Source organism: Achromobacter sp. RW408 (genome assembly GCF_003184165.1).
Classification (GTDB): Bacteria; Pseudomonadota; Gammaproteobacteria; order Burkholderiales; family Burkholderiaceae_B; genus Achromobacter; species Achromobacter xylosoxidans.
In genome coordinates, this window is record NZ_QHHO01000004.1 from 1 (window position 1) to 54004 (window position 54004).

Below are 54004 nucleotides of genomic sequence, written 5' to 3' on the forward strand. Positions count from 1 at the left end.
TGCGTTTCGCCATCCGTGAAGGCGGTCGTACCGTCGGCGCCGGCGTCGTCGCCAAGATCCTGAAGTAATCCGGATCACTTAAGCAGCACACAACCAGCGAGGGCCCATCAAAGCCCTCGCCTCTCGTTCTTTAGGAAACGCCATGAAAAACCAAAAGATCCGTATCCGCTTGAAGGCTTTCGATTACAAGCTGATCGATCAATCGGCCGCTGAAATCGTCGACACCGCCAAGCGTACGGGCGCCGTTGTCCGCGGCCCGGTGCCGCTGCCCACGCGTATCCGCCGTTACGACGTGCTGCGTTCGCCGCACGTCAACAAGACGTCGCGTGACCAGTTCGAAATCCGTACCCATCAGCGTCTGATGGACATCGTTGATCCCACCGACAAGACCGTTGACGCCCTGATGCGTCTGGACCTGCCGGCCGGCGTCGACGTCGAAATCGCGCTGCAGTAAGGCGCTGCCGGGTCCGCTACCTTCGCCGGTGGACTCGTGAAGAATGGCCGCAATCCCTCGGGACTGCGGCCATTTTGTTTTTGCGCCACAGCTTGGCGCGCTAGCAGCGGGCAGGGGCCCTTTTACGCTAAGTGCTTGTGCTGCCTGAAAAAAACGTGCTAATATGCCAAGCTTGCCATTTTGTGGCAGGTCTAACTATGGTGAAGGCGCGTGCAAACCCGGATTCCGGGGGTGTGCAACCCCGAGCCAGGTTGAACATAGTCGTAGGGCAAAGGCCGTTACCTTTTGCCTGATTAGCCCCGACCAATCGCAGTCGGGAATGGAGAAAACGATGTCGAATTCGACACCCACGCCCGCCGCTCACCGGCTGGGGCTGGTGGGTCGCAAGGTCGGCATGACCCGCATTTTTACCGAGGAAGGTGAATCCATCCCGGTGACCGTGCTGGACGTGTCGAACAACCGCGTGACCCAAGTTAAGTCGCTGGAAACCGACGGCTACGCCGCGATCCAGGTGGCTTATGGCACTCGTCGTGCCTCGCGCGTGCCGCAAGCACAGACGGGCCACTACGCCAAGGCCGGCGCTGAAGCCGGTAGCATCCTCAAGGAATTCCGCCTCGATCCCGCCCGCGCCGCCGAATTTTCGGCCGGTGCCGTGATCGCCGTGGAATCGGTGTTCGAAGCCGGCCAACAGGTCGACGTCACGGGCACCACGATTGGTAAGGGCTTTGCCGGTACCATCAAGCGCCACAACTTCGGCTCGCAACGCGCCTCGCACGGTAACTCCCGTTCGCACCGCGTTCCCGGCTCGATCGGTCAAGCTCAGGATCCGGGCCGTATTTTCCCGGGTAAGCGCATGGCGGGTCACCTGGGTGATGTCACCCGCACCGTTCAAAACCTCGACGTCGTTCGCGTTGACGTGGAGCGCGGCCTGCTGCTGGTCAAGGGCGCTGTCCCCGGCCACGCTGGCGCCGATATCGTCGTGCGTCCGGCCATCAAGGCCCCGGCCAAGAAGGGAGCGTAAGTAAATGGATCTCAAGCTCCTGAACGACCAAGGTCAGGCCGCGACTTTCAGCGCGCCCGACACGATCTTCGGCCGTGACTTCAACGAAGCGCTGATTCACCAGATCGTGGTGGCTTTCCAAGCCAACGCCCGTGCCGGCAACCGCGCTCAGAAGGATCGCTCGGAAGTCAAGCACTCGACCAAGAAGCCCTGGCGCCAGAAGGGTACCGGCCGCGCTCGCGCCGGTATGACCTCGTCGCCGCTGTGGCGTGGCGGTGGTCGGATTTTCCCGAACTCGCCGGAAGAGAACTTCAGCCAGAAGGTCAACAAGAAGATGTACCGCGCCGGGATCCGCTCGATCCTGTCGCAGCTGGCTCGCGAAGACCGCATCGCCGTCGTCGAATCGTTCGATCTGGAATCGCCCAAGACCAAGGCCGCCGCTGCAAAGCTGAAGAGCCTGGGCCTGGACTCGGTCCTGATCATCACCGACAACGTTGATGAAAATGTTTACCTCGCCACCCGCAACCTGCCGCACGTTGCCGTTGTCGAGCCCCGTTATGCCGATCCGTTGTCGCTGGTCCACTACAAGAAAGTGCTGATCACCAAGCCGGCCATCGCTCAACTCGAGGAGATGCTGGGATGAACGCTGAACGCTTGATGCAAGTCATTCTGGCTCCGATCGTGACCGAAAAGGCCACGTTCGTCGCTGAGAAGAATCAGCAAGTCGCTTTCCGTGTCGTGGCTGACGCTACCAAGCCGGAAATCAAGGCTGCCGTCGAACTGCTCTTCAAGGTGCAGGTCGAGTCCGTGCAGGTCCTCAACCGTAAGGGCAAAGTCAAGCGCTTTGGCCGATTCGTTGGCCGTCGTCGCGACGAGCGCAAGGCCTACGTTTCGCTCAAGGACGGCCAGGAAATCGACTTTGCGGAGGTGAAGTAAATGGCCCTCGTGAAAGTTAAGCCGACTTCGGCTGGCCGCCGTGGCATGGTGAAGGTCGTCAGCCCGAACCTGCATAAGGGTGAGCCCTACGCGCCGCTGCTGGAAAAGAAGACCCGTGGTTCGGGCCGTAACAACAACGGTCACATCACGATCCGCCACCGTGGCGGCGGTCACAAGCAACACTACCGTGTCGTCGACTTCCGTCGCGACAAGGATGGCATCCCCGCGAAGGTCGAGCGTCTGGAATACGACCCGAACCGTACGGCGCACATCGCTCTGCTGTGCTACGCCGACGGCGAGCGTCGCTACATCATCGCTCCGCGCGGCCTGGAAGTGGGCGCCACGCTGATCTCGGGCATCGAAGCCCCGATCCGCGCCGGCAACACGCTGCCGATCCGCAACATCCCGGTGGGTACGACGATTCACTGCGTCGAAATGCTGCCCGGCAAGGGTGCCCAGATGGTCCGTTCGGCCGGCGCTTCCGCCGTCCTGCTGGCCCGCGAAGGCACCTACGCTCAAGTGCGTCTGCGCTCGGGTGAAGTCCGCCGTGTGCACATCGAATGCCGTGCCACCATCGGTGAAGTCGGTAACGAAGAACACAGCCTGCGCCAAATCGGCAAGGCCGGTGCAATGCGTTGGCGCGGTGTCCGCCCGACGGTTCGTGGCGTGGCCATGAACCCGGTCGACCACCCGCACGGTGGCGGCGAAGGCCGTACCGGTGAAGCACGCGAACCGGTCAGCCCGTGGGGCACCCCGGCGAAGGGTTACAAGACCCGTCGCAACAAGCGGACGAACAATATGATCGTCCAACGGCGCAAGCGCAAGTAAGAGGCGAACACTATGTCACGTTCGATCAAGAAAGGCCCGTTTGTCGATGCTCACCTGATCAAAAAGGTGGACACGGCCGTCGCGGGCAAAGACAAGAAGCCGATCAAGACCTGGTCGCGTCGCTCGACGATCCTGCCCGAGTTCATCGGTCTGACGATCGCTGTGCACAACGGCAAGCAGCATGTTCCCGTTTACATCAACGAGAACATGGTCGGTCACAAGCTGGGCGAGTTCGCGCTGACCCGTACGTTCAAGGGTCACGCCGCGGACAAGAAGGCGAAGAGGTAAGCGATGGAAACTACTGCCATTATCCGTGGGGTTCACATCTCCGCTCAAAAGACGCGTCTGGTTGCGGATCTGATCCGCGGCCAGAAGGTCGGCCGTGCGCTCGAGATCCTCACCTTCTCGCCGAAGAAGGCCGCCGCCATCCTGAAGAAGGCTGTCGAGTCCGCCATCGCCAACGCCGAGCACAACGACGGCGCCGATATCGACGAACTGAAAGTCACCACGATCTTCGTGGACAAGGCTCAGTCGATGAAGCGCTTCTCCGCTCGCGCCAAGGGCCGCGGCAACCGTATCGAGAAGCAGACCTGCCACATCACGGTCAAGGTCGGAGCTTAAGGAGTCACGATGGGTCAGAAAATTCACCCCACTGGGTTCCGTCTCGCGGTCACCCGTAATTGGTCCTCGCGTTGGTTCGCCGACGACAAGGCCTTCGGCAGCATGCTGGCCGAAGACATCCGCGTCCGCGAGTACCTGAAGAAGAAGCTCAAGAGCGCCTCCGTTGGTCGCGTGATCATCGAGCGTCCCGCCAAGAATGCCCGCATCACCGTCTACTCGGCTCGTCCGGGCGTGGTGATCGGCAAGCGCGGCGAAGACATCGAAAGCCTGAAGGCTGATCTGCAGCGCCTGATGGGCGTGCCCGTGCACGTCAACATCGAAGAAATCCGCAAGCCGGAAACCGATGCTCAACTGATCGCCGACTCGATCTCGCAACAGCTCGAGAAGCGCATCATGTTCCGCCGCGCCATGAAGCGCGCGATGCAGAACGCCATGCGTCTGGGTGCCCAAGGCATCAAGATCATGAGCTCGGGCCGTCTGAACGGTATCGAAATTGCTCGTACCGAGTGGTATCGCGAAGGCCGTGTGCCGCTGCACACCCTCAAGGCCAACATCGACTACGGCACCTCCGAAGCCCACACCACGTACGGCGTGATCGGCATCAAGGTCTGGGTCTACAAGGGCGACATGCTGGCCAACGGCGAACTGCCGCCGGAAACCGCCGCCCCGCGTGAAGAAGAACGTCGTCCGCGCCGCGCTCCGCGTGGTGATCGTCCGGACGGTGCTCGCACCGGTCGTCCGGGTGGTCGTGGCCGTGGTCCCCGCAAGGCGGACGCTGCTCCGGCGCCTGAAGGAGAATAACCATGCTGCAACCCTCTCGCAGAAAGTATCGCAAAGAGCAGAAGGGCCGCAACACCGGTCTGGCGACCCGTGGCACCCACGTGTCGTTCGGCGAATTCGGTCTGAAGGCCACCGGCCGTGGCCGTCTGACCGCTCGCCAGATCGAAGCCGCTCGTCGTGCCATCAACCGTCACATCAAGCGCGGCGGCCGCATCTGGATTCGCATTTTCCCGGACAAGCCCATCTCGCAAAAGCCTGCCGAAGTCCGTATGGGTAACGGTAAGGGCAACCCGGAGTACTGGGTCGCCGAGATTCAGCCCGGCAAGGTGCTCTACGAAATGGAAGGGGTTAGCGAAGAGCTCGCGCGTGAAGCTTTCCGCCTGGCCGCTGCCAAGCTGCCGATTTCGACCACGTTCGTCGCGCGTCATATCGGTGCTTAAGGAGTACTAAGACATGAAAGCCAGCGAACTCCGTTCGAAAGACGCCGCCGAGCTCGGCAAAGAGCTCGAAAGCCTGCTGAAGGCGCAATTCGGTCTGCGTATGCAGAAGGCCACGCAGCAGCTTGCCAACACCAGCCAGCTGCGTAACGTGCGCCGCGACATCGCGCGCGTGCGTACCTTGCTGACCGAGAAGGCAGGGAAATAAAGATGAGCGAAACCCAAAACACCCAAGTGGCCAAGCGCCAGCGTACGCTGGTCGGCAAGGTCGTCAGCAACAAGATGGACAAGACTGTCGTCGTTCTGGTTGAGCGCCGCGTCAAGCACCCCATCTTCGGCAAGATCATCATGCGTTCCGCGAAGTACAAGGCGCACGATGAGTCGAACCAGTACAACGAAGGCGATACGGTTGAAATCGCTGAAGGCCGTCCCATCTCGCGCTCGAAGTCGTGGCGCGTGGTGCGTCTGGTTGAAGCCGCACGTATCATCTAAGTGAAGGTTTCGGAACGGTTCGCCGTTCTGAGGTAAAACGGCAAGGGTTCAGGCCCTTGCCGTTTTTTTTCGTCTTGCGGCTTTTCTTTGTTTCGGGAATCCGGGAACGTCATGCGCGCTTTCAGGAAAGCGATTTTGTTCGGATGGTTGATTGCCGCGGCATTGCCCGCCGTGGTCGCACGGGCGCAATCGGCGGAGTCCGGGCAGGGCCGCCCGGCAGTGCCAGCGACGGTTCCCGCCGTGGGGACCCAAGCCAGATCCCCGGGCGTGGTGGTGCCCAGCACCGATCCCGCCGCCATCGGCCGCAATGTGCTGAACGCGGGACCCGATCCGCGCGTACGCCTCGATGGCTTGTCGCGTGATCATGCCGCCATCTTCGGCACACAGGACGAAGATGAACAGGCACTGCTGGATAACGAACGCGCGCTGCAGGCGCAGCAAGAGCAACTGCACATCCTCGAGCGCCTGCTGACGCAGAAACCGGCCGCCCAGGATCCGTTTCCCCCGGCCACGATTCCCTTGAAACCCGGTACGCCCATGAATATGGCGCCCCTCGCGCCAACGCCGTCTGGCTCGCAATTGAGCGGCGGCGAGGCCCAGCGCGGCGTGGACCAGATGCAGCGGCGGGTCAATGAGATGCGACGCGGCGGCGAGGCCTTGAGACAAGCGCCGCGCTGAGCGCGGCATGACGTCGTAGGCAATCGACGTGTCCGGGCCGGAACGGGTTCAACGGCGCCTGGCCACTTCCCGCAACCGTCCGGCGACCCCGGTGGGAAAGTAATACACCGACAGCACGAACAGGATGCCCAGCCACAGCAGCCAGCGGTCCGGCTCGAACAGCAAGGCCAACGGCGCAATGCTGCCGACGGCATCGTGGATCACGTGCAGGCCGTCCTGCAGGTAGCTCTGTGCGAACACGAACAGGCTGGCGCCGATGACCGCGCCATACATCGTGCCCATGCCACCGATCACCACCATCAGCAGGATGTTCAGCATGATCTCGAACGACAGCGAGGTATCCGGGCCGTTGTAGCGCAGCCAGAGCGCATACAGCGCGCCGGCGAGCGTGGCGAATGCCGCCGCCAGCAGGTTCGACAGGCTGCGGTACAGCACCGTGCGATAGCCGATGGCTTCGGCGCGGAAGGGATTCTCGCGGATCGCCTGCAGCACGCGGCCGAACGGCGAATTGACGATGCGCAGCAACATCAGGAACAGCACGACGCAGGCCGCGGCGATGAGGTAGTAGGTGATGATGCGACCGTCGACGGTGACGCCGAACAGCGGCTCGGACAGGGGCCGGAAGGCCGGGCGCAATGCCTGCGGCACCTTGAAGTTCAGTCCGTCCTCGCCGCCGGTCAGGTCGGACAGCTGTGACACCAGCGTCTGGAACGCCGCCGCCACCGCCAGTGTGATCATGGCGTAGAAGATGGCGCGAACCCGCAGGCTGGCCAGGCCGATGATGAGCGCGAACACCAGCGATACCGCCAGGCCCGCGGCGGTGCCCGTCAGCACCGCCAGCCAGCCGGCCTCCATGCGCACGCTGGCGATGGCCACGCCGTAGGCGCCGATGCCAAAGAACATGGTGTGGGCGAAGCTGACGATGCCGGTGTAACCCAGCAGCAGGTCGTAGCTGGCGACCAGGATCACGAACACCAGGATCTTGGCCGCCACGGCCAGCGACTTGGGGCCGGGAAACAGGAAGGGCGCGGCGGCGAGCGTGAGGACGATGGCGACCAGCATGACCGCCAGCAGGGTGCTGCGCGGAGGATCGCCGGATAGCAGGCGGATGGACATGGGGCGATTCCTAGCGATTCGTGACCGGGTACACGCCCTGTGGGCGCCACAGCAGGATGGCGACCATCAGCGCGATGTTCGAGAACAGCGCCGCCTTGGGCATCAGGAAACCGGTGTAGTTGGCCATCAACCCGACCAGCAGCGCGCCGATCAGGCAGCCCACGGTCGAGCCCAATCCGCCGATCATGATGACGATGAAGATCAGCACGTTCACCTGCGCGCCCAGTTGCGGCACGATGGACTGCTGGTACAGCCCCCACAGCACGCCGCCCAGGCCGGCCAGCATCGAGCCGGCCACGAACACGCCGACGAACAGATGGCGGATGCGGTAGCCCAGGCTTTCGACCATCTCGCGGTCCTCGACCCCGGCGCGGATCAACAGGCCGAGCTTGGTGCGGTTGAGCAGCCACAGCATGCCGCCCAGCACCGCCACGCCGACTACCAGCGCGACGAGGCGGAATTTCTCGATGGCGGCGTCGCCGACCAGCAGCGCGCCGCGCAACGCGTCCGGCAACGGCAGCGACAGCGTTTGTGGCCCCCACAGCATCTTGATGATCTCTTCGCCGATGATCATGCCGCCCATGGTGATGAGGATCTGTTTGAGGTGCTGGCCATAGACCGGCCGCACGATCACGCGCTCGAACGCCACGCCCACCGCGCCGGCCACCAGCATGCCGACGATCATGGCGGGCAGCACCGCGGCCAGGTTCAGCCACAGGCTGCCGGACTGGGTCCAGTCGGACATCGCGCCGAGCACCGTGGCCGCCATGTAGGCGCCGATGGCAATGAACAGGCCGTGGCCGAAATTCAGCACGTCCATCAGGCCGAACACCAGCGTCATGCCGGAGGCCACGATGAAGATGATCATGCCCATCGCCAGCCCGGCGAAGGTCAGCGTCACCCAGGTCGAGAACGAACCGACCAGCGGCAGCGCGATGGCGGCCAGCGCCAGCACCAGCAGCACCGGGCGCAGGTCGGCGCGGGTCTGGGGCAGGGGTGTATCGATGTCGGCGGCGCTCACTGATGGGCTCCCAGCGACAGGCCCAGCAGGCGGGTCTGCAACGCGTCGTCCTGCGCCAGCTCGGCCATGCCGCCGGCGTGCACCACGCGGCCGTTGTCCATGACCGCGACGTGGTCGCCCACCTGGCGCGCGAAATTGAAGTTCTGCTCCACCAGCAGGATGGTGGTGGAGGCCTGCTTGAGTTCGATGAAGGCGTCGATCATGTTCTGGATGATGGCGGGCGCCAGGCCCTTGCTGGGCTCGTCGACCAGCAGCAGGCGGCGCGGCTCGATGATGGCGCGCGCGACCGCCAGCATCTGCTTCTGGCCGCCCGACAGCTTGCCGGCGGGGTACAGCCAGAATTTGCGCAGCGCGGGGAAGAAGCCGAAGATCCATTCCAGCCGCGCGGTGTCCAGTTGGGCGGCGCTGCGCGCCTGGCGCGCGGCCAGCAGGATGTTCTCTTTCACAGACAGGTCGGCGAAGATGCCCATGTTCTCCGGCACATAGGCGATGCCCTGGCGCGCCATGTCGGGCGGCGAGGTGCGCACGCCCGGGCCGCCGACCACGGCGCCGTCAAAGCCGATGTGGCCCTGCGTCGCCTTCCACAGGCCCATGATGGTGCGCAGCGTGGTGGTCTTGCCGGCGCCGTTGCGGCCCAACAGCATGGTGACGCCCGCGGCCGGCACCGACAGGTGCACGCCATGCAGGATGTGGTACGCGCCGATGTGCGTGTGCACGTCCTTCAGTTCCAGCAAGGTTGCCGCACTCATGGCGTCTTCTCCGGCAGGGCGGCGCCCAGGTAGGCCTGCTGCACGATCGGCGAGGCGATCACCTCGGCGGGCTCGCCGTCGGCCATCAATTCGCCGTTGTGCAGCACCACGATGCGGTCCGCCAGCTCGCGAACCACGTCCATCTTGTGTTCCACCAGCAGGATCGTCTTGGCTGCGTCAGCCTTGATTTCGCGGATCAGGTCCAGCACTACGGGCACGTCGTCCACGCTCATGCCGGCGGTGGGCTCGTCGAACATGAACACCTGCGGCTCCAGCGCGATCAGCATGGCGATCTCGAGCTTGCGCTGGTCGCCGTGCGGCAGGTCGGCCGCCGCCTGGTCGCGGCGGGCCGTCAGGCGGGTGCGTTCGAGCAGTGCGTCGGCGCGCGCCAGCAGCGCGTGGTCATCGTCCCAGGTGCGCCAGAAGCGGATCTGGCGCCAGCCCAGGCCCTGCTGGCGCGACTGCAGCGCCAGCCGCACGTTCTCGCGCACCGTCAGGCGCGGGAACAGCTGCGTCAGTTGGAAGGCGCGTCCCAGGCCGGCGTGCATGCGCGCCGGCGCCGACAGCCCGGTCAGGTCGCGGCCATTCAGGTGCACCGAGCCGGCGCTGGCGCGCAGCTGTCCCGAGATCAGGTTGAAATAGGTGGTCTTGCCCGCGCCGTTGGGCCCGACGATGGCCGTCAGGCTGCCCGGCGCGAAGCGGCAGCTCACCGCGTTGACGGCCACGTGGCCGCCGAAGCGGATCGTGAGCGATTGGGTTTCCAGCATGAAGGCGCGGCTCAGCGTTTGTTCTGGATCGGCACCGCCATCTGGTCGGGCGTGATTTCCTTGACCAGGTCCTGCACCGCCCACGGCACCGAGGCGTCGTTCTTGATGCGGAAGTGGTACATCGACTGCATGGCCTGGTGGTCTTCCGGGCGGAAGGTCATCTTGCCCTTGGGCGTGTCGAAGCTCATGCCTTCCATTGTCTTGATGAGCGTGTCGGTGTCGCTCTTGCCGGCGCTCTTGTTCAGCGCGGTGACGATGGCGATGGCGGCGGACATGCCGCCCGCGGTGAAGAAGTCCGGCGGCTGGCCGTAGCGCTTCTGGTGCTCGGCCACCAGCCAGTCGTTGATCGGGTTCCTGGGGATGCCGTAGTAGTAATAGGTCGCGCCTTCCATGCCGGCCAGCGACTTGAGCGGCGTCATCGCGGCCAGCGTGTTGCCGCCGGTGGCGATCTCGATGCCGAAGCGCTTCGGATCCAGGTCGGCGATCTTGAACGGATTGCCGGCGCCGGCCCACAGGATGAAGATGATCTTGCGGCCCGGCTTGTCCTTGAGCGCGTCGAACAGGCGCTGCGCGCCGGCGGTGAAGTCGGTGGCGTTGGCCGGCAGGTATTCCTCGTGCACGATCCTGGCCTGCTTGAGCGCGCCCTTGAAGGCCTTGACGCCGTCGCGGCCGAACGCGTAGTCCTGCGCCAGCATGGCAATGGACGTGTCCGGCTGGTCGAAGGCGACGGCGTTGGCGATGGCGTCCTGCGATGAATTACGGCCGGTGCGGAAGATGTACTTGTTCCACTTGTCGCCGGTGATCGAATCGGCCACCGCCGGTTCCACCAGCAGGATCTTCTCGTATTCCTCGGCGATCGGCAGCATCGCCAGCGCCACGCCCGACGAGGTCGGGCCCACCGCGATGTCGGCGTTGTCGTCGGCATAGGCCGAGGCGAGTTGGGCGCGGGCGACGTCGGGCTTGCCCTGGTTGTCCTTCTCGATCACGCGGATCTTGCGGCCGGCCACCGTCATGGTGCCTTGCGTGGCGTATTCCAGGCCCAGCATCAGGCCGTTGTGGGTCTGCTTGGCGTAGGCCTCGAGCGGCCCGGTCTTGTCGTAGACGTGCGCCACGACGAAGTCCTTGGCCATGGCGGTGGAACTCAGGCACAGGCCAGCCAGCGTGGCGAGCAGGATGCGTTTCATGGGAGTCTCCTTGGTTCTAGTAGGCGCGGGCGGCTGCGGCGGCGGCCGGCGTGGCGAGAAACTGGCGGACGGCCTCGATCTGCGGCGCGACGTTCAGCGCCGGCGCGTGGCCGCAGTCCGGAAAGTCGATGCGCCGCGCGCGCGGGCCGCGGCGGGTCATGGCGTCGGCGACCTCGGGCAGCAGCAGGTCGGAATCGGCGCCGCGCAGCAGCAGCAGCGGCATGCGCAGCGTGTCGTATTCCGCCCAGCGTTCATAGTCCGCCGGGTGGTGGTGGAACTGGCCGACGATGGCCGGATCGTAGTGCGCCGTGACCCGGCCGTCGGGCAGGCGCCGCATCGAAGTCTCTGCCATGCGGCGCCATTGCTCGTCGCTCTGCCAGCCATATGGTTTGTAGGCGGCGCGCAGCCAGGTTTCCAGTGCGGTGACGGTGTCGAAGGCCGGCGGGTTGCCGGCATAGGCCAGGATGCGGTCAATCGCCGGCTGCGGCAGCGACGGCCCGATGTCATTGACCACCAGGTGCGAGATCCGATCCTTGAGCGTGGTGGCGGCGGCGTACATGCCGGTGGCGCCGCCCATCGAGGTGCCGACCCAGCGCACGCAGTCCAGGGCCAGGCCGTCGAGCAGGGCGCGCGCCAGCCGGGCGTAGAAATCCAGCCGGTATTCGGCCACCGGATCGGGACTCCATTGCGACAGGCCACGGCCGATCGTGTCCGGGCAGATGATGCGGTAGTCGCCGGCGAGCGCCTGCGCCAGCTCGTCGAAGTCGCGGCCGGTGCGGGCCAGGCCGTGCCACATGATGAGCGCGGGGGCGTCCGGACGGCCCCATTCGGTGTAATGCAGCTCGCGGCCCTCGCAGCGCAGATAGCGCGAAGCCGGCGTATGGCGAGCGGCCTGTGCGGGCGCGTTGGCCATGGGTCTCCTCCCGGGTGGTCCAGGTTGTATGCTTGTGGCGCTGACTATAGACTTGCGCCAGGCGCGGCCACAATGCGCCGGACCGCCCGCGGCAGGGTGAGTCAAGAATATGTAGACGCAGGGTCACGAGCACCCCGACCCCCGCGAACCAGGAGACCGCGCCATGCCCGATACGGAATTCGCCACTTCGGCCATCGCCGGCGCCGATCGGTACGAGCAATGGCGCGCGGCGCTGTCGGACGCCTTCGGGCCGTTCGAGGTGCATCACGGCCAGGCCGGCCAGTTCGCCGGCCACGTGCGCTACGTGCGGCGCGCCAGCCTGCAATTCAACGACCTGCATTACCAGGGACAGAAGCTCGAACGCACCGCCGGCAACGTCTCGCGGCTGGACCAGGAGTTCTACACCTTCGGCCTGCCGTTGGCAGGGCCGCTGGCCGTGGTGCAGCAGGGGCGCGAATTCCAGGTCGAGCCCGGTTGCGTCTATCTGATGAACCAGAGCCTGCCGTACCAGGCCACCGCGCTCGGCGCCGGCGGCTATCGCAGCCTGAGCGTGTCGTTTCCGCGCAGCGCGTTGTCGCAGCGGGATTCGCGCATCGGTCCCTTCTACAAGTTGCGCGTCGACGACGGCTCGCCACGCGGCGCGATGCTGGCCAGCTACATGGATCATCTGTTCAAGGGATTGGACGGCTGGTCGCCGGCCGAGACAGCGGAGCTGGGCGAACGGCTGATCGACCTGATCGTGTTGTTCCTGGTGCAGCCGGGGCAGGGGCACGCCTCGGAAGCGGACAGCAGTGTGACGCTGGCGCATCGCCAGCGGGTGCTCGCATACATCCGTCAGCACCTGGCGGATCCGGCGCTGTCCCCGGCACGGGTGGCGCAAGGCTGCGGCGTGTCCGTGGCCTATCTGCATCGCATCATGCGCGGGGGCGGCATGTCGGTCGAATCGTTCATCTTTGACGAGCGGCTGGAGCGCTGCCGGGTTCTACTGCTGGATCCGCGCCATCGGCATCGCGGTATCGCCGAGCTGGCCTATCAGGTCGGGTTTTCGCATCCGGCCCATTTCAGCCGCTTGTTCAAGCGACGCTTCGGCGTATCCGCGCGCGAGTTGCGCGCGCGGACGTAGCGGGGGCGTCAGTCGGCTGCCGCGAGCGCGGTATCCAGATCGTCGATGATTGCGGCAGGGCTCTCGAAACCCACTCCCAGCCGGATCAGACCTGGCGGCAGCCCGGAGGCCGCCAACTGTTCCGGTGTCATCATGCCGGCCCACATCGCCGCCGGATGCACCACCAGCGTCGAGAACGACCCGAAGCTTGCCGAACGATGGGCCAGCGCAAGCGCGCCCACGACTCGCTCGGCCTGAGCCATGCCTCCAGCCACCTCGAAACTGAGAACGCCGCCGTGACCGCTCATCTGCGTTTGTGCCAGCGCCCGCTGCGGGTGGCTTTCCAGGCCGGGGTAGTGAACCGCGCAGACCGACGCGTGTGCTTCCAGGTGCCGCGCCACCTTCAGCGCCGTTTCATTCTGGCGCGCGACCCGCATGGGCAGCGTACGCAGGCCCCGCAGCACCAGCCAGGCCGCGAACGGGTCCAGCGTGGCGCCGAGCAGGTAAGCCTTTTCCCAGACGGCCTTGATGCGCCTCTCGTCTCCAACGAGCACGCCTGCCGACACGTCGCCGTGGCCGCACAGGTATTTGGTGGCGCTGTGCATGACGAGGTCGATGCCGAATTCAAGGGGGCGCTGGTTGATGGGCGACGCGATCGTATTGTCCACCAGCGTCGTGATGCCGCGTGCCCGCGCGATTTCCGCCAGCCGCGCCAGGTCGGTCAGTCGCAGCATTGGATTGGACGGGCTTTCCAGCATGAAAAGGCGGGTATTGGGCCGCACGGCCGCCGCGAACCCGGCCACGTCCGCCTGGTCCACGAAAGTCACGTCGATTCCCAGCTGCGGGGCGATGTTCTGCAATAGTCCTGTGGTGCCACCGTATAGCACGCGCTGCGCGACCACATGGTCGCCCCGCGCCGCGAACGCGAAGAGCGCCGCTGTGATGGCGCCCATGCCCGAGGCGGTCGCCAGCGCGCACTCGCCGCCTTCCAGGTCGGCCACCGCGGACTCGAACGCGCGGGTCGTCGGGTTGCCGTAGCGTGTATAGAATCCCGAATGCAGGGGCCGCGTCGCCATGTCGAGGAAGACGCTGGCCTCGTCCGTGGCGAAGCTGGCCGTCTGGTACAGCGGCGGGGCCACGGGATACGAACTTTCCGGCGGCGAAACGGCCGCCTGCGCCAAGCGGGTGTAGGAGTCGGAGTAGGGAGACATCGTCAATGACCTCGTCGGGTGATTTCAGGTCCTACGATCTTAGTGACGGCAACGCAGCTGTCTTGTCTGATCCTGCTGCGGTCGAGGGTGGCAGCCTCTATGCCGGCCTGCGCGACGGTGTGCGCGTGTGGCGCCTGGACGGCTGCGGCGCCGTGGCGACCGCGGCGCGTTTCGTGCGGCACGCGTTCCGGCCGCATACCCACGATACGTTCATGTTCGGTCTCATCGAACGTGGCGCCAAGACGTTCCAGCGCGAACGGGCCACGTATCTCGCCGCGCCGTATTCGGTATCGGTGGTCAATCCCGGCGACCTGCACACTGGGCAGCGGGCGGCCGGGGAAGAACTGCGATACCGCGCGCTGTACGTGCCGGCGCAGACCCTGTCGGATGCGGTCGGCATGGCGACGGCCGTCGGGTTCCAGTCGGGCGTGATCGAGGATGCCGGCGTTTTTCGCGCGATGGTGCATGCACATGACGCGCTGGTAGGCGGCGGAACGCGCCTGGCCCGGGACAGCCTGGTCCTGGGCGCGCTGGGCTTGCTGGCGTCGCGCCATGGCGGCGTGGCCACCGGCGACCGGACGGGCGCCGCCCGGCCCGAGATCGGGCGGGCAAGGGCATTGATCGAGGATCGCTATGCCGACGCGCTGTCGATCGCTTCGATCGCGCAGGAGGTCGCGCTGAGTCCATACCATCTGATGCGGCAATTCCGCAGGCAGGTGGGGATGCCCATGCATGCGTATCAGCTGCAGGTCCGGATAGAGCGCGCGCGGCATCTCCTGGCCAGGGGGGAGGCGCCTGCCCACGTGGCGTTGAGCGTCGGCTTCGCGGACCAGGCCCACTTTTCGAAACGGTTCAAGAGTCTGGTTGGCGCATCGCCCGCCTCATACCAACGCGACGTGCGTCGCGATCTGTCGGGCCGTTGAGAAGGCGCGAGGCAAGAAAAAGGGCTCCCCTTGGGGAGCCCGTTCATCATCGCCGTATGGCGGTCAAATGTGCGTGATGAATTTCGTCACCAGGTAGCCGTCGAAGGTTTCGAGGCCGCCTTCGCTGCCGATGCCGCTGTCCTTGATGCCGCCGAACGGCGTCTCGGCCAGCGCGCTGCCGAAATGGTTGATGTTGACCATGCCGGCTTCCAGGCCGTTGGAGACCTTGGTGGCGGTTTGCAGCGAATTGGTGAAGACGTAGGAAGACAGGCCGAACGGCAGGCTGTTGGCGCGCGCCAGCACTTCATCGGTGTCGGTGAAGCGGACCACCGGCGCCACCGGGCCGAAGGGCTCTTCGGTCATCAGCATGGAGTTGTCGGGCAGGTCGGTCACCACCGTGGGGGCAAAGAAGAAGCCCTTGCGGTCCAGCGGGCCGCCGCCGACCACCACCTTGCCGCCATGCTTCTTGGCGTCGTCGATGAAGGCGCTCATGGCGGGTACGCGGCGCTCGTGCGCCAGCGGGCCCATGTCGGTGCCGGCTTCCAGGCCGTCGCCGACCTTGATGTTCTTGAGCACGTCGGAGAAACGCGCCAGGAATTGCTCGTAGGCGCCGTTCTGCACGTAGAAGCGGGTCGGCGAGACGCACACCTGGCCGGCGTTGCGGACCTTGAACTTGGCCAGCATGGTCGCGGCGCGATCGATGTCGGCGTCGTCGAACACCAGCACCGGCGAATGGCCGCCCAGTTCCATGGTGACGCGCTTCATGTGCGCGCCGGCCAGCGCGGCCAGCTGCTTGCCCACCGGCACGGAACCGGTGAACGACACCTTGCGCACGATCGGCGAACGGATCAGGTAGTCGGAAATCTTGGCCGGTTCGCCCCAGACGATGTTCAGGCAGCCCTTGGGCAGGCCGGCGTCGTGAAACATGCGGGCGATCGCCATGACGGCGCTGGGCGAGTCTTCCGGACCCTTCAGCACTACCGTGCAGCCGGCGCCGAGGGCGGCGGCGATCTTGCGGATGGCCTGGTTGTAAGGGAAGTTCCAGGGCGTGAAGGCGGCGCAGACGCCGATCGGCTCGCGCACCACGATCTGGCGCACGTCCGGGTTGCGCGGCGGGATCACGCGGCCGTAGATGCGGCGGCATTCCTCGGCGTGCCAGTCGGCGTGCTCGGCGCAGGAGGTGACTTCGCCGATGGCCTCGGCCAGCGGCTTGCCCTGGTCCAGCGTCATGTTGCGGCCGATTTCCTTGGCGCGCTCGCGCGACAGGGTGGCGACCTTGCGCAGGATGGCCGAACGATCCATGGGAGAAGACTTCTTCCAGGATTCGAACGCGCGCTGGGCGGCGGCTAGCGCACGGTCCAGATCCGCTTCGGTGGCGTGAGGCAGCTGGCCGAGCACTTCCAGCGTGGCCGGGTTGATGACGTCCTGGGTGCGCCTGCCCTCGCCGGCGACGAATTCGCCGTCGATATACAGCGCCAACTGTTCATACATGCCTGTCTTTCCTTGCGAAATAGGAGTGGGTAGCGATCGCAATCGCCCATGCCAGTCTAAACCAGCTTGTCCGCCACGGGGAGGGCCAATCTCCGTCGCCGGCTAGGAGCCAATGGCGGCACTTGCGCCCGGGGGGCGCCATGGACAAAATGATGCATCTTTGGAAGTCTATATAGATACCTATTGTGCAACCTGCCGATACGCGTCCATCCAGCCAGCCCAGTGTCTATTCCCGCGTCTTCTTCCGTTTCATCGACTGGCTGCGCCACCGCATCGCGCGAGCCTCCCTGGTGGGGGACCACCCGATCTTCCAGAACCGCCAGTTCCCCTGGATCGCCCGCCTCGAGGCGCAGGCGCCCGCGATCCGCGCCGAGCTGATGGCCCTGCTGGCCGAGCGCGAGCAGTTGCCGTCCTTCCATGAACTGTCCCCGGATGTCGGAATGATCACTTCCGACGACCAGTGGAAGACTTTCGTCTTCATGGGCTACGGCCTGCGCTCGGACCGCAACCTAGCGCGCTGCCCGGCCACCGCCCGGGCGCTGCGCGAGATTCCGGGCCTGCGCACCGCCTTCTATTCGATCCTGGAGCCGGGCAAGCGCATTCCCCTGCACACCGGCCCCTACAATGGGGTGCTGCGCCTGCACCTGGGCCTCGTGGTGCCCGAGCCGGCCGAGCGCTGCTGGATCGAGGTGGGCGGCGAGCGCTACCACTGGAAGGAGGGCGAGGCCGTGGTGTTCGACGACCTCTATCCGCACCAGGTGCATAACGACACGGACGGCACCCGCGCGGTGCTGTTCATCGACTTCGAGCGTCCCTGTCGGGCGCCGATCCGTTGGCTGAACCGGCTGGTGCTGATGGCGGCGCCCTTCACCGACGAGATCCGGCGCGGCAAGGCCAACCACGACGCCTGGGAACGCAACTACTATCGGAATAAAACGGGGTCGGATTAAGCGGACCTACCGAACCGCGGCCAAGTGGCAGTTGTCCACAGGCACTGTCGTGTATTTGCTCTCTCTTTCACAAAGGGCTTGCGCTCAAAATCTAACCAGGATAGAATGGTCAGCTTTCCCAGATTGTCGATTGGCCTGGAACTAGCCGGGCCAACGTGTTGGGGGAATACCCGCAGGATTTCAACCCAGGGTCGTTGCGTTGCCACCAGCTGATGGTTTCAGGGCGAAAGCTCAAGACCAGCCAGCAACAAAGCAGGGCGGCTGACCTGACGGGACCAAAACTGGCAGGAATTGCAGTGTTCCCTTTTTTGGGGAAAACCGTATTTCCAGTTAAGTTGGAACAGGAAAAATCATGATCCAAATGCAGACCACGCTGGACGTGGCCGATAACACTGGTGCGCGTCATGTTATGTGCATTAAGGTGCTCGGTGGCTCCAAGCGCCGTTATGCCGGTATCGGCGACATCATCAAGGTGAGCGTCAAAGATGCGGCTCCGCGCGGACGCGTCAAGAAAGGCGAAATTTACAATGCCGTGGTGGTTCGTACCGCCAAGGGCGTGCGCCGTAAGGACGGTTCGCTGATTCGTTTCGGTGGCAATGCCGCCGTGTTGCTCAATGCCAAGCTGGAGCCCATCGGCACCCGCATCTTCGGACCCGTTACGCGTGAACTGCGTACCGAGAAGTTCATGAAGATCGTGTCGCTGGCCCCGGAAGTGCTGTAAGGAGCCCTACGATGAACAACATTCGTAAAGGCGACGAAGTCATCGTCCTGACCGGCCGCGACAAGAAGCGTCGCGGTACCGTGCTGGCGCGCGTCGATGCCGACCACGTCCTGGTCGAAGGCGTCAACGTCGTCAAGAAGCACGTGAAAGCCAACCCGATGGCCAACAACCCGGGTGGCATCGTCGAAAAGACCATGCCGATCCACATCTCGAATGTGGCGCTCTTCAACCCCGCCACCGGTCGTGGCGACCGCGTCGGCGTGCAAGAAGTCGAAGGCCGCAAGGTTCGCGTGTTCCGTTCCAATGGTGCCGTTGTCGGCGCCAAGGCGTAAGGGGCGATAGACATGTCTCGTTTGCAAGATTTCTACAAGAGCAAGGTCGCTGGCGACCTGCAGGCCAAGTTCGGCTACAAGAGCGCCATGGAAGTGCCGCGCATCACCAAGATCACCCTGAACATGGGTGTCTCGGAAGCCGTCGCCGACAAGAAGGTCATCGAGCACGCTGTCTCGGACCTGACCAAGATCGCTGGCCAAAAGCCTGTCGTGACCAAGACCAAGAAGGCTATCGCCGGTTTCAAGATCCGCGAAAACTACCCGATCGGTTGCATGGTCACGCTGCGTGGTCAACGCATGTACGAATTCCTGGATCGCCTGGTGGCGGTTGCGCTGCCTCGCGTGCGCGACTTCCGCGGCATCTCGGGTCGTGCTTTCGACGGCCGTGGCAACTACAACATCGGGGTGAAAGAGCAGATCATTTTCCCCGAAATCGAGTACGACAAGATCGACGCGCTGCGTGGGCTGAACATCAGCATCACCACCACCGCGAAGACCGACGAAGAAGCCAAGGCGCTGTTGACGGCCTTCAGCTTCCCGTTCCGTAACTAAGGGGCTGATGACGTGGCTAAACTTTCCCTCATCAATCGCGACATCAAGCGCGCCAAGCTGGCTGACAAGTTCGCCGCCAAGCGCGCTGAGTTGAAGTCGATCATCGACGACCAGTCGAAGACCGACGAAGAACGTTACCAAGCTCGGCTCAAGCTGCAACAGCTGCCGCGCAATGCCAACCCGACGCGTCAACGTAACCGTTGCGTGGTCACCGGTCGTCCGCGCGGTGTGTTCCGCAAGTTCGGCCTGACGCGCCACAAACTGCGTGAAATGGCGATGAAGGGTGAAATCCCCGGCATCACCAAGGCCAGCTGGTAGGAGAAAGAATATGAGCATGAGCGATCCCATCGCCGATATGCTGACCCGCATTCGCAATGCGCAGCAAGTGGACAAAGTTACGGTGAGCATGCCCTCCTCGAAGCTGAAGGCGGCCATTGCCGCCGTGCTGAAGGACGAAGGCTACATCGACAGCTTTGAAATCAAGGGCACCCAGGCCAAGCCTGAGCTCGAGATCACCCTGAAGTACTACGCTGGTCGTCCGGTCATCGAGCGCATCGAACGCGTTTCGCGCCCCGGTCTGCGTATCTACAAGGGCCGTACCAGCATTCCTCAGGTCATGAACGGCCTGGGCGTGGCTATCGTGTCGACCTCGCGCGGCGTCATGACCGACCGTAAGGCTCGCGCCAACGGCGTCGGCGGCGAAGTGCTGTGCTACGTGGCCTAAGGAGAAATTCGAATGTCACGTATCGCTAAGTATCCGGTCGACCTGCCCAAGGGTGTCGAAGCCGACATCAAGCAGGATCAGATCACCGTCAAGGGCCCGCTGGGTTCCCTGACCCAGGCCCTGACTGGCGACGTCACGGTTCAGTTGGACAACGGCAAGCTGACGTTTGTCGCCGCCAACGAAACCCGTCACGCCAACGCCATGTCGGGTACCGTGCGCGCGCTGGTGGCCAACATGGTCAACGGCGTGAGCAAGGGTTTCGAGCGCAAGCTGAACCTGGTTGGCGTGGGTTACCGCGCCTCGGTTCAAGGCGACGCCGTTAAGCTGCAGCTCGGTTTCTCGCACGACGTTTTGCACAAGTTGCCGGCCGGCATCAAGGCCGAATGCCCCACCCAGACGGAAATCGTCATCAAGGGCTCCAACAAGCAAGTCGTCGGCCAGGTGGCCGCTGAAATCCGCGCGTACCGCGAACCCGAGCCCTACAAGGGCAAGGGCGTGCGTTACTCGGACGAACGCGTCGTCATCAAAGAAACCAAGAAGAAATAACGGCGCACGCAAGGACGAATCATGGACAAAAAAGTTTCCCGTTTGCGTCGTGCGGTTCCGACCCGCCGGAAGATCAACGAGCTGCGCGTTCATCGCCTCTCGGTTTTCCGCTCGAACCAGCACATCTACGCCAATATCATTTCGCCGGAAGGCGATCGCGTTCTGGTCAGCGCCTCGACGGTGGAAGCCGAAGTGCGCGCCCAGCTGGCTGGCCAGACCGGCCAAGGTGGCAACAAGGCCGCCGCTTCGCTGGTTGGCAAGCGCGTGGCCGAAAAGGCCAAGGCTGCCGGTATCGAACTGGTCGCTTTCGATCGCTCGGGCTTTCGTTACCATGGCCGCGTGAAAGCGCTGGCCGACGCCGCGCGTGAAGCCGGCCTGAAGTTCTAAGCGAGGATCTGTCAAATGGCTAAAGTACAAGGCAAGAACGCCGCGGAAAAAGAGAACGATGACGGCCTCCGCGAAAAGATGATCGCGGTCAACCGCGTGAGCAAAGTGGTCAAGGGTGGTCGCACCATGAGCTTTGCCGCGCTGACCGTGGTTGGCGATGGCGATGGCCGCGTCGGCATGGGCAAGGGCAAGGCGCGTGAAGTGCCGGTGTCGGTTCAGAAGGCTATGGAACAGGCCCGTCGCGGCATGTTCAAGGTGGCCCTGAAGAACGGCACGCTGCATCACACCGTGGTCGGCAAGCATGGCGCCGCCACCGTGCTGATTTCGCCCGCTGCTGAAGGTACCGGCGTCATCGCCGGCGGCCCGATGCGCGCTATTTTCGAAGTGATGGGTGTGCGTAACGTGGTTGCCAAGAGCCTGGGCTCGAGCAACCCCTACAACATGGTTCGCGCCACGTTGAATGGCCTGCGCGCCTCCCTGACCCCGGCGGATGTTGCTGCCAAGCGCGGCAAGACCGTCGAAGAGATCCTGGGGTAAATCATGGCTCAGAAGCAGATCAAAGTGACCCTCGTGCGCTCCGTGATCGGTACCAAGCAATCGCACCGTGACACGGTTCGCGGTCTGGGCTTGGGCCGTATCAACAGCAGCCGCGTGCTGGTCGATACGCCCGAGGTGCGTGGGATGATCCGTAAGGTGGATTATCTCGTTTCCGTCTCGGAAGCCTAAGGAATCACCATGTCGGATATGCAACTTAATTCGCTGAAGCCCGCCGAGGGCAGCAAGCACGCCAAGCGCCGCGTCGGCCGTGGCATCGGTTCGGGTCTGGGTAAGACCGCCGGCCGTGGTCACAAGGGTCAGAAGTCGCGCTCGGGCGGTTTCCATAAGGTTGGCTTCGAAGGCGGTCAAATGCCGCTGCAGCGTCGCCTGCCCAAGCGTGGCTTCACCCCGCTGGGTCAGCACCTGTACGCCGAAGTCCGTCTGTCGGACCTGCAAGCCGTGCCCGTCGACGAAATCGACGTGCAAGTGCTGAAGGCGGCTGGCGTGATTGGCCAGGCGGTTCGTTACGCCAAGGTCATCAAGTCGGGTGAACTCTCGCGCAAGGTCGTGCTCAAGGGCATTACCGCGACGGCTGGCGCTCGCGCCGCCATCGAAGCCGCGGGCGGCTCGCTTGCTTGATCACGAGGTGACGAGTGGCTAACGCGCAGGCATTGGGTAAAACCGGAACGCGGTACGGCGACCTCAAGCGCCGCCTCGTGTTCCTGGTGCTCGCCCTGGTGGTTTACCGTTTGGGTACACACATCCCCGTTCCGGGTATCAACCCGGACGCGCTGGCGGACCTGTTCCGCCAGAACCAGGGCGGGATCCTGGGCCTGTTCAACATGTTCTCGGGCGGGGCGCTCTCGCGCTTCTCGATTTTTGCCCTGGGGATCATGCCGTACATTTCGGCATCCATCATCATGCAGTTGATGTCGGTGGTGGTGCCGTCGCTGGAAGCGCTCAAGAAAGAGGGCGAGGCCGGTCGTCGGAAGATTACCCAATACACCCGCTACGGCACGGTCGTGCTGGCGCTGGTGCAGGCTGTGGGCATTTCGGTGGCGCTTGAGTCCCAGCAGGGACTGGTGATCGATCCGGGCATGCTGTTTCGCTTCACGACCGTCGTGACGCTGGTCACCGGCACCATGTTCGTCATGTGGCTGGGTGAGCAGATCACGGAACGCGGTCTCGGCAACGGGATTTCCATCCTGATCTTCGCAGGTATCGTGGCGGGTCTGCCCGCGGCGCTGGCTGCACTGTTGGACCTGGTCCGCACCAACGCGATGTCCGTGCTGTCGGCACTGTTCATCGTGGCTCTGGTGGTGCTGGTTACCGCTTTTGTGGTGTTCGTGGAACGCGGACAGCGCAAGATCACGGTGAACTACGCCAAGCGTCAGGTCGGCAACAAGGTCTACGGTGGTCAGAGCTCGCACCTGCCGCTGAAGCTGAACATGGCCGGGGTGATTCCGCCGATCTTCGCGTCGTCGATCATCCTGTTCCCGGCAACGATCACGAGCTGGTTCTCCAGCAGTGAGAACATGCGTTGGCTCAGCGACCTGGCCGCGGCCCTGTCGCCTCGTCAACCGCTCTACATCACGCTGTACTCGGTCGCGATCATTTTCTTCTGCTTTTTCTACACGGCTCTGGTGTTCAACAGCCGCGAAACGGCGGACAACCTGAAGAAGAGTGGTGCGTTTGTTCCGGGCATCCGTCCGGGCGAGCAAACGGCGCGCTACATCGACAAGATCCTGATGCGTTTGACGCTCGCAGGTGCCATCTACATCACGTTGGTGTGCCTGTTGCCGGAATTCTTGGTGATGCGCTGGAACGTTCCCTTCTACTTCGGTGGTACGTCTCTGTTGATTATTGTGGTGGTGACGATGGATTTCATGGCGCAGGTCCAGGCCTACATGATGTCTCACCAGTACGACTCGCTGCTCAAGAAGGCCAACTTCAAGGGCGCGGGTTTGCCGATGCGGTAAGAGAAAATGCCCAAGGACGAAGTCATTCCGATGGAAGGCGAGGTTCTTGAGAACCTCCCGAACGCGACATTTCGCGTCAAGCTTGAAAGCGGCCACGTGGTGTTGGGCCATATTTCCGGCAAGATGCGTATGCATTACATCCGGATCCTGCCGGGTGACAAGGTCAAAGTGGAGCTCACGCCCTATGACCTGACGCGAGCCAGGATAGTTTTCCGCTCCAAATGAGCGGAACCGGATTACGGAAAATTAGGAGTCAACCATGAAAGTAATGGCATCGGTTAAGCGGATCTGCCGCAACTGCAAAGTTATCAAACGTCACGGCGTGGTGCGCGTTATCTGCACCGACCCGCGTCACAAGCAGCGTCAAGGCTAACTCGGGTTAGCGACTACGCAACGGATTTATTCAAGGAACAGTCATGGCCCGTATTGCTGGCATTAACATTCCGCCGCATCAGCACGCCGAGATCGGCCTGACCGCCATTTTTGGCATCGGTCGTACGCGCGCTCGCAAGATCTGCGAAGCGGCTAACGTCCCGTTTGACAAAAAGGTCAAGGATCTGAGCGACGCTGAGCTGGAACGCGTCCGTGAACACGTTGGTGTGTTCACGGTCGAAGGTGACCTGCGTCGTGAAGTGCAGCTCTCGATCAAGCGTTTGATCGACCTGGGAACCTACCGCGGCATGCGCCACAAGCGCGGCCTGCCCGTGCGCGGCCAGCGCACTCGCACCAACGCTCGCACCCGCAAGGGCCCGCGTCGTGCTGCTGCGTCCCTGAAGAAATAATCGAGGAACTGGATTATGGCGAAAGCTTCCACCAGCGGCGCTTCGCGCGTGCGCAAAAAGGTCAAGAAGAACGTCTCGGACGGCATCGCGCACGTTCACGCTTCGTTCAACAACACCATCATCACCATCACCGACCGTCAGGGCAACGCTTTGTCGTGGGCCACGTCGGGCGGTGCCGGCTTCAAGGGTTCGCGCAAGTCGACTCCGTTCGCCGCGCAGGTTGCCGCTGAAACGGCTGGCCGCGTTGCGCTGGAATACGGCATCAAGACGCTGGAAGTGCGTATCAAGGGCCCCGGCCCCGGCCGTGAATCGTCGGTCCGCGCGCTGAACGCGCTGGGCATCAAGATCTCGTCCATCGCCGACATCACGCCCGTTCCGCACAACGGCTGCCGTCCGCCGAAGCGTCGTCGTATCTAAAGGGAATCCACATGGCACGTTATATTGGACCCAAATGCAAGCTCTCGCGCCGCGAGGGTACTGACCTGTTCCTGAAGAGCGCCCGCCGCTCGCTGGATTCCAAGTGCAAGCTGGATTCCAAGCCTGGCCAACACGGCCGCACTTCGGGTGCCCGCACTTCCGACTACGGCCTGCAGCTGCGCGAAAAGCAAAAGCTCAAGCGCATGTACGGCGTGCTGGAAAAGCAATTCCGCAAGTACTTCGCTGAAGCCGAGCGTCGCCGTGGCAACACCGGCGAAACGCTGATCCAGCTGCTGGAATCGCGCCTGGACAACGTCGTCTACCGCATGGGCTTCGGCTCGACCCGCGCCGAAGCTCGCCAGCTGGTGAGCCACCGCGCCATCGAACTGAACGGCCACACCGCCGACATCGCTTCGATGCTGGTCAAGGCTGGCGACGTCATCTCGATCCGCGAAAAGGCCAAGAAGCAAGGCCGCATCAAGGAATCGCTCGACCTGGCCACCAGCATCGGCATCCCCCAGTGGGTGGAAGTCGACACGACCAAGCTGACCGGCACGTTCAAGTCGGCCCCCGATCGCGCTGACGTCGCTCGCGACATCAACGAATCGATGGTCGTCGAACTGTACTCGCGTTAATCACGCCTGCCGGCGCCTCCTTCGCAAGGTGCTGGCGAGCTGGTTTCGCGACCGGTTTGCAAGTCTCGCAGCAGCCCGCTTTCCGCCATTTGGCGGGGCGGGCTTTGCGGTAAGTATCGGGCGGCTTTTTCGTCGCCCGCGTTTCACGTTTCAACCTGTCCATCAGCCTTATCGGTGTAACGAGCCGAGGGTATTGAAAAGGAACACAGTACATGTCCACTCAAGGTTTCCTGAAGCCGCGCTCCATTGAAGTCGAACCGGTCGGCACCCACCATGCCAAGATCGTGATGGAGCCGTTCGAGCGCGGCTACGGCCATACGCTGGGCAACGCCCTGCGCCGCATCCTGCTGTCTTCGATGACCGGCTACGCGCCGACCGAAGTCCAGATGACGGGCGTGGTGCACGAATACTCGACCATCCCGGGCGTTCGCGAAGATGTCGTCGACATCCTGCTGAACCTGAAGGGCGTGGTCTTCAAGCTGCACAACCGTGACGAAGTCACCCTGGTCCTGCGCAAGACCGGCGCCGGCACCGTGCTGGCCAGCGACATCGAGCTGCCGCACGACGTCGAGATCATCAACCCCGGCCACGCCATCTGCAACCTGACGGACGCGGGCAAGCTGGAAATGCAGATCAAGGTCGAAAAGGGCCGTGGCTACGTGCCGGGCAACGTGCGCGCGCTGTCGGAAGACCGCACCCACACCATCGGCCGCATCGTCCTGGACGCCTCGTTCAGCCCGGTCCGCCGCGTCAGCTACGCGGTTGAAAGCGCCCGCGTGGAACAGCGCACCGACCTGGACAAGCTGGTGCTGGACATCGAAACCAACGGCGTCATCTCGCCCGAGGAAGCGGTGCGCCAGTCGGCCCGCATCCTGATGGACCAGATCTCGGTCTTCGCCGCCCTGGAAGGCGCCGGCGATTCGTACGAAGCCCCGGTCCGCGGCACGCCGCAGATCGACCCGGTCCTGCTGCGTCCGGTCGACGACCTGGAACTGACCGTGCGTTCGGCCAACTGCCTGAAGGCCGAAAACATCTACTACATCGGCGACCTGATCCAGCGTACCGAGAACGAACTGCTCAAGACCCCGAACCTGGGTCGCAAGTCGCTCAACGAGATCAAGGAAGTGCTGGCCGCACGCGGCCTGACGCTGGGCATGAAGCTCGAAAACTGGCCCCCGCTGGGCCTGGAGCGTCCGTAAGTCTTGAAGGGTGGCGCCCCTGTCGCGGGGGCGCTTCCCGCGGCGCCCGGCCTTGCCGCCGGGCGGTTTGCGAAACCGTCGTAAAATGCACCGTTTTCCACCGGACCGCGGCCTGGTTGCAGGTCGATAGAAGAGCCGGATAACCCGATGGCGGAAACGCCTTCACTAGATTCAAAGGATACTTATCATGCGTCACGGTAATGGCTTGCGTAAGCTCAACCGCACCAGCAGTCACCGTCTTGCCATGTTCCGCAACATGGCCGTTTCGTTGATCACCCACGAAGCCATCAAGACCACGCTGCCCAAGGCGAAAGAACTGCGCCGCGTCATCGAACCCCTGATCACGCTGGGTAAAGAACCCACCCTCGCGAACAAGCGTCTGGCTTTTGCCCGTCTGCGCGATCGCGACGCCGTGGTGAAGCTCTTCGCCGAAATCGGCCCGCGCTACGCGGCCCGCAACGGCGGCTACACCCGCGTGCTGAAGATGGGTTTCCGTCAAGGCGACAACGCTCCCATGGCTTTCATGGAGCTGGTCGACCGTCCGGAAGTCGATGAGTCCGCTGAGGACAGCGCCGAATAAGTTTCGGTGTCTAGATAAGCGACAAGGGCGGGTCTTCGGACCCGCCCTTGTTTTTTTTGCGCGGCGCGCGCGGGGCGCCCTGGCGGCGCAGGCGCGCCGATCGCTACGAAGCGTGCAGTTCGCCCCGCAACTGCGCGGCGGTGGCCGCCAGCGCCTCCTGGGGCGCCTGGGGCGGCATGCGGAAGGTCAGGTCCTGCTGCTCGATGTACTGCGTCGAGGTCACGTCCTGCGGATGGTGCATGGGGATCACGTGCGCATGGGTATGCGCGACGTGGATGCCGGTGAAGGCGAAGCCGACGCGGTCCACGCCATACAGCCGCTTCATGTGGCGGCCCAGCTTCTGCCCCAGGTTGACGATGTGGCCGGCCAGGTCGGCGGGCATGTCTTCGTAGTACGGATAGTGCTGCTTGGGAATGATGAGCGTGTGTCCGGGGCGCACCGGCTGGATGTCCAGGAACGCCATCAGGCGGTCGTCTTCGTGGATGATGTGGGCCGGTATCTCGTGGCGGGCGATGCGGCAGAACAGGCAGTTATCGGACATGCTTGCCTCGGTGGGAATGGAATGCGGTGGCCGCGGGTCCGATTGCGGGCGGACGCGGGCGGCAATATCGATAAAATACCCCGAGTTACATCCGACACGGGTATTCCCAGGAGGCTCCATGTTGCGCGATGACGACGTCGTGCTGGTCATCAGCAACGCGCCGGATCTGTTGCTGGCCAAGCGTATCGCCCACGTGCTGGTCGAAGATGGCCTGGCGGCCTGCGTGAACCTTGGCGCGCCGGGTCTGTCCATCTACCAGTGGCAAGGCGAGGTGGAAGGGGCCGAGGAAATCCCCATCCACATCAAGACCACCTACGCGCGCCACCAGGCCGTGGTCCAGGCCCTGGCGCAGATGCATCCCTACGACGTGCCCGAAATCATCGTGCTGCCGGTCATCGGCGGCGCCGCGCCCTATCTCGACTGGGTGCGCCAGCAGACGGCCGCCGTGCAGAACAAGAGAGACTGATGTTGCAACCCGCGGTCCGGCTCCACGCGCCGATGCGTGCCTTTTTTCCCAAGTTGCTGGCGGCGCTGGCCATGGCGCTGCTGTGGCTGGCCTGGAACGCGCCGGCGCGCGCCGAGGCCGAGTTCCTCGAGCCGGAAAAGGCCTTCGTCTTCAGCGCGGCGATGGCCACGCCGGATACCGTCGAGCTGCGCTTCCGGGTGGCGCCGGGCTATTACATGTACCGCGAGCGCTTCGGCATCAGCATCAGCCCCCTGGGCGCGGCTACCCTGGGCGAGCCGGTCTACCCCAAGGGCGAGGTCAAGTACGACCCGACCTTCGAGAAGGACATGGAGGTCTACCACCAGGACGTGGTGATCCGGGTGCCGGTGACGCCCGGTGGCCAGCCGTTCACGCTGACGCTGACCGGGCAGGGCTGCGCCGATGCCGGCCTGTGCTATCCGCCGATGGACAGCAGTGTGAAGCTGACGCCGGTGGCGGGCGGCTACGCGCTGGCGGGCGGCGGTGGCGCCTCGGCCGCGCCGGCGGCATCGGGCGGCGGCCTGAGCGCGCTGGTGAACGCGGGCGACACCGGCCTGGCCGATGCCCTGGGCGGGCTGGGCTGGATCAAGACGGCCGGCGTGTTCCTGGTGCTGGGCCTGTTGCTGGCGTTCACGCCCTGCGTGCTGCCCATGATTCCCATCCTGTCGTCGATCGTGCTGGGCGGCGCCAGCCAGGAACGCCCGACGCGCGGCCGTGGCCTGGCGTTGGCGGCGACCTACGTGCTGGGCATGTCGGTGGTCTACACCGCGCTGGGCGTGGCCGCCGGCCTGAGCGGCGCGGGCCTGGCCGCGTGGCTGCAGACGCCGTGGATCCTGACGCTGTTCGCGATCCTGCTGGCGGTGCTGGCGCTGGCGATGTTCGATGCCTTCACCTTCCAGATGCCGTCCGGCATTCAGGCGCGGCTGGCCGAGCGCTCGTCGCGCATTCCCGGCGGCCGTTACACCGGCGCGTTGCTGATGGGCGCGCTGTCGGCGCTGATCGTCGGGCCGTGCGTGGCCGCGCCGCTGGCCGGCGCGTTGCTGTACATCTCGCAGACCGGCGACGTGGTGCTGGGGGGCTCGGCCCTGTTCGCGATGGCGTGGGGCATGGGCGTGCCGCTGCTGATCGTCGGCGCCTCGTCGGGCGCGTTGCTGCCCAAGGCCGGGCCGTGGATGGATGGCGTCAAGCGGCTGTTCGGCATGCTGCTGCTGGCGACCGCGTGGTGGATGCTGATTCCGGTGGTGCCGACCTGGGTGCAGATGACCGGCTGGGCCTTCCTGGCGATCGTCGGCGCCGTGATGCTGCGCGCGTTCGACGCGTTGCCGGCGGGCGCCGGCTCGGCGCGCATGTTCGGCAAGGGCGTCGGCCTGTTGCTGGCCCTGGCCGCGGCCGCGTGGCTGGTCGGCGCGGCCAGCGGCGGCCGCGACGTGCTGCAGCCGCTGTCGCACTTTGCTTCCGGCGGCCCGGCGGCCTCGGGCGCCGCCGCGCATGCCGGCGAGGTGCAATTCAAGCGCGTGCGCAACAACGCCGAGCTGGACGCGCTGCTGGCCGCGAGCACGCAGCCGGTGATGCTGGACTTCTACGCCGACTGGTGCGTGTCGTGCCGCGAGATGGAGCGCTTCACCTTCACCGATCCGGGCGTGGCGCAACGCATGGCCGGCATGCTGCTGGTGCAGGCCGACGTCACCGCCAACAATGCCGATGACCGTGCGCTGCTCAAGCGTTTCCGCCTGTTCGGCCCGCCGGGGATCATGTTCTTCGCGCCCGGCGGCAAGGAGCTGCCGGACGCCCGTGTCGTGGGCTTCCAGGACGCCAAGCGCTTCGCCGACTCGCTGGACCGCGTGCTATTGCGCTGAGCGGCGGCCGGCCGCTACCATGAGGGTTCGCGCCGCGTGGGCGGCGCCTCCAACCCCTCAGGCCGGCGCCCGTGACGTCTTCGACAGTCGATGCAAGCCAGGACCGCACCGGTCTGATCTATCTGCAACTGATGTTCGTCATGGCCACCTGGGGCCTGAACATCGTCTCCATCAAGTACCTGACGCAGCACATGGATATCCGCGCCCTGGCGGCCTTGCGGATCGCCGTGGCGTTCGTTGCCGTCACCCTCATCGTCAAGGCGCGTCGCGGCCGCATTCCGAGGCTGGGGCGCGTGGAACTGGCCTGGGTCGCGCTGGCCGGCTTCCTGGTGGTGTATGCGCACCAGACCGCGCTGGTGTACGGGCTGCAGTTCTCGTCGGCCGCCAACGGCACGCTGCTGATGGCCACCAGTCCCTTGCTGTCGGCGCTGCTGGCGGCGCTGTTCTATCGCGAGCGGCTGACATGGCTGCGGATCGCCGGCGCCTTGCTGGGGCTGGCGGGCGTGGCCATGGTGGTGGTGGGCAGCGGCGCGCAAATCGGCCTGACCGGTTGGGGCGACGCCATCGTGTTCCTGGCGGTGGCGGTGTTCGTGTTCGGCGGGCTGGTGATCCAGCGCATCTCGCGCACGCTCGATCCGCTGGCGATGCTCTGGTACATGTACTTGGCCGGCGGCCTGATGTTGATGGCGCATGCGGCCATGACGCCGTCGTCCTATGACGCGGACAACTGGAGCATGACGTGGTGGCCGTGGCTGGTGCTGCTGTTCTCGGCGGTGATCGCCTCGGGCGTCAGCAACATCCTGTGGAACGCGGGCATTGCCAGGCTGGGGATCAGCCGCGCCGCGCTGTTCGTGAACTGGCTGCCGATCTTCGGCCTGCTGTTCGCCGCGCTGTTCCTGGACGAGCACGTCACGCTGGTGCACGTGGCGGGGCTGGCCTGCATTCTCAGCGGCACCTGGCTGGGCCTGCGCCGCTGCGCGCCGGCGTCGCGTTGAAACCGTGGCGGGCCGCAAGGGCCCGCCGGTAGTTGGCGCGTTGCATGGGCGCGTTTCGTGTGCGCGTTTCATGCCGGGGCGCGCGGATGACGAGCGGGGCAGGGCCGAGCAGGCCCCCGCCAGCCGCGATCAGCGCTGCTGCTTGAGCAGCCGCGCCGCTTCGATCGCGAAGTACGTCAGGATGCCGTCGGCGCCGGCGCGCTTGAATGCCAGCAGCGCTTCCATCATGACCTTGTCATGATCCAGCCAGCCATTGGCCGAGGCCGCCTTGATCATCGCGTATTCACCGCTCACCTGGTAGGCGAAGGTCGGCACGCGGAAGGTGTCCTTGACGCGGCGCAGCACGTCCAGGTAGGGCATGCCGGGCTTGACCATGACCATGTCGGCGCCTTCCTGCAGGTCGGCGGCCACTTCACGCAGCGCTTCGTCCAGGTTGCCCGGGTCCATCTGGTAGGCCATCTTGTTGGACTTGCCCAGGTTGGTGGCGGAACCGACGGCATCGCGGAACGGGCCGTAGAAGGCGCTGGCGTACTTGGCCGAGTAGGCCATGATCTGGGTGTGGATGTAGCCGTTGGCCTCGAGCGCGCGGCGCACGGCGCCGATGCGGCCGTCCATCATGTCGCTGGGGGCGACCATGTCGACGCCGGCCGCGGCCTGCGTCAGGGCCTGCTTGACGAGGATCTCGACGGTCGGCTCGTTGACGACGTAGCCGTTTTCATCGATGACGCCGTCCTGGCCGTGGCTGGTGTACGGGTCCAGCGCCACGTCGCACAGCACGCCGAGGTCGGGGAAGTGCTTCTTGAGTTCGCGCACCACGCGCGGGATCAGGCCCTCGGGGTTGGTGGCCTCGATGCCGTCGGGCGTCTTGAGCGCCGGGTCGATGGCGGGAAACAGCGACAGCACCGGGATGCCCAGGGCCACGCATTCCTCGGCCACCGGCAGCAGCGTGTCCAGCGAATAGCGCACCACGCCCGGCAGCGACGCAACAGGCTGCTTCAGGCCATTGCCCTCGGCCACGAAGACCGGATAGATCAGGTCGTTGACGGTGAGGGCGTTCTCGCGCACCAGGCGGCGGGTGTAGTCGTCGCGGCGCAGGCGGCGGGGGCGGGAAACCGGGAAGTCGGGGGTGATGATCTGCGGGTTCATGGTACGACCTTGGGAGAAATCCAGTTTTCTATGTGCGCGCCAGCTTCTTCCAGGCCGATGCGCTCCGGCGCCGAGAAGGGGATGGTGTGCAGGGCGCCGATGTCCGCCAGGTCTTTGCGCACCGAGAACACGGTGCGCACGCGCTGGCCGTAAGGCAGCTTGTCGGCTTTGGTGAGCAGCGCCAGCACCGGACGGCCGGTGGGGGCGATGAAGTTGGCCAGGCGGCGGTCCAGTTCGGTGACGCCGCGGCGGATGTCGATGAGCAGCACGATGCCGGCCAGCGATTCGCGGTCGCGCAGGTAGCCGCCCAGGATGTCGGCCCACTTTTCCTTTTCGTCGCGGGCCACGGACGCGTAGCCGTAGCCGGGCAGGTCGACGAGGTAGCCGATGTGGCCTTCCGGATCCAGCGGGTCGGGCAGGCCGAACATGTTGATGAGCCGCGTGCGGCCCGGCGTCTTGCTCGAGAAGGCGAGACGGCGCTGGTTGCACAGCACGTTGATGGCCGTGGACTTGCCGGCGTTGGAGCGGCCGACGAAGCAAACCTCGGGCGCGTCAGGAGGCGGCAACTGGTCGAGGCGAGCGGCCGACGTAAGGAAAGAGGCGCGATGTAGGAGGGACACGGGTGGCTTTGGATACGGTTGGTTTCGAGCCCTATTGTATAATCCGGCGTTTGCAACAGTGGTCCCCGTGCGCGGAGCCGTCTCTTTTGCTTACTGTTGAGGGTATTTCGTACCAGCCGGACATCCGGTTTCCCAGGTACTTGCGCCTTTGACGAGCAGGCAATCGGGCAAATCAGGTTCGATACGGTTTTCCAGATGTGCGGGCAGGCGTGGGCGCCTTTTTGCGCCTTGATCGATGTGATCGTCGAGGTCTTCATGAAGCGTGTGCTGTCCCGGATGTTGGTTGCGAGCGGGCTGTTGCTCGGCGCCTCCGCCTTTTCTACTACGAGTCTCGCCGCCGAAGGCGCCGCGGGTCCGGCCAAGCCAGATGCCGCCAAGGGCGGGCAGCTGTTTGACCAGGGCGACGCCTCGCGCGGCATCATCGCCTGTGCGTCCTGTCATGGCGCGGCGGGTAACAGCACCATCCCGGTGAATCCCAACCTGGCCGCGCAACCCCACGAATACCTGGTCAAGCAGCTGACCGACTTCCAGGTCAAGCAGGGCGCCAAGCTGCCTGTGCGCAACGGGCCCGGCGGCAATCCCACTCCCATGACCGCCATGGCGCAGAACCTGACGCCGGCCGACATGCAGAACATCGCGCTGTACCTGGCGCAGCAGCCGCTGAAAGAGCCGGCCACCGCCGGCCAGGAGAAGTTGGTTGATCTGGGTCAAAAGATCTGGCGCGGCGGTTTGCCCGAGCGCAATGTTCCGGCTTGTGCCGCATGCCATTCTGCCAATGGCGCGGGCATTCCGGGCCAGTACCCCCGGCTGTCGGGTCAGTTTCCCATGTACATCGAAGAGCAGCTCAAGCTGTTCCGCAGCGGCGATCGCGCCAACGACGTGATGCACGCCGTGGCCGACCGGATGTCGGATGCCGACATCAAGGCCGTGGCGGACTACGCGGCCGGCTTGCGGTAACCACCTGCCGGCAATGCGCGCGGCTGGTCCGCGTTCACGCAAACCTGAGCATGGCGGAACCTGGTCCCGCCACGCGCTGTCTACGAGGGGGGTAGCCGATTGCGCGGCCCCCCTTTTTTCATGAATTCGACTCAGACACACTCCCGTCCCTCCCTGCGCAGCCTGCCCCGCGATCTGTTCGAATTGCTGGGCTCGATGCGGTTCGCCGTCAGCCTGCTGATGTTCATCTGCGTGGCCAGCCTGGTGGGGACGGTCCTGCAGCAGAACCGGTCGTCCAATAACTACATCGACCAGTTCGGCCCGTTCTGGTTCGAGGTGTTCGACAAGTTCTCGATCTGGCACGTCTACAACAGCTGGTGGTTCCTGCTGATCATGGCGTTCCTGGTGATCTCGACTTCGGTCTGCCTGATCCGCAACGCGCCCAAGATGCTGCGTGATGCGCGTTCGTTCCGCGAACACGTGCGCGGCGGCAGCCTGCGGGCCTTCCCGCACCGCGTCGAGACCGACGCGCCCAGCGACGTGCCGCAGACCGCGGCCGGCCTGACGGCGCTGCTCAAGCGCATGGGCTATGCGGTGCGCGAGCGCCAGGACAGCACCGGCGTGCTGCTGGCGGCCAAGAAGGGCAGCGCAAACCGGCTGGGCTACGTATTCGCCCACGCCGCCATGGTCATCATCTGTGTCGGCGGCCTGCTCGACAGCGAGCTGCCGGTGCGCCTGCAGGTCATGTTCGGCGGCAAGAAGCCGATCGTCGAGAACATGCTGATCTCGGAAGTGCCGGAAAGCGGCCGCCTGTCGGTCAACAATCCCAGCTTCCGCGCCAGCGTGCTGGTCCCGGAGAACGGCCAGGCCAGCACGGCGGTGGTGATGGTGGGCGACGGCGCCCTGGTGCAGCCCATGCCCTTCACGTTGAAGTTGAAGAAATTCATCGTCGATTACTACTCGACCGGTATGCCCAGCCGCTTCGCCAGCGAAGTGGAAGTGACGGATCCCGATACCGGCAAGTCGTTCGACTCGACCATCGAAGTCAATGAGCCGCTGCGCTTCAAGGGCATGACGGTCTACCAGTCCAGCTTCGACGATGGCGGCAGCACGGTGGTGCTCAAGGGCTACCCGCTGGTGGGCGCGGACAGCGCCACGTTCAATGTCGACGGCACGGTGGGCAAGACCGCCGAAGTAACCGCTCACACTGCGCGCGGCCCGCGCAGCATGAACGTGGAAATCACGGCCCTGCGTCCGATCAACGTCGAGGACCTGACCGGTGGCGAGCCCAAGGGGGGCAACCAGAGCTTCGCCGAGCACGTCGCCTCGGTGGCCGGCAGCGCGGCGGGCAAGAAGAACGAAAACCTGCGCAACGTGGGCCCCAGCGTCGAATACAAGCTGATCGACGACGCGGGCCAGGCGCATGAATTCCAGAATTACATGTTGCCGGTGCAGCTGGACGGCGCCAGCGTGTTCCTGGCTGGTGTGCGCAACAACGCGTCCGAGCCCTTCCGTTACCTGCGGATCCCGGCCGACGACGACAGTTCGGTGGCGGAGTTCATGCGTTTGCGCGCCACGCTGGCCGATCCGGCGGCGCGGCAGGAGGCGGCGCGCCGCTTCGCCGAACGCAACAGCCCGAGCGGCGCGGACCGCCAGCCCTTGCAGACGGCCGCCGAGCGCGCCCTGGAAACCTATGCTTCCGGCGGCCTGCAGGCCGTCGCCGCGTTCCTGCAGGCCAACACGCCGGCCGCCGACCTGGAGCGCGCCGCGGACGTGGTCATCCGACTGATCGGCGCCAGCATGAACGAATTGCGGGCGGTCGAGCGCGAGCGCGCCGGATTGCCGCCGGTCCCGACCGAGGGCCCCGAGGCCGAGCGCGCGGCAGTGTGGTCGCGCCTGGCGGTGGCGGCGCTGTCCGACCTGACCGTCTATCCGGCGCCGGTGTTCTTCTCTCTGGCTGATTTCAACCACGTGCAGGCCAGCGTGTTCCAGGTCAGCCGCACGCCGGGCAAGAATACGGTCTACCTGGGCAGCCTGTTGCTGGTCCTGGGGGTGTTTTCGATGTTCTATATTCGGGATCGCCGCGTCTGGATCTGGATCAAGCCGCAGGAAGGCGGTAGCGGCATCCTGGCGGCGATGACGTCGCAGAAGCGTACACTCGACTTCAACCAGGAGTTCGATCGCTTCAAGCAGGCGCTGCTGCGCCAGAAAGGGTCTTAAGGTTTCCTATGTCCACGACGACCACTACGCATTCCCCCACGCCTGAAAACCTCTGGCAGGAAAGCCTGTCGGAAACCGGCGACGGCCGCGCGCAACGCGGTCGGCCCGACTGGACCGACATCGTCTTCTTCCTGCTGTTGGCGGCGGGCGCCGGTTTCGCGCTGACGCGCTTCAGCGGCGCCATGGACTATTACGAGAAGATCATCCTGTGCGGCACGGTGCCCGTGCTGGCCTGGATGGGCTGGCTCTGGCGCCCGTTGCGCCGCCTGATGGTGGCCTGTGCCATCGCGGCCGGCCTGGCGCTGATGCTTTACGGCAACGACCTGGCGCGGGCCGAGCAGGTGTTCTTCCTGAAATACCTGTTCTCGTCGCAGTCGGCCATCCTGTGGATGAGCGCGCTGTTCGCGCTGGCCATGGTCTGCTACTGGATTGGTTTTTTCAGCCCGACCGCGGCCTGGCTGGGTACCGCCCTGACCTGGGGCGCGGTGTTCGCGGGCGTGACCGGCCTGCTGGTGCGCTGGCGCGAAGGCCACCTCATGGGCCCCGACCTGGGCCACATTCCGGTCAGCAACCTGTACGAAGTGTTCGTGCTGTTCGCGCTGATCACGGCGTTGTTCTACCTGTACTACGAGCGCAAGTACGCCACGCGCGCGCTGGGTGGCTTCGTGCTGCTGGTGGTGACGTCGGCGGTCGTATTCCTGCTGTGGTATTCGTTCACGCGCGATGCCGGGCAGATCCAGCCACTGGTGCCGGCGCTCAAGAGCTGGTGGATGAAGCTGCACGTGCCCGCCAACTTCATCGGCTACGGCACCTTCTCGCTGGCGGCCATGGTCGGTTTCGCCTACCTGATCAAGCAGCACGGCCAGACCTCGTCGTGGCTCAAGCTGGCGCCGCTGTTCGTGCTGGGCGTGCTGCTGTGCGCCGAGCCCATGGTGTTCCGCACCGACGGCCTGTCGGCCACCTGGATGCTGTATTTCGGCATCGGCGCGGTGATCGTCGGCGCCATCCTGCTGGGCCGGCGCCGCATCGCCGCCGCGCTGCCGCCGCTGGAGGTGCTGGACGACATCATGTACCGCGCCATCGCCATCGGCTTCGCCTTCTTCACCGTGGCGACCATCCTGGGCGCGCTGTGGGCCGCGGACGCCTGGGGCGCCTACTGGCAGTGGGACCCCAAGGAAACCTGGGCGCTGATCGTCTGGCTGAACTACGCGGCCTGGCTGCACATGCGGCTGATCAAGGGTCTGCGCGGCACGATGGCGGCCTACTGGGCGCTGACGGGGCTGCTGATCACCGGCTTCGCCTTCCTGGGAGTGAACATGTTCCTGTCCGGGCTGCATTCGTACGGCCAGCTCTGATTGTTCCATCCATGTGAAAAGGCCCCATCCGGGGCCTTTTCACATGGCGCAGGGCAGGGATCAGGGCAACGTCGACTCGCCGCGCAGCAGGTCGTCGAGGGTCTCGCGCTGGCGCACCACATGGTAGTGGCCGCCGTCGACCATGACTTCGGCCGCACGGGGGCGAGTGTTGTAGTTGCCTGCCATCGTCATGCCATAGGCGCCGGCCGATTCCAGCGCCAGCACGTCACCTTGTTCGAGCACCAACGCGCGTTGGCGTGCCAGCCAGTCGGCGCTTTCGCAGACCGGGCCGACGACGTCGTAGTCGATCGTGTCGCCGGCGCGCGGGCGCAGGGGCTGCAGGCCATGCCAGGCGTCATACAGCGCCGGCCGCAGCAGGTCGTTCATGGCCGCGTCGACGACGGCAAAATTGCGCGCCTCGCCGTGCTTGAGGTACTGAACCGTGGTCAACAACACGCCGGCGTTGCCGACCAGCGAGCGGCCCGGTTCCAGTACCAGCCGCAAATGATCCTGGCCGCGGGCCTGCAGGCGTTGGAACACGTGATCCAGCAGCGCCTTGGGCGAAGGCGGCATTTCATCGTTGTAGCGGATGCCCAGGCCGCCGCCCAGGTCCAGGTGCGACAGGCGGATGCCGATGCCCTCGAGGTCGGCGACCAGATCGAGGAGTTTTTCCAATGCGTCGAAATAGGGACTGATGTCGGTCAGCTGTGAACCGATATGGCAATCCAGGCCGGTGATTTCCAGGCCCGGCAGCAGGCGGGCGCTGCGATATGCGCCCAGCGCCGCGCCGATGGGAATGCCGAACTTGTTTTCCTTCAGGCCGGTGGAAATGTAGGGGTGGGTTTGCGCATCGACGTCCGGGTTGACGCGCAGCGATACCCGGGCACGCTGCCCGGCTTCCTGGGCCACGTCGGACAGCCGCTGCAGTTCGGCCTCGGATTCGACGTTGAAGCACATGACGCCGGCAGCCAGGGCGGCGCGCATTTCCCAGACCTGCTTGCCGACGCCGGAAAAGACGATTTTGGCGGGATCCGCGCCCGCGGCCAGGGCGCGCTTGAGTTCGCCGCCGGACACAATGTCGAACCCCGCGCCCAGGCGGGCGAATTCCTTCAGGATGGCCAGGTTGGAATTGGCCTTCATGCCGTAGCAGACCAGGACAGGGCGCTGGCCAACGGCGCTGCGATAGGTGTCCCAGGCGGCGCGTAGCGCGGCGCGCGAGTATACGTACAGGGGCGTTCCCAGTTGTCCGGCCAGATGGTCCAGCGGCACGTCTTCGGCGTACAGCACGTTGTTGCGGTACTGGAAGTAGGGGTGCCCGGCCAGTTCGGGCGGAACCGGGAACGCGGCGGTCATGGCAGTGTGGGGGTGGCCGGTATCTGAGGCACCTGGGGCGTGGACTGGCGCTGCCCGGGTGGGGGCGGCTTGCCATCAGGCGTGGGCATGTACAAAGGACCCTTGTAGCCGCAGGCCGCAACCATGCCGGTCGCCACGAGCGTGGCTACAATGCGAAGAGACATGCGGCTGAATGCCAATTGGAACACTGGGAACTCCGTAATTCTTGCAGGCTCGATTATGACCGAATCCGAATTTCTTGCGTTGATCGACCAGGTGCTGGACAGCATCGAAAGCCAGGCCGATGACTGGGCGGCTTCGCTCGACGTCGACGTCGAAACCAGCCGCAGCGGCAATGTGCTGACCATGGTGTTCGAGGACAATACCCACGTGGTGGTGAACAGCCAGGCCGCCATGCAGGAACTGTGGGTGGCCGCGCGCAGCGGCGGCTTCCATTACCGCTACGACGGCCAGAACTGGAACGATACCCGAGGCGGCCCGAATCTGCCGGACGCGCTATCCCAGATCTGTTCGGCGGCGGCGGGCGTGCCCGTCACGATCCGCCTGTAGTCTCCAACGAAAAGGCCGGCGAATCGCCGGCCTTCTTTTTTCTTTCCGTTCAGAACGGGATCTTCTGCGACCAGGGCTGCGCGTTCTGCGTGCCCACGCCCGGCGCGACGCGGATGCGGTTGTCCTCGCCGCTGTCGCTGTTCAGGCCGTTCAGGAACTCACCCAGCGTGTCAGCCTGCGGCAGCCCCAGCCGCGCCACCGCCTGGCCGGGCGGGAATTCCGAGAAGTAGTACTCGCCGTTCTCGACGATGATGCCGTCGGGACGGGGGCGCGGCTTTTCTTCCGGCACGCCCTTGAGCACGTCCTGCATGTAGTCGACCCAGATCGGCATGGCCACGCCGCCGCCGGTTTCGCGCGAACCCAGCGACTTGGGCTGGTCGAAGCCGAGCCAGGCGGTGGCCACCAGCGAGGGCGTGTAGCCCGAGAACCAGGCGTCCACGGATTCGTTGGTGGTGCCGGTCTTGCCGGCGATGTCGTTGCGCTTGAGCAGCACGCGGGCGCGGGCGGCGGTGCCGTAGGTGGCCACGCCGCGCAGCACGTCGTCCATGATCCAGGCGGTGCGCGGGTCGATGGCGCGGGCCGCGGCGTCGCCGGCCACGGTGGGCTTGGCCTGCATCACGATCTTGCCGTTGCTGTCGGTGACGCGGTCGATCAGGTAGGGCGTGACGCGGTAGCCGCCGTTGGCGAACACCGAGAACGCGCCGGCCAGTTGCAGCGGGGTCACCGAGCCGGCGCCGAGCGCCAGCGGCAGCACCGCGGGCTGGCGCGCCTTGTCAAAGCCGAAGCGGGTCAGGTAGTCCTGCGCGTACTGCGGGCCGATGGCCTGCAGGATGCGGATCGAGACCATGTTCTTGGACTTGTACAGGCCCTGGCGCAGCGTCAGCATGGGCTCGTACTGGTTGCCGTAGTTCTTCGGGTTCCAGGCCTTGGAGCCGGTCTGCGCCGCGGTCAGTTCGAACGGCTGGTCGGAGATCTGCGTGGCCGGCGTCAGGCCGCGCTCGAGCGACGCGGCGTAGATGAACGGCTTGATGTTCGAGCCCGGCTGGCGCCAGGCCTGCGTCACGCGGTTGAAGTTGCCGCGATAGAAGTCGAAGCCGCCAACCATGGCGCGGATCGCGCCGTCCTGCGGCGACAGCGCGACGAAGGCCGCCTGCACCGACGGCAGGTTGATGATTTCCCAGTTGTCGCCCAGCTTGCGGATATAGACCACGGAGCCGCGCTTGATGCGCTGCTCGGGCTTGGCCTTGTCGTTGAGCGCGCGCGCCACCACGCCCAGCACCTTCTTGTCGGTGACGGTGATGATCTCGCGCGAGCTGCGCGCCAGCTTCACTTCGGTGGGGCTGGCCGACAACACCACCGCGGTCAGCAGGTCGCCGCTGTCGCTGAACTTGTCGAAGACGCCATCCAGGAATTCGTCCAGGGCCTGGGGGTTGTTCTCGGTGCCCGCGGGCAGGTCGAGCTGTTCTTCGGGGCCAGGGTAGGGCGCGCGGCGGGTGTATTCGAGCACGCCTTCGCGCACGGCGCGGTAGGCCGCTTCCTGGTCCTTGGACTGGACCGTGGTGTAGATGTTGATGCCGCGCGAATAGACGTTGTCCTGGTACACGTTGAACAGCAGCTGGCGCGCCAGTTCGGCCACGTACTCGCCGTGGATGCTGTAGCCGCCGGCGGGCGTGCCTTCGGCGGACTTCATGACGATCTGCTGCGCCATCGCCGTCTTGTACTCGGGCTCGGTCAGGTAGCCCAGCGACAGCATGCGGCCCAGCACGTAGCGCTGGCGCAGCTCGGCGCGGGGGCGGTTGGAGATCGGGTTGAAACGCGAAGGCGCCTTGGGGATGCCGGCCAGCATCGCGGCCTCGGCCGGTGTCACTTCCGACAGCGGCTTGCCGAAGTAGGTGCGCGAGGCGGCGGCGAAGCCGTAGGCGCGGTGGCCCAGGTAGATCTGGTTCATGTAGAGCTCGAGGATCTGGTCCTTGGTGAGCTCCGATTCGATCTTGAACGTCAGCAGCAGTTCGTAGAACTTGCGCGAATAGGTCTTTTCGGACGACAGGTAGAAATTGCGCGCCACCTGCATGGTGATCGTGCTCGCGCCCTGCGTCTTGGACATGTTGATCAGGTTGGTCAGGCCGGCGCGCACCACGCCGGTCCAGTCGATCCCGCCGTGCTGGTAGAAGCGGTCGTCTTCGGCCGCCAGCACCGCGGACTTCATCACGTCCGGGATTTCATTGAAGCGCAGCACATTGCGGCGCTCTTCGCCGAACTCGCCGATCAGCACCTTGTCCGCCGTATAGACGCGCAGCGGCACCCTGGGGCGGTAGTCCGTCATGGCGTGCAGGTCGGGCAGGTTGGGCCAGGCCAGGGCCAGCGCCATGCCCGCCAGCAGCACGCCGCACAGGAACAGGCCGGCAAAGAAAATGCCGGTCTTGACGAAAAAACGCAATATCGGGGAACCGTTATTGGCGGACTTGTCTTTTTTGGAGGAATTCTGCGGCTTGCTCATCGCGGCGATTTTACGGGTATCTCCGGCCCCACCTCAGCGTGGCGGATCGGTTTCTGTAACAAGATAGTTCAGTGTGGCGCGCGGGCAACTTGGCGGCAGATGTGATAATGCCGTCATGAACTTTTCCGCTCACTCATGTCCGGAGGCCGATCCGGACCTGGCGCCCACTGGCGAGGCGCCCGAAAACCCGCCCTGCGCTTCGGAGTGCGCAGGCAGGGCCGTGTCGTTGCCGCACGACCTGCCCATTTTCCTGGTGGGCATGATGGGGGCGGGCAAGACCACGATCGGCCGTGGCCTGGCGCGTGCCCTGGGGCGCGATTTTATCGATCTGGACCATGAGCTCGAGGCGCGTTGTGGCGTGCGGGTGCCGGTAATCTTCGAAATCGAGGGCGAGACCGGTTTCCGTCGCCGGGAATCCGCGGCCCTGGAAGAGTGTACCCAACGGCGCAACATAATTCTCGCCACCGGTGGCGGCGCCATCCTGGCGGCCGAGAACCGGGCGCGCCTGCGCGAGCGTGGCATCGTGGTCTATTTGCGGGCCAGCGTGGACGAATTGTTCCGCCGCACCTGCCGCGATCGCAACCGGCCCCTGCTGGCCACCGCCGATCCGCGCGGCACGCTGCGGGACCTGATGACCCTGCGCGAACCGCTCTACAAGGAAGTCGCCGATCTGGTGGTGGAAACCGGCTCCATGCCCATCCACACCCTGGTCAAGGCGCTGTTGCCGCAATTACAAGCCTTCGAGAAGCAGATATGAACGTTGTTGAGGTCGACACCCCGGGCGGACAGTACCCCATCCGCATCGCGCCGGGGCGCCTGGATGCCCTGGACGAGAGCATTCCCGCCGACGCCACCGCCATCGCGGTGGTGACCAATCCGACCGTGGCGGCGCTGTACGGCGAACGCGCCGAAGCCGCGCTGGCGCGCACCGGCAAGCGGGTGCTGCGCATCGAACTGCCCGACGGCGAGTCGTACAAGGATTGGCAGTCCCTCAACCTGATCTTCGACGCGCTGCTGGGCAATCGCCTGGACCGCCGCTGCGTGCTGGTGGCGCTGGGCGGCGGCGTGATCGGCGACATGACCGGCTTTGCCGCCGCGGTGTACATGCGCGGCGTGCGTTTCGTGCAGGTGCCGACCACCCTGCTGGCCCAGGTCGACTCGTCGGTAGGCGGCAAGACCGCCGTCAACCATCCGCTGGGCAAGAACATGATCGGCGCGTTCTACCAGCCGCTGGCGGTCGAGATCGACACCGCCGTGCTGGCCACGCTGCCGGCGCGCGAGGTATCCGCGGGCCTGGCCGAGGTCATCAAGTACGGCCTGATCCTGGACCCGGTGTTCTGGGAGTGGTGCGAACAGAATGCGCAGAAATTGCGCAGCCTGGATCCGCAGGCCGTTGCCTACGCCATCCGTCGCTCCTGCGAGCTGAAGGCGCAGGTGGTGGGCAAGGACGAACGCGAATCCGGCCTGCGCGCCATCCTCAATCTGGGCCATACCTTCGGCCACGCCATCGAGGCCGGCCTGGGCTATGGCGCCTGGCTGCATGGCGAGGCGGTGGGCTGTGGCATGGTGCAGGCTGCGGAATTGTCGGCGGATGTGGCGGACTTTCCGCGCGCCGACGTGGCCCGTGTACGCGGCCTGGTCGAGGCCATCGGCTGCCCCGTTGTCGCGCCCGACCTGGGGGCCGACCGCTGGCTGGACCTGATGCAGGTCGACAAGAAGACCGAGGGCGGCGAGATCCGCTACGTGCTCATGAACCGCATCGGGGCAGCGATGATGCGGGCGGCGCCGGCCGATGCCGTGCGCGCCGTATTGGCCCGAACCACGCAGTAAATACCGCAGGAGAGACGGTGTCGCAGATGAAAGAACTGGCTTCCTATGCATCCGACCCGTCCCGATCGCGCGGCCGGACCTATGCTGAACCCGCGCCGGAGAACCGCAGCGAATTCCAGCGCGACCGCGACCGTATCGTCCACTCGAGCGCATTCCGGCGATTGGAGTACAAGACCCAGGTCTTCGTGAACCACGAAGGGGATCTGTTCCGCACCCGGCTGACACACAGCCTGGAAGTGGCGCAGATCGCGCGCACCCTGGCGCGCAGCCTGGGGCTGTCCGAAGACCTGACCGAAGCCATTTCGCTGGCGCACGACCTGGGCCATACGCCGTTCGGCCATGCCGGCCAGGACGAGCTCAACGCCTGCATGCGCGAGCTGGCGCCCGAGGCTGGCGGCTTTGAGCACAACCTGCAGAGCCTGCGGGTGGTCGACGAGCTTGAAGAACGCTATGCCGACTTCAACGGACTGAACCTGTGCTTCGAGACCCGCGAGGGCATCCTCAAGCACTGCTCGGCGGCCCATGCGCGGCAGCTGGGCGCGGTGGGCGAGCGCTTCCTGGCGCGCACCCAGCCTTCGTTGGAGGCGCAGATCGCCAACCTGGCGGACGAAGTGGCCTACAACAATCACGATATCGACGATGGGCTGCGCTCCGGGTTGATCACGCTGGAGCAGCTGCAGGGCGTGTCCATCTTCCAGCGCCATTACGCCGAGGTGCTGGCGCGTTATCCCGATCTGGCTTCGCGCCGCGCGGTGGCCGAGACCATCCGTCGCATGATCAACACGCTGATCGGCGACCTGACGCGCACGTCGCTGGCGCGCATTCGCGACGCGGCGCCTGCCAGCGCCGACGACGTGCGCCGCGCGCCGCCGCTGGCCGGGTTTTCGGACGGCATACGGCGCGAGGCCGATGAACTGAAGAAATTCCTGTTCGACAATCTTTATCGGCATTACCGCGTGCTGCGCATGACCACCAAGGCGCGCCGTATCGTGCGAGAGCTGTTCGCCGCGTTCCTGGACGATCCGCGCCTGCTGCCGCCCGACTATCGCCGCGCGACATTCAATGACCAGGCGCGTGCCATCGCCGACTACATCGCCGGCATGACCGACCGCTATGCCATCCGCGAACACAAACGCTTGTTCGACATGGTCTAGGGCCTGTTGACGTTAAAAGGAGCCGCGCACAGGCCCCGGCCCGCGAGCCGGCCGGCCGCTGACGGTCCCACGCGATGACATCGGCGTCAGCGGTGCTTGCGGTAAGGCTCGTCGGCCTCGACGAAGGTGGCTTCGGCGCGCGCGTCGCGCATCCATTCCTGCATCGCCGGCAAGGCCAGGACCGCGTCCATGTAGTCGCGCACCGGGCCGGCCGCGGCAATGCCGTAGGTGACGAAGCGCGACACCACCGGCGCGAAGAACGCATCGGCGATCGAGAAGGCGCCGAACAGGAACGGGCCGCCCTTGCCGAACTCGGCGCGCGTGTCCTGCCAGATGGCATGCATGCGGGAAATGTCCTGGCGCGCGGCCTCGGGGATGTCGAGGCCGGGCAGGTGCGCCTCGATGTTCATCGGCAACGCCTGGCGCAATGCGCCGAAACCGCTGTGCATCTGCGCGGCCAGCGAGCGGGCGCGGGCACGGGCGCGCGCATCCTGCGGCCACAGGCCGGCTTCGGGACGCTGCTCGGCCACGTATTCGCAGATCGCCAGCGAATCCCAGACCGCCAGGTCGCCGTCCAGCAGCACCGGCACCAGGCCGGCGGGCGTGATCGTCTCCAGGTGGCGGGCGAAGGCCTCGGTGAACAGGCCGAGCTTCTGTTCGGTAAAGGCGACGCCGGTGGCGCGCAGCGCGAGCCAGGGACGCAGCGACCAGGAGGAGTAATTCTTGTTGCCGATGATCAAGGTGTACATGCCGATCCCCTAAAGTGATGCCGCGCCGCCTATCCGCCTGGCGTGCGGCGCAGCAGTTTGCCGAGATAGTGTCCGGTATGGCTTTCCGGCGCGGCCGCCACGTCTTCCGGCGTGCCTTGCGCCACCACGCGCCCGCCGCCGTCACCGCCTTCCGGACCCATGTCGACGAGCCAGTCCGCGGTCTTGATGACGTCCAGGTTGTGTTCGATGATGAGCACGGTGTTGCCGCTGTCGACCAACTGGTTGAGCACTTGCAGCAGCAACTCGATGTCGCGGAAATGCAGGCCGGTGGTGGGTTCGTCCAGGATGTACAGGGTGCGCCCGGTGCTGCGCCGCGACAGTTCCTGCGACAGCTTCACGCGTTGCGCTTCGCCGCCAGACAGGGTGGTGGCGCTCTGGCCCAGCCGGATGTACGACAGGCCGACGTCGATCAGCGTGTGCAGTTTGCGCGCGATCGCCGGCACCGATTCGAAATACTCCAGCGCCTGCTCGACCGTCAGGTCCAGCACTTCGCTGATGTTGCGGCCGCGATAGCGGATCTCGAGCGTTTCGCGGTTGTAGCGCTTGCCGTGGCACACGTCGCAGGGCACGTACATGTCGGGCAGGAAGTGCATCTCGACCTTGACCACGCCGTCGCCCTGGCAGGCCTCGCAGCGCCCGCCCTTGACGTTGAAGCTGAAGCGGCCGGGGTCGTAGCCGCGGGTGCGGGCCTCGGGCACGCCCGCGAACAGCTCGCGGATCGGCGTGAACAGGCCGGTGTAGGTGGCCGGATTGCTGCGCGGGGTGCGACCGATCGGGCTCTGGTCGACGCTGATGATCTTGTCGAAGTTCTCCAGGCCCTGCATCGCGACATAAGGGGCGGGTTCGCTCTGAGCGTGATGCAACTGGCGCGACACCGCCACCGCCAGCGTGTCGTTGACCAGGGTCGACTTGCCCGAGCCGGACACGCCGGTCACGCAGATCAGCCGGCCGGCGGGCAGGCGCAGGTCGACGTTCTTGAGGTTGTTGCCGCTGGCGCCCGTGAGCGTCAGCCAGGGCAGGTCGTCGGTGACCGGGCGGCGCTTGGGGATGGCGATGGCGCGCTGGCCGCTCAGGTACTGGCCGGTGAGCGAGTTGGGGTCGCGCTGCACGGTCTCGGGATCGCCCTGGGCCACCACTTCGCCGCCATGCTCGCCCGCGCCCGGTCCCATGTCCACGACCCAGTCGGCCATGCGGATCATGTCTTCGTCGTGCTCGACCACGATGACGCTGTTGCCCAGGTCGCGCAGGTGCTGCAGCGTGCCGATCAGGCGGTCGTTGTCGCGTTGGTGCAGGCCGATGGAGGGTTCGTCCAGCACGTACATCACGCCCGTCAGGCCGGAGCCGATCTGGCTGGCCAGGCGGATGCGCTGGGCCTCGCCGCCGGAGATGGTGTCGGCGCTGCGGTCCAGCGACAGGTAGTTCAGGCCGACGTTGTTCAGGAAGCTCAGGCGCGCCTCGATCTCGCGCACGATGCGCTGCGCGATCTCCTGCTTGGCGCCGGCCAGCGTCAGGTCGCGGAACCACGCCAGGCAGGTCGACAGCGGCATCGCCTCGACTTCATAGATGGCCTGGCCATGGCGTTCGCCGCCACGCGGATCCTGGCCGATCAGCACGTTGCGCGCTTCCGGCCGCAGGCGCGAGCCGCCGCAGTCGGGGCAGGTCTTGATGTTGCGGTACTTGCCCAGTTCCTCGCGCACGGTGGCCGAGTCGGTTTCGCGCCAGCGGCGCTCCAGGTTCGGGATCACGCCTTCGAAGGTGTGGCGCTTGACGGTGCTGCGGCCTTTTTCGTTCAGGTAGAGGAACGAGATCTCCTCGTCGCCCGAGCCGTACAGCACCTTGTCGCGCAGCGCCTCCGGCAGGTCCTCGAAGGGCGCCTCGATGTCGAATTCGTAGTGCGCCGCCAGGCTGGTCAGCAGCGAATGGGTGAAGGCGTTGCGGCGGTCCCAGCCGCGGATGGCGCCGGCCGCCAGGCTCAGTTCGGGGAAGGCGACCACGCGCTTGGGGTCGAAAAACCCCACCTGGCCGATGCCGTCGCAACTGGGGCAGGCGCCCATCGGATTGTTGAAGCTGAACAGGCGTGGCTCCAGTTCCGGCAGGCTGTGGCTGCAGACCGGGCAGGCGTAGCGGCTGGAGAACACCTGTTCGCGGCCGCCGTCCATGTCCAGCGCCAGGGCGCGGCCATCGGCCAGCTGCAACGCCGTCTCGAAGCTCTCGGCCAGGCGCTGCTTGCTTTCGGGCTTGATGCGCAGGCGGTCGATGACCACGTCGATGTCGTGCTTCTCGGTTTTCTTCAGCGGCGCCATGCCGTCGATTTCGACCATCTGGCCGTCCACGCGCAGGCGCACATAGCCCTGTGCCTGCAGGCTGGCGCATTCGTCCTCGAAGCTGCCCTTCTTGCCGCGGGCGATGGGGGCCAGCACCGCCAGCCGTGTTTCGGCCGGCCAGGACAGCACCGCGTCCACCATCTGGCTGACGCTCTGCGCCTGCAGGGGCAGGCCATGGTCCGGGCAATAGGGCGTGCCGACCCGCGCATACAAAAGGCGCAGGTAATCGTGGATTTCGGTGATGGTGCCGACGGTGGAGCGGGGGTTGTGGCCCGCCGCCTTTTGCTCGATCGAGATGGCCGGCGACAGGCCCTCGATCAGATCGACGTCGGGCTTGTCCATCAGTTGCAGGAACTGGCGGGCATACGCGGACAGGCTTTCGACGTAGCGCCGCTGCCCTTCCGCATAAAGCGTATCGAACGCCAGCGACGACTTGCCCGAGCCGGACAGGCCCGTGACCACCACCAGCTTGTGGCGCGGCAGGTCCAGCGAGACGTTCTTGAGATTGTGGGTGCGGGCACCCCGAATGCGTATGGTCACGTCTATCGGGCTCTTTTAAGCGGTTGCAAAGGCCAACTTGGTACTATAGCGCGCCGAGTCCTCAGGCCATAGATCAGACCGTAAGCGCATGACAATCACGCGCGGACGGCCCACGTCATCGTTGAACATTCCGCATGCCGGCAGACACGAAACTGAAATTGACCCCCTCCGAGCGCCGCGCCAGCGTGGCGCTGGCCGGTTTGTTCGCCGCCCGGATGCTGGGGTTGTTCCTGTTGCTGCCGGTGTTCGCCGTGGCCGCCCGTGGCCTGCCCGGGGGCGACGACCCCGCCCGGGTCGGGCTGGCGCTGGGCATGTACGGTTTGACCCAGGCGTTCATGCAGATTCCTTTCGGGCTGGCGTCGGACCGTTGGGGGCGCCGGCCCGTGGTGTTGTTCGGCCTGCTGCTGTTCGTGGCGGGCAGCGTGGTCTGTGCGCAGGCCGACGACGTGTTCTGGATCACCATCGGCCGGGCCATCCAGGGCGCCGGGGCCATTTCGGCCGCCGTGACCGCCTGGCTGGCCGACGCCACGCGGGACGAAGTGCGCACCCGCGCCATGGCCATGGTGGGCGGGTCGATCGGCCTGTCGTTTGCCGCTTCGCTGGTGCTGTCGCCGGTGCTGGTGGGCTGGTGGGGGCTGTCGGGCCTGTTCTGGACCATCGCCTGCCTGGGCGTGGTCTGCCTGGCGGTGGCGCGCTGGGTGGTGCCGGTGGTGCCGCGCACACAGGCCCGCAGCTTGCAGGCCGCCAGTCCGCGCCAGGTGCTGACCCACACCGACCTGCTGCGGCTGAATTTCGGCGTGTTCGTGCTGCACATGATTCAGGTGTCGCTGTTCGTGGTGGTGCCGGCGCTGCTGGCCAAGGTCGGCGGCCTGGATGCGCGCGAGTTGTGGAAGGTCTACCTGCCGGTGATCCTGGTGTCGTTCGTACTGATGGTGCCGGTGGTGTTCGTCGCCGAAAAGCGCCGCGCCCACCGGGGCGCCCTGCGCGCCGCCGTGGCCGGGCTGGTGCTGGTGTGCGCGCTGTTGCCGGCGGCCAGCCACGGTTTCTACACGCTGGCGGCGGCCCTGACCGGCTTCTTCGTGGCCTTCAACGTGCTCGAGGCATTGCAGCCTTCGCTGGTGTCGCGCGTGGCGCCGCAGGCCTACAAGGGCCTGGCGCTGGGGTTCTATAACACTGCCCAGGCCGCGGGCCTGTTCACGGGCGGCGCGCTGGGCGGCTGGGTGGCGTCGCATTCCGGCGCTGGCGCGGTGTTCATCGGCGCCGCCGTGCTGGCCGCCGTGTGGCTGGCCGTGACCTGGGCCCTCAAGCCGCTGGCCTGATCTGGCGCCATCGGCGAAAGTCGCGGATCGCGTCGCCAACGGTGTCCAACAGCGGTGAAATCGTTTCCCTGGGTGGACGGCTTTGTCACCATTCCTGTTTGGCGTGGCAAGCGCTTTTCGTCGATAATAGAAGGCAAACTAGGGCTTCACCGGCGTCGCCGGTCATCATGGCGGTGACCGGCGAGTTTCATGAAGCCGGTCTTCAACATCGCTATTTATGTTGTTGCCGGCGCGCTCGCGGCAACGCGTGGCACAGGCTGTCAACAACAGAGGGACAACGGCATGGCATCGGTTAACAAAGTCATTCTCGTGGGCAACCTGGGTCGCGACCCGGAAGTCCGCTACAGCCCCGACGGGGCCGCAATCTGCAACATGTCCATCGCCACCACCTCCACCTGGAAGGACAAGGCCTCGGGCGAGCGCCGCGAAGAAACCGAATGGCACCGCGTGGTCATGTACAACCGCCTGGCCGAGATCGCCGGCGAATACCTGAAGAAGGGCCGCTCGGTCTACATCGAAGGCCGCCTGAAGACCCGCAAGTGGCAGGACAAGGACACCGGCGCTGACCGCTACAGCACCGAAATCGTCGCGGATCAGATGCAGATGCTGGGCGGCCGCGAAGATGGCGGCGGCGGTGGCGGCAGCTACGGCGGTGGCGGCGGTTACGACGACGCGCCGGCACGCCAGCCGCAGCAACGCGCCCCGGCCCAGCGCCCGGCGCCGCAACAGCGTCCGGCACCGCAGGCCGCGCCCGCCGGTGGCGGCGCCAACCTGGCCGACATGGACGACGACATTCCGTTCTGATCGCGCGTTCGCGGCAGTCAACAACAAAGCCCGGCAAGCCTTGCGCTTGCCGGGCTTTGTGCCGTCTGGGCCCTGTCTTGGCTCGATCCAGCCCGGTTTCCCTGGGGAATCGCCGAGGCTGTCCACAGGCTGTGCACAGCATGTCAACAGCTTGCCCACCGATATTCAGGCCTTTTCCACAGCTTGTACACAGGTCTCTGCCACGACCGCTTCGAGTCGCCATGGCGGCGATAGTGCGCAACCACCTGCCGGGATCGCATTCTTCAAACCGCGCCTGTCCCGCAGCCGCATGCAGACTCGATCCACGCGCGTTCCGAGGGACATCTATCCACAGGCTGCGCACAGCATCTTCACAGCTTGTACACCGCTATCCGGGGCTTTTCCACAGCTTTTCAACAGGGGTCGAAGCGGCCCCCGGCTCGCGCTAGGATGATCGCTGTCCGTTCGCCGTGGCCGTGTCCACCGGCAACCCAGGAGCCCTCCATGACCCAGAACATTTACGACACGCCTGAATTCTTCGACGGCTACAGCCGCCTGGCCCGCTCGGTGCATGGTCTGGACGGGGCGCCGGAATGGCCCGCGCTGCGGGCGTTGCTGGCCGATGTCAGGGGCTGCGACGTGGTCGACCTGGGCTGCGGTTTCGGCTGGTTCTGCCGCTGGGCCGATGAGCAGGGCGCGGCCAGTGTCCTGGGGCTGGACGTGTCCCGGAACATGCTGGCGCGGGCACGCGCCACCACCATCAGTGCCACCATCCGCTACGAACGGTCGGACCTGGAACGTCTGCAGTTGCCGCCGCAAAGCGTCGACCTGGCCTACAGTTCATTGACCCTGCATTACCTTGAGCGCCTGCCAGCCCTGCTCGCCACTGTGCGCCAGGCGCTCAGGCCCGGCGGCCGCTTCGTGTTTTCCTGTGAACATCCCATCTACACCGCGCCGGCGCAGCCCGGCTTTATCCAGGATGACGACGGGCGACGGATCTGGCCGTTGAATCAATACGCCGTGCGCGGCGAGCGGCGCACAGATTGGCTGGCCAAAGGGGTGATCAAGCAGCATCGCACCGTGGCGGATTACGTGAACCTGCTGATAGGCGCCGGATTCACGCTGGCACACCTGGATGAATGGGCGCCGAGTCCAACCCAGCTTGCCCGCCAGCCGGCACTGGCGGAGGAACAGGATCGGCCCATGATGCTGTTGGTCTCGGCCAACCGGTGAGGGAGCCTCAACGGCGGCTGGCCACGAGGAAAAACGTGGAGAAAGCGTGGAATGGCACTATGAAATATTTAGTTTCACAAAACCCACTTGCGCTATCTATCTAGTAGTAGGTAAGATTCATCCATCGACGCAGCACTCAGACAACAACGCGGCGCCGCCCCAAACCAGAAATACAGTAGCACCCCTTTTTATTTACCTTGTTATCTACCTATAAGTAGATAGTTTAACCGAAACAACCTCACCATCGTTATCTGGAGATCCATCATGAAGACCCTCGTATCCGCCCTGATCCTGTCCGCTTCCTTCATCGGTGCCGCCCAAGCCGGCGAGCTCGACTACCCGCCCGCTCTGGACACCCACAGCACCGTGACCCGTGCCCAGGTGCAGCAAGAACTGGCCGCCGCCCGCGCCAACGGTGAACTGGTCAGCACCGAAGAGGGTTCGGCCGCCACCGCCTTTGCCAGCGCCGGCGACAAGAGCCGCGCCCAGGTCAAGCAGGAGCTGGCTGCCGCCCGCGCCCAAGGCCTGACCGACAGCGGTGAACTGGACTATCCGCCCGTCCAAGGCTGATTTTTTTCGGCATCAAACCTATCTACAGATAGATAGCATCTTCTCCATCGTGCAGTACTGATCCTTACTGGAGATCAACCATGAAGACCCTCGTATCCGCCCTGATCCTGACCGCTTCGTTCCTCGGCGCCGCCCATGCCGGCGAATTGGACTATCCGCCCGCCGCCGACACCCACAGCACGGTGACCCGCGCCCAGGTGCAGCAAGAACTGGCCGCCGCCCGCGCCAACGGTGAACTGGTCAGCACCGAAGATGGCTCCGCCGCCACCGCTTTCGCCAGCGCCGGCGACAAGAGCCGCGCCCAGGTCAAGCAGGAACTGGCCGCTGCCCGCGCCCAGGGCCTGACCGACAGCGGCGAACTGGACTACCCGCCCGTGCAAGGCTGAGTCCGATGCCGGCCACTGCGAACTCCGGGGGGCGGGAACATTCCCGGCCGGGGTTCGCACGGTTGCATCGGAGCGCCGCATAGGGATTACCGCCGATGACGTACCGACCTATTAGTAGGTAATATTCAGCCATGGACACTCCGACCCCCAACACCACCCGCGACCAGCTGCTGGCCCATGCCGAGAAGCTGATCCGTACCCGCGGCTGCAACGGCTTCAGCTATCGTGACCTGGCCGAGCACGTGGGCGTGAAGACGTCCAGCATCCACTATTACTTTCCCGGCAAGGACGACCTGCTCTACGAGGCCGTCGAAGCCTATAGCGCCCGCGCCCTGGCTTCGGTGCGCAGCATCGATACCGCGCAGCCGGCCCACGCCCAGCTCGACGCCTATCTGTCGATGATGGAATCGAAGGCCTGTGGCCACGGCGAACTGTGCCTGGGCGGCATGCTGGCCGCCGAAATGATGAGCTTGCCCGACCGCGTGCGCGGCGCGTTGCAGGGGTTTTTCCGCGCGCACGAAGCCTGGTTGGCCCGTGTGCTGGCGCAAGGCGCCGAAGAAGGCACCCTGAAGTTCTCGGGCAGCGCCGAAGCGGCCGGCCGGGCGGTGTTCGCCACGGTGCAGGGCTGCATGCTGGTGTCGCGCCTGTTCCAGGCGCCGCCGGCGTTGTGCGAGGCGATCAGCGCCTTGTACGTCGAATGCCAGGACAAGCCCGCCGCCTGACCGTCCCCAGGTTCACCGACACGGCCGCAATGCGCAAGCTTGCGGCCGTTGTGTTTGTTACCGTGGAAAAACGTGCGTAGGCATTCAAACGGGGGGCGAGCCGGGAATGTTTCCCGTAATCCGGGTGGCCAATTCGCGAAGTCCCCCCGGGTATTCCACGATTCAGAATAAGGCATACCGAATCCACACTCCCGACATGATCTCCCAACCTCATGGAGACGCCGGGCTTTGCCGGCCGACCTGACGCTATTCGTGTCAGGCCGACATGACACTCAGCCCGGCCGTAGGGACATCTGCACAGCGCGATCCAGGCAAGCCGAACCAAGAAAATGAACTACTTGGAGGGAGTGAGATGCGGGAAGCAATCAACCAAGGTGTCGGGCTGGCGCCCGAATCCCATTCGTTCGGCCGTGGGGGGGCGCAGAGTCGCCACTTCGCGGCTTGTCCATTGGTGCTGGCGATATTGGCAGCTGGCTGGTTGGGGCCGGTGGTCGCGCAAACGGCGGGCACGGGCGGCGGTGGCCTCGGAGGCGCGGGGGTGAGTGGTGGTGGTCACGCTGGCCAGGGCGGAGGCATCATTGGCGGGGATGGAGGTACGGGTGGCGCCGCGGTGCCCGGCGCGACATCTCCCTTTGGCGGAGGTGCCGGTGGGGGGGCGGTGCCGGTGCCCGGCGGAATACAAGGACAGCCCGGGTCGAGCGGGGGACCGCAAGGAGGCCAGGGCGGTATCCCCGGGCCTCCTGGACCGTTGGTGCCTATTAATGGCGGTGGGGGTGG

General features: G+C 65.2%; 65 protein-coding genes and 1 pseudogene. 50 read left to right on the forward strand and 16 right to left on the reverse strand.

What is annotated here, in order from left to right; genetic code table 11:
* From DK459_RS01110 to DK459_RS01170, 13 genes and pseudogenes are all read left to right on the forward strand, one after another.
* A pseudogene (locus DK459_RS01110) lies at positions 1–68 on the forward strand (elongation factor Tu); the annotation flags it as partial.
* Positions 69–142: 74 nt separating this feature from the next.
* A complete protein-coding gene (rpsJ, locus tag DK459_RS01115) occupies positions 143–454 on the forward strand; it encodes a 30S ribosomal protein S10 (RefSeq protein ID WP_003806903.1) in 312 nt (103 codons plus the stop codon).
* Positions 455–785: 331 nt separating this feature from the next.
* Positions 786–1475, forward strand: a complete 690-nt coding sequence (gene rplC / locus DK459_RS01120; protein ID WP_006389604.1) for a 50S ribosomal protein L3 — start codon at positions 786–788, stop codon at positions 1473–1475.
* 4 nt (positions 1476–1479) lie between these two features.
* Complete coding sequence (rplD, locus tag DK459_RS01125) at positions 1480–2097, forward strand: 50S ribosomal protein L4 (protein WP_006389605.1); 618 nt, start codon at positions 1480–1482, stop codon at positions 2095–2097.
* A complete protein-coding gene (gene rplW / locus DK459_RS01130; RefSeq protein WP_006389606.1) occupies positions 2094–2390 on the forward strand; it encodes a 50S ribosomal protein L23 in 297 nt (98 codons plus the stop codon). Before rplD ends, rplW begins: the two co-directional genes overlap by 4 nt.
* Positions 2391–3218 carry a 50S ribosomal protein L2 gene (rplB, locus tag DK459_RS01135; RefSeq protein WP_006389607.1) on the forward strand — a complete coding sequence of 276 codons (828 nt, stop codon included), beginning with the start codon at positions 2391–2393 and terminating at the stop codon, positions 3216–3218.
* A 12-nt stretch (positions 3219–3230) separates the two neighbouring features.
* Positions 3231–3506 (forward strand): 30S ribosomal protein S19, encoded by a 276-nt coding sequence (gene rpsS, locus DK459_RS01140; RefSeq protein WP_006216555.1) that lies wholly within the window; start codon positions 3231–3233, stop codon positions 3504–3506.
* Between the two features lie 3 nt (positions 3507–3509).
* Positions 3510–3839, forward strand: coding sequence for a 50S ribosomal protein L22 (rplV, locus tag DK459_RS01145; protein ID WP_006389608.1), 330 nt, complete (start codon positions 3510–3512; stop codon positions 3837–3839).
* A gap of 9 nt (positions 3840–3848) precedes the next feature.
* Positions 3849–4640, forward strand: a complete 792-nt coding sequence (gene rpsC, locus DK459_RS01150; RefSeq protein ID WP_006389609.1) for a 30S ribosomal protein S3 — start codon at positions 3849–3851, stop codon at positions 4638–4640.
* A gap of 2 nt (positions 4641–4642) precedes the next feature.
* Positions 4643–5059, forward strand: coding sequence for a 50S ribosomal protein L16 (gene rplP, locus DK459_RS01155; protein ID WP_006389610.1), 417 nt, complete (start codon positions 4643–4645; stop codon positions 5057–5059).
* Positions 5060–5072: 13 nt separating this feature from the next.
* The gene (gene rpmC / locus DK459_RS01160; RefSeq protein WP_003806912.1) at positions 5073–5264 is read left to right on the forward strand and encodes a 50S ribosomal protein L29; all 192 of its coding nucleotides are present in this window, start codon (positions 5073–5075) and stop codon (positions 5262–5264) included.
* A 2-nt stretch (positions 5265–5266) separates the two neighbouring features.
* Complete coding sequence (rpsQ, locus tag DK459_RS01165; protein ID WP_006216549.1) at positions 5267–5548, forward strand: 30S ribosomal protein S17; 282 nt, start codon at positions 5267–5269, stop codon at positions 5546–5548.
* 111 nt (positions 5549–5659) lie between these two features.
* Entirely contained in the window at positions 5660–6226 is a 567-nt protein-coding gene (locus tag DK459_RS01170; RefSeq protein ID WP_227740020.1) for a hypothetical protein, read from the forward strand.
* Positions 6227–6274: 48 nt separating this feature from the next.
* On the opposite strand, the gene DK459_RS01175 is transcribed toward DK459_RS01170, so the two are convergent.
* The 6 genes from DK459_RS01175 to DK459_RS01200 are packed head-to-tail and all read right to left on the reverse strand — an operon-like array spanning position 6275 to position 11976.
* A complete protein-coding gene (locus DK459_RS01175; RefSeq protein WP_020925820.1) occupies positions 6275–7342 on the reverse strand; it encodes a branched-chain amino acid ABC transporter permease in 1068 nt (355 codons plus the stop codon).
* Positions 7343–7352: 10 nt separating this feature from the next.
* Positions 7353–8363 carry a branched-chain amino acid ABC transporter permease gene (locus tag DK459_RS01180; protein ID WP_006389613.1) on the reverse strand — a complete coding sequence of 337 codons (1011 nt, stop codon included), beginning with the start codon at positions 8361–8363 and terminating at the stop codon, positions 7353–7355.
* Positions 8360–9112, reverse strand: coding sequence for an ABC transporter ATP-binding protein (locus DK459_RS01185; protein ID WP_024070783.1), 753 nt, complete (start codon positions 9110–9112; stop codon positions 8360–8362). The genes DK459_RS01180 and DK459_RS01185 overlap by 4 nt, the downstream gene beginning before the upstream one ends.
* Positions 9109–9879 carry an ABC transporter ATP-binding protein gene (locus tag DK459_RS01190; RefSeq protein ID WP_047993108.1) on the reverse strand — a complete coding sequence of 257 codons (771 nt, stop codon included), beginning with the start codon at positions 9877–9879 and terminating at the stop codon, positions 9109–9111. Before DK459_RS01190 ends, DK459_RS01185 begins: the two co-directional genes overlap by 4 nt.
* A gap of 11 nt (positions 9880–9890) precedes the next feature.
* Positions 9891–11063: a substrate-binding domain-containing protein gene (locus tag DK459_RS01195; RefSeq protein WP_049054273.1), complete on the reverse strand. Its 1173-nt coding sequence runs from the start codon at positions 11061–11063 to the stop codon at positions 9891–9893.
* A 16-nt stretch (positions 11064–11079) separates the two neighbouring features.
* A complete protein-coding gene (locus tag DK459_RS01200) occupies positions 11080–11976 on the reverse strand; it encodes an alpha/beta fold hydrolase (protein ID WP_110134399.1) in 897 nt (298 codons plus the stop codon).
* 163 nt (positions 11977–12139) lie between these two features.
* Between DK459_RS01200 and DK459_RS01205 the strand changes: the two genes are divergently transcribed.
* Positions 12140–13099, forward strand: coding sequence for a helix-turn-helix domain-containing protein (locus tag DK459_RS01205; protein ID WP_006389618.1), 960 nt, complete (start codon positions 12140–12142; stop codon positions 13097–13099).
* Between the two features lie 8 nt (positions 13100–13107).
* Here DK459_RS01205 and DK459_RS01210 read toward each other — a convergent pair whose 3' ends face one another.
* A complete protein-coding gene (locus tag DK459_RS01210; protein WP_047993110.1) occupies positions 13108–14289 on the reverse strand; it encodes a PLP-dependent aspartate aminotransferase family protein in 1182 nt (393 codons plus the stop codon).
* 62 nt (positions 14290–14351) lie between these two features.
* Here DK459_RS01210 and DK459_RS01215 point away from each other — a divergent pair, with 62 nt between their 5' ends.
* Positions 14352–15212, forward strand: a complete 861-nt coding sequence (locus DK459_RS01215) for an AraC family transcriptional regulator (protein ID WP_006389620.1) — start codon at positions 14352–14354, stop codon at positions 15210–15212.
* Between the two features lie 63 nt (positions 15213–15275).
* On the opposite strand, the gene DK459_RS01220 is transcribed toward DK459_RS01215, so the two are convergent.
* Positions 15276–16703 (reverse strand): NAD-dependent succinate-semialdehyde dehydrogenase, encoded by a 1428-nt coding sequence (locus DK459_RS01220; RefSeq protein ID WP_006389621.1) that lies wholly within the window; start codon positions 16701–16703, stop codon positions 15276–15278.
* A gap of 185 nt (positions 16704–16888) precedes the next feature.
* On the opposite strand from DK459_RS01220, the gene DK459_RS01225 reads away from it, so the two are divergent.
* From DK459_RS01225 to rplQ, 19 genes are all read left to right on the forward strand, one after another.
* On the forward strand, positions 16889–17653 hold the full coding sequence (locus DK459_RS01225) for an aspartyl/asparaginyl beta-hydroxylase domain-containing protein (RefSeq protein ID WP_006389622.1): 765 nt from the start codon (positions 16889–16891) through the stop codon (positions 17651–17653).
* A 352-nt stretch (positions 17654–18005) separates the two neighbouring features.
* Complete coding sequence (gene rplN / locus DK459_RS01230; protein ID WP_006216531.1) at positions 18006–18374, forward strand: 50S ribosomal protein L14; 369 nt, start codon at positions 18006–18008, stop codon at positions 18372–18374.
* A gap of 11 nt (positions 18375–18385) precedes the next feature.
* Complete coding sequence (rplX, locus tag DK459_RS01235; protein ID WP_006389623.1) at positions 18386–18706, forward strand: 50S ribosomal protein L24; 321 nt, start codon at positions 18386–18388, stop codon at positions 18704–18706.
* A 12-nt stretch (positions 18707–18718) separates the two neighbouring features.
* Complete coding sequence (gene rplE, locus DK459_RS01240; RefSeq protein WP_006389624.1) at positions 18719–19258, forward strand: 50S ribosomal protein L5; 540 nt, start codon at positions 18719–18721, stop codon at positions 19256–19258.
* Between the two features lie 12 nt (positions 19259–19270).
* On the forward strand, positions 19271–19576 hold the full coding sequence (rpsN, locus tag DK459_RS01245) for a 30S ribosomal protein S14 (RefSeq protein ID WP_006227037.1): 306 nt from the start codon (positions 19271–19273) through the stop codon (positions 19574–19576).
* 10 nt (positions 19577–19586) lie between these two features.
* Complete coding sequence (gene rpsH / locus DK459_RS01250; protein WP_006216525.1) at positions 19587–19982, forward strand: 30S ribosomal protein S8; 396 nt, start codon at positions 19587–19589, stop codon at positions 19980–19982.
* Positions 19983–19994: 12 nt separating this feature from the next.
* Positions 19995–20528, forward strand: coding sequence for a 50S ribosomal protein L6 (rplF, locus tag DK459_RS01255; RefSeq protein ID WP_006389626.1), 534 nt, complete (start codon positions 19995–19997; stop codon positions 20526–20528).
* Positions 20529–20549: 21 nt separating this feature from the next.
* The gene (gene rplR / locus DK459_RS01260) at positions 20550–20915 is read left to right on the forward strand and encodes a 50S ribosomal protein L18 (RefSeq protein ID WP_006389627.1); all 366 of its coding nucleotides are present in this window, start codon (positions 20550–20552) and stop codon (positions 20913–20915) included.
* Positions 20916–20930: 15 nt separating this feature from the next.
* Positions 20931–21452, forward strand: coding sequence for a 30S ribosomal protein S5 (gene rpsE / locus DK459_RS01265; RefSeq protein WP_006389628.1), 522 nt, complete (start codon positions 20931–20933; stop codon positions 21450–21452).
* A 3-nt stretch (positions 21453–21455) separates the two neighbouring features.
* A complete protein-coding gene (rpmD, locus tag DK459_RS01270) occupies positions 21456–21641 on the forward strand; it encodes a 50S ribosomal protein L30 (protein WP_006216520.1) in 186 nt (61 codons plus the stop codon).
* A gap of 9 nt (positions 21642–21650) precedes the next feature.
* Positions 21651–22091, forward strand: coding sequence for a 50S ribosomal protein L15 (gene rplO, locus DK459_RS01275; protein ID WP_006389629.1), 441 nt, complete (start codon positions 21651–21653; stop codon positions 22089–22091).
* A 14-nt stretch (positions 22092–22105) separates the two neighbouring features.
* On the forward strand, positions 22106–23431 hold the full coding sequence (gene secY, locus DK459_RS01280; protein ID WP_006389630.1) for a preprotein translocase subunit SecY: 1326 nt from the start codon (positions 22106–22108) through the stop codon (positions 23429–23431).
* A gap of 6 nt (positions 23432–23437) precedes the next feature.
* Positions 23438–23656 (forward strand): translation initiation factor IF-1, encoded by a 219-nt coding sequence (infA, locus tag DK459_RS01285; protein WP_006389631.1) that lies wholly within the window; start codon positions 23438–23440, stop codon positions 23654–23656.
* Positions 23657–23690: 34 nt separating this feature from the next.
* A complete protein-coding gene (gene rpmJ / locus DK459_RS01290) occupies positions 23691–23804 on the forward strand; it encodes a 50S ribosomal protein L36 (RefSeq protein ID WP_003806928.1) in 114 nt (37 codons plus the stop codon).
* A 43-nt stretch (positions 23805–23847) separates the two neighbouring features.
* Positions 23848–24213, forward strand: a complete 366-nt coding sequence (rpsM, locus tag DK459_RS01295) for a 30S ribosomal protein S13 (RefSeq protein ID WP_006389632.1) — start codon at positions 23848–23850, stop codon at positions 24211–24213.
* Positions 24214–24228: 15 nt separating this feature from the next.
* On the forward strand, positions 24229–24630 hold the full coding sequence (rpsK, locus tag DK459_RS01300; protein ID WP_006216516.1) for a 30S ribosomal protein S11: 402 nt from the start codon (positions 24229–24231) through the stop codon (positions 24628–24630).
* A gap of 11 nt (positions 24631–24641) precedes the next feature.
* Positions 24642–25265: a 30S ribosomal protein S4 gene (gene rpsD, locus DK459_RS01305; protein ID WP_006389633.1), complete on the forward strand. Its 624-nt coding sequence runs from the start codon at positions 24642–24644 to the stop codon at positions 25263–25265.
* Between the two features lie 212 nt (positions 25266–25477).
* A complete protein-coding gene (rpoA, locus tag DK459_RS01310; protein WP_006216514.1) occupies positions 25478–26464 on the forward strand; it encodes a DNA-directed RNA polymerase subunit alpha in 987 nt (328 codons plus the stop codon).
* 187 nt (positions 26465–26651) lie between these two features.
* Positions 26652–27044, forward strand: a complete 393-nt coding sequence (rplQ, locus tag DK459_RS01315; protein ID WP_024070778.1) for a 50S ribosomal protein L17 — start codon at positions 26652–26654, stop codon at positions 27042–27044.
* Positions 27045–27147: 103 nt separating this feature from the next.
* Here the strand turns inward: rplQ and DK459_RS01320 are convergent, their stop codons facing one another.
* Positions 27148–27585 (reverse strand): HIT family protein, encoded by a 438-nt coding sequence (locus DK459_RS01320; protein ID WP_006389638.1) that lies wholly within the window; start codon positions 27583–27585, stop codon positions 27148–27150.
* A 118-nt stretch (positions 27586–27703) separates the two neighbouring features.
* Between DK459_RS01320 and cutA the strand changes: the two genes are divergently transcribed.
* From cutA to DK459_RS01335, 3 genes are all read left to right on the forward strand, one after another.
* The gene (gene cutA / locus DK459_RS01325) at positions 27704–28051 is read left to right on the forward strand and encodes a divalent-cation tolerance protein CutA (RefSeq protein WP_020925825.1); all 348 of its coding nucleotides are present in this window, start codon (positions 27704–27706) and stop codon (positions 28049–28051) included.
* Positions 28052–28083: 32 nt separating this feature from the next.
* Entirely contained in the window at positions 28084–29925 is a 1842-nt protein-coding gene (gene dsbD, locus DK459_RS01330; RefSeq protein ID WP_024070777.1) for a protein-disulfide reductase DsbD, read from the forward strand.
* 131 nt (positions 29926–30056) lie between these two features.
* Entirely contained in the window at positions 30057–30920 is an 864-nt protein-coding gene (locus DK459_RS01335) for a DMT family transporter (RefSeq protein ID WP_050807770.1), read from the forward strand.
* 129 nt (positions 30921–31049) lie between these two features.
* Here DK459_RS01335 and hemB read toward each other — a convergent pair whose 3' ends face one another.
* Both hemB and yihA read right to left on the reverse strand, forming a co-directional pair.
* Positions 31050–32066: a porphobilinogen synthase gene (hemB, locus tag DK459_RS01340; RefSeq protein WP_024070776.1), complete on the reverse strand. Its 1017-nt coding sequence runs from the start codon at positions 32064–32066 to the stop codon at positions 31050–31052.
* A complete protein-coding gene (gene yihA / locus DK459_RS01345; protein ID WP_006389648.1) occupies positions 32063–32686 on the reverse strand; it encodes a ribosome biogenesis GTP-binding protein YihA/YsxC in 624 nt (207 codons plus the stop codon). Before yihA ends, hemB begins: the two co-directional genes overlap by 4 nt.
* A 255-nt stretch (positions 32687–32941) precedes the next feature.
* Between yihA and DK459_RS01350 the strand changes: the two genes are divergently transcribed.
* The 3 genes from DK459_RS01350 (at position 32942) to ccsB (ending at position 37197) form a co-directional block, all read left to right on the forward strand.
* A complete protein-coding gene (locus DK459_RS01350; RefSeq protein WP_026382019.1) occupies positions 32942–33643 on the forward strand; it encodes a cytochrome c in 702 nt (233 codons plus the stop codon).
* A gap of 120 nt (positions 33644–33763) precedes the next feature.
* On the forward strand, positions 33764–35842 hold the full coding sequence (locus DK459_RS01355) for a cytochrome c biogenesis protein ResB (RefSeq protein ID WP_006389652.1): 2079 nt from the start codon (positions 33764–33766) through the stop codon (positions 35840–35842).
* 8 nt (positions 35843–35850) lie between these two features.
* A complete protein-coding gene (ccsB, locus tag DK459_RS01360) occupies positions 35851–37197 on the forward strand; it encodes a c-type cytochrome biogenesis protein CcsB (protein ID WP_006389653.1) in 1347 nt (448 codons plus the stop codon).
* A gap of 60 nt (positions 37198–37257) precedes the next feature.
* On the opposite strand, the gene lysA is transcribed toward ccsB, so the two are convergent.
* Positions 37258–38550 (reverse strand): diaminopimelate decarboxylase, encoded by a 1293-nt coding sequence (gene lysA / locus DK459_RS01365; RefSeq protein WP_070543017.1) that lies wholly within the window; start codon positions 38548–38550, stop codon positions 37258–37260.
* Positions 38547–38819: a lipoprotein gene (locus DK459_RS31155; RefSeq protein WP_306415668.1), complete on the reverse strand. Its 273-nt coding sequence runs from the start codon at positions 38817–38819 to the stop codon at positions 38547–38549. The genes lysA and DK459_RS31155 overlap by 4 nt, the downstream gene beginning before the upstream one ends.
* Here DK459_RS31155 and cyaY point away from each other — a divergent pair.
* Entirely contained in the window at positions 38770–39099 is a 330-nt protein-coding gene (gene cyaY, locus DK459_RS01375) for an iron donor protein CyaY (RefSeq protein ID WP_006389656.1), read from the forward strand. The genes DK459_RS31155 and cyaY overlap by 50 nt on opposite strands.
* A 49-nt stretch (positions 39100–39148) precedes the next feature.
* Here the strand turns inward: cyaY and DK459_RS01380 are convergent, their stop codons facing one another.
* Entirely contained in the window at positions 39149–41596 is a 2448-nt protein-coding gene (locus DK459_RS01380) for a penicillin-binding protein 1A (protein ID WP_054485541.1), read from the reverse strand.
* A gap of 115 nt (positions 41597–41711) precedes the next feature.
* On the opposite strand from DK459_RS01380, the gene DK459_RS01385 reads away from it, so the two are divergent.
* From DK459_RS01385 to DK459_RS01395, 3 genes are read left to right on the forward strand one after another with little or no spacing between them, the layout of a single operon-like run.
* Positions 41712–42353 (forward strand): shikimate kinase, encoded by a 642-nt coding sequence (locus DK459_RS01385; RefSeq protein WP_006389658.1) that lies wholly within the window; start codon positions 41712–41714, stop codon positions 42351–42353.
* Positions 42350–43426, forward strand: a complete 1077-nt coding sequence (gene aroB, locus DK459_RS01390) for a 3-dehydroquinate synthase (RefSeq protein WP_024070770.1) — start codon at positions 42350–42352, stop codon at positions 43424–43426. The genes DK459_RS01385 and aroB overlap by 4 nt, the downstream gene beginning before the upstream one ends.
* Positions 43427–43452: 26 nt before the next feature.
* Positions 43453–44580 carry a deoxyguanosinetriphosphate triphosphohydrolase gene (locus DK459_RS01395; RefSeq protein ID WP_006389660.1) on the forward strand — a complete coding sequence of 376 codons (1128 nt, stop codon included), beginning with the start codon at positions 43453–43455 and terminating at the stop codon, positions 44578–44580.
* Between the two features lie 86 nt (positions 44581–44666).
* Here DK459_RS01395 and DK459_RS01400 read toward each other — a convergent pair whose 3' ends face one another.
* Positions 44667–45329 (reverse strand): glutathione S-transferase family protein, encoded by a 663-nt coding sequence (locus DK459_RS01400; RefSeq protein WP_006389661.1) that lies wholly within the window; start codon positions 45327–45329, stop codon positions 44667–44669.
* A gap of 29 nt (positions 45330–45358) precedes the next feature.
* Positions 45359–48214 carry an excinuclease ABC subunit UvrA gene (gene uvrA, locus DK459_RS01405; protein WP_020925836.1) on the reverse strand — a complete coding sequence of 952 codons (2856 nt, stop codon included), beginning with the start codon at positions 48212–48214 and terminating at the stop codon, positions 45359–45361.
* A 134-nt stretch (positions 48215–48348) separates the two neighbouring features.
* Here uvrA and DK459_RS01410 point away from each other — a divergent pair, with 134 nt between their 5' ends.
* From DK459_RS01410 to DK459_RS01435, 6 genes are all read left to right on the forward strand, one after another.
* The gene (locus tag DK459_RS01410) at positions 48349–49533 is read left to right on the forward strand and encodes an MFS transporter (RefSeq protein WP_024070768.1); all 1185 of its coding nucleotides are present in this window, start codon (positions 48349–48351) and stop codon (positions 49531–49533) included.
* Between the two features lie 282 nt (positions 49534–49815).
* Positions 49816–50337: a single-stranded DNA-binding protein gene (gene ssb, locus DK459_RS01415; RefSeq protein WP_026382027.1), complete on the forward strand. Its 522-nt coding sequence runs from the start codon at positions 49816–49818 to the stop codon at positions 50335–50337.
* Positions 50338–50820: 483 nt separating this feature from the next.
* A complete protein-coding gene (locus tag DK459_RS01420) occupies positions 50821–51549 on the forward strand; it encodes a class I SAM-dependent methyltransferase (protein ID WP_049053208.1) in 729 nt (242 codons plus the stop codon).
* Between the two features lie 264 nt (positions 51550–51813).
* On the forward strand, positions 51814–52119 hold the full coding sequence (locus DK459_RS01425; protein WP_006389666.1) for a DUF4148 domain-containing protein: 306 nt from the start codon (positions 51814–51816) through the stop codon (positions 52117–52119).
* An 80-nt stretch (positions 52120–52199) separates the two neighbouring features.
* Positions 52200–52505, forward strand: a complete 306-nt coding sequence (locus DK459_RS01430) for a DUF4148 domain-containing protein (protein WP_020925844.1) — start codon at positions 52200–52202, stop codon at positions 52503–52505.
* A gap of 131 nt (positions 52506–52636) precedes the next feature.
* On the forward strand, positions 52637–53227 hold the full coding sequence (locus DK459_RS01435) for a TetR/AcrR family transcriptional regulator (RefSeq protein ID WP_006389668.1): 591 nt from the start codon (positions 52637–52639) through the stop codon (positions 53225–53227).
* The last annotated feature ends 777 nt before the right edge of the window (positions 53228–54004 follow it).

Coding starts and splice junctions, on each gene's coding strand:
- rpsJ (WP_003806903.1), top strand. CDS start 143: ATGAAAAACCAAAAGATCCGTATCCGCTTGAAGGCTTTCGATTACAAG.
- rplC (WP_006389604.1), top strand. CDS start 786: ATGTCGAATTCGACACCCACGCCCGCCGCTCACCGGCTGGGGCTGGTG.
- rplD (WP_006389605.1), top strand. CDS start 1,480: ATGGATCTCAAGCTCCTGAACGACCAAGGTCAGGCCGCGACTTTCAGC.
- rplW (WP_006389606.1), top strand. CDS start 2,094: ATGAACGCTGAACGCTTGATGCAAGTCATTCTGGCTCCGATCGTGACC.
- rplB (WP_006389607.1), top strand. CDS start 2,391: ATGGCCCTCGTGAAAGTTAAGCCGACTTCGGCTGGCCGCCGTGGCATG.
- rpsS (WP_006216555.1), top strand. CDS start 3,231: ATGTCACGTTCGATCAAGAAAGGCCCGTTTGTCGATGCTCACCTGATC.
- rplV (WP_006389608.1), top strand. CDS start 3,510: ATGGAAACTACTGCCATTATCCGTGGGGTTCACATCTCCGCTCAAAAG.
- rpsC (WP_006389609.1), top strand. CDS start 3,849: ATGGGTCAGAAAATTCACCCCACTGGGTTCCGTCTCGCGGTCACCCGT.
- rplP (WP_006389610.1), top strand. CDS start 4,643: ATGCTGCAACCCTCTCGCAGAAAGTATCGCAAAGAGCAGAAGGGCCGC.
- rpmC (WP_003806912.1), top strand. CDS start 5,073: ATGAAAGCCAGCGAACTCCGTTCGAAAGACGCCGCCGAGCTCGGCAAA.
- rpsQ (WP_006216549.1), top strand. CDS start 5,267: ATGAGCGAAACCCAAAACACCCAAGTGGCCAAGCGCCAGCGTACGCTG.
- DK459_RS01170 (WP_227740020.1), top strand. CDS start 5,660: ATGCGCGCTTTCAGGAAAGCGATTTTGTTCGGATGGTTGATTGCCGCG.
- DK459_RS01175 (WP_020925820.1), bottom strand. CDS start 7,342: ATGTCCATCCGCCTGCTATCCGGCGATCCTCCGCGCAGCACCCTGCTG.
- DK459_RS01185 (WP_024070783.1), bottom strand. CDS start 9,112: ATGAGTGCGGCAACCTTGCTGGAACTGAAGGACGTGCACACGCACATC.
- DK459_RS01190 (WP_047993108.1), bottom strand. CDS start 9,879: ATGCTGGAAACCCAATCGCTCACGATCCGCTTCGGCGGCCACGTGGCC.
- DK459_RS01195 (WP_049054273.1), bottom strand. CDS start 11,063: ATGAAACGCATCCTGCTCGCCACGCTGGCTGGCCTGTGCCTGAGTTCC.
- DK459_RS01200 (WP_110134399.1), bottom strand. CDS start 11,976: ATGGCCAACGCGCCCGCACAGGCCGCTCGCCATACGCCGGCTTCGCGC.
- DK459_RS01205 (WP_006389618.1), top strand. CDS start 12,140: ATGCCCGATACGGAATTCGCCACTTCGGCCATCGCCGGCGCCGATCGG.
- DK459_RS01210 (WP_047993110.1), bottom strand. CDS start 14,289: ATGTCTCCCTACTCCGACTCCTACACCCGCTTGGCGCAGGCGGCCGTT.
- DK459_RS01220 (WP_006389621.1), bottom strand. CDS start 16,703: ATGTATGAACAGTTGGCGCTGTATATCGACGGCGAATTCGTCGCCGGC.
- rplN (WP_006216531.1), top strand. CDS start 18,006: ATGATCCAAATGCAGACCACGCTGGACGTGGCCGATAACACTGGTGCG.
- rplX (WP_006389623.1), top strand. CDS start 18,386: ATGAACAACATTCGTAAAGGCGACGAAGTCATCGTCCTGACCGGCCGC.
- rplE (WP_006389624.1), top strand. CDS start 18,719: ATGTCTCGTTTGCAAGATTTCTACAAGAGCAAGGTCGCTGGCGACCTG.
- rpsH (WP_006216525.1), top strand. CDS start 19,587: ATGAGCATGAGCGATCCCATCGCCGATATGCTGACCCGCATTCGCAAT.
- rplF (WP_006389626.1), top strand. CDS start 19,995: ATGTCACGTATCGCTAAGTATCCGGTCGACCTGCCCAAGGGTGTCGAA.
- rplR (WP_006389627.1), top strand. CDS start 20,550: ATGGACAAAAAAGTTTCCCGTTTGCGTCGTGCGGTTCCGACCCGCCGG.
- rpsE (WP_006389628.1), top strand. CDS start 20,931: ATGGCTAAAGTACAAGGCAAGAACGCCGCGGAAAAAGAGAACGATGAC.
- rpmD (WP_006216520.1), top strand. CDS start 21,456: ATGGCTCAGAAGCAGATCAAAGTGACCCTCGTGCGCTCCGTGATCGGT.
- rplO (WP_006389629.1), top strand. CDS start 21,651: ATGTCGGATATGCAACTTAATTCGCTGAAGCCCGCCGAGGGCAGCAAG.
- infA (WP_006389631.1), top strand. CDS start 23,438: ATGCCCAAGGACGAAGTCATTCCGATGGAAGGCGAGGTTCTTGAGAAC.
- rpmJ (WP_003806928.1), top strand. CDS start 23,691: ATGAAAGTAATGGCATCGGTTAAGCGGATCTGCCGCAACTGCAAAGTT.
- rpsM (WP_006389632.1), top strand. CDS start 23,848: ATGGCCCGTATTGCTGGCATTAACATTCCGCCGCATCAGCACGCCGAG.
- rpsK (WP_006216516.1), top strand. CDS start 24,229: ATGGCGAAAGCTTCCACCAGCGGCGCTTCGCGCGTGCGCAAAAAGGTC.
- rpsD (WP_006389633.1), top strand. CDS start 24,642: ATGGCACGTTATATTGGACCCAAATGCAAGCTCTCGCGCCGCGAGGGT.
- rpoA (WP_006216514.1), top strand. CDS start 25,478: ATGTCCACTCAAGGTTTCCTGAAGCCGCGCTCCATTGAAGTCGAACCG.
- rplQ (WP_024070778.1), top strand. CDS start 26,652: ATGCGTCACGGTAATGGCTTGCGTAAGCTCAACCGCACCAGCAGTCAC.
- DK459_RS01320 (WP_006389638.1), bottom strand. CDS start 27,585: ATGTCCGATAACTGCCTGTTCTGCCGCATCGCCCGCCACGAGATACCG.
- cutA (WP_020925825.1), top strand. CDS start 27,704: ATGTTGCGCGATGACGACGTCGTGCTGGTCATCAGCAACGCGCCGGAT.
- dsbD (WP_024070777.1), top strand. CDS start 28,084: ATGCGTGCCTTTTTTCCCAAGTTGCTGGCGGCGCTGGCCATGGCGCTG.
- DK459_RS01335 (WP_050807770.1), top strand. CDS start 30,057: ATGTTCGTCATGGCCACCTGGGGCCTGAACATCGTCTCCATCAAGTAC.
- hemB (WP_024070776.1), bottom strand. CDS start 32,066: ATGAACCCGCAGATCATCACCCCCGACTTCCCGGTTTCCCGCCCCCGC.
- DK459_RS01350 (WP_026382019.1), top strand. CDS start 32,942: ATGAAGCGTGTGCTGTCCCGGATGTTGGTTGCGAGCGGGCTGTTGCTC.
- DK459_RS01355 (WP_006389652.1), top strand. CDS start 33,764: ATGAATTCGACTCAGACACACTCCCGTCCCTCCCTGCGCAGCCTGCCC.
- ccsB (WP_006389653.1), top strand. CDS start 35,851: ATGTCCACGACGACCACTACGCATTCCCCCACGCCTGAAAACCTCTGG.
- lysA (WP_070543017.1), bottom strand. CDS start 38,550: ATGACCGCCGCGTTCCCGGTTCCGCCCGAACTGGCCGGGCACCCCTAC.
- cyaY (WP_006389656.1), top strand. CDS start 38,770: ATGACCGAATCCGAATTTCTTGCGTTGATCGACCAGGTGCTGGACAGC.
- DK459_RS31155 (WP_306415668.1), bottom strand. CDS start 38,819: ATGCTGTCCAGCACCTGGTCGATCAACGCAAGAAATTCGGATTCGGTC.
- DK459_RS01380 (WP_054485541.1), bottom strand. CDS start 41,596: ATGAGCAAGCCGCAGAATTCCTCCAAAAAAGACAAGTCCGCCAATAAC.
- DK459_RS01385 (WP_006389658.1), top strand. CDS start 41,712: ATGAACTTTTCCGCTCACTCATGTCCGGAGGCCGATCCGGACCTGGCG.
- aroB (WP_024070770.1), top strand. CDS start 42,350: ATGAACGTTGTTGAGGTCGACACCCCGGGCGGACAGTACCCCATCCGC.
- DK459_RS01395 (WP_006389660.1), top strand. CDS start 43,453: ATGAAAGAACTGGCTTCCTATGCATCCGACCCGTCCCGATCGCGCGGC.
- DK459_RS01400 (WP_006389661.1), bottom strand. CDS start 45,329: ATGTACACCTTGATCATCGGCAACAAGAATTACTCCTCCTGGTCGCTG.
- DK459_RS01410 (WP_024070768.1), top strand. CDS start 48,349: ATGCCGGCAGACACGAAACTGAAATTGACCCCCTCCGAGCGCCGCGCC.
- ssb (WP_026382027.1), top strand. CDS start 49,816: ATGGCATCGGTTAACAAAGTCATTCTCGTGGGCAACCTGGGTCGCGAC.
- DK459_RS01420 (WP_049053208.1), top strand. CDS start 50,821: ATGACCCAGAACATTTACGACACGCCTGAATTCTTCGACGGCTACAGC.
- DK459_RS01425 (WP_006389666.1), top strand. CDS start 51,814: ATGAAGACCCTCGTATCCGCCCTGATCCTGTCCGCTTCCTTCATCGGT.
- DK459_RS01430 (WP_020925844.1), top strand. CDS start 52,200: ATGAAGACCCTCGTATCCGCCCTGATCCTGACCGCTTCGTTCCTCGGC.
- DK459_RS01435 (WP_006389668.1), top strand. CDS start 52,637: ATGGACACTCCGACCCCCAACACCACCCGCGACCAGCTGCTGGCCCAT.